Source organism: Enterobacter mori, assembly GCF_025244905.1.
GTDB classification, from domain to species: domain Bacteria; phylum Pseudomonadota; class Gammaproteobacteria; order Enterobacterales; family Enterobacteriaceae; genus Enterobacter; species Enterobacter mori_A.
Map to the genome: position 1 here is coordinate 4,648,884 of NZ_CP104285.1, position 57,671 is coordinate 4,706,554.

Annotated in this window: 55 protein-coding genes (2 of these 55 cut by a window edge); 27 read left to right on the forward strand and 28 right to left on the reverse strand. The window is 56.4% G+C overall.

The annotated features are described in order from the left end of the window. Positions 1–314, forward strand: the 3' portion of a protein-coding gene (locus N2K86_RS21975) for a DUF1454 family protein (protein ID WP_407065289.1). Its footprint begins 244 nt before the window's first position; only the last 314 of its 558 coding nucleotides appear in the window; its start codon lies off the left edge, out of view; the stop codon is at positions 312–314. A gap of 111 nt (positions 315–425) precedes the next feature. Then, positions 426–1,193, forward strand: a complete 768-nt coding sequence (tpiA, locus tag N2K86_RS21980; protein ID WP_234672902.1) for a triose-phosphate isomerase — start codon at positions 426–428, stop codon at positions 1,191–1,193. Positions 1,194–1,274: 81 nt separating this feature from the next. Here the strand turns inward: tpiA and N2K86_RS21985 are convergent, their stop codons facing one another. The 6 genes from N2K86_RS21985 to cpxP all read right to left on the reverse strand — a co-directional run bounded on the left by N2K86_RS21985 (position 1,275) and on the right by cpxP (position 7,398). Further along, positions 1,275–2,579 (reverse strand): SLC13 family permease, encoded by a 1,305-nt coding sequence (locus N2K86_RS21985; RefSeq protein ID WP_260659963.1) that lies wholly within the window; start codon positions 2,577–2,579, stop codon positions 1,275–1,277. 73 nt (positions 2,580–2,652) lie between these two features. After that, positions 2,653–3,396: a CDP-diacylglycerol diphosphatase gene (locus N2K86_RS21990; protein ID WP_260659964.1), complete on the reverse strand. Its 744-nt coding sequence runs from the start codon at positions 3,394–3,396 to the stop codon at positions 2,653–2,655. 111 nt (positions 3,397–3,507) lie between these two features. Then, positions 3,508–4,497 carry a sulfate ABC transporter substrate-binding protein gene (locus N2K86_RS21995; protein ID WP_042718182.1) on the reverse strand — a complete coding sequence of 330 codons (990 nt, stop codon included), beginning with the start codon at positions 4,495–4,497 and terminating at the stop codon, positions 3,508–3,510. A gap of 210 nt (positions 4,498–4,707) precedes the next feature. Beyond that, positions 4,708–5,670: a 6-phosphofructokinase gene (pfkA, locus tag N2K86_RS22000; protein ID WP_010436919.1), complete on the reverse strand. Its 963-nt coding sequence runs from the start codon at positions 5,668–5,670 to the stop codon at positions 4,708–4,710. A 174-nt stretch (positions 5,671–5,844) separates the two neighbouring features. Then, positions 5,845–6,738 carry a CDF family cation-efflux transporter FieF gene (gene fieF, locus N2K86_RS22005; RefSeq protein ID WP_260659965.1) on the reverse strand — a complete coding sequence of 298 codons (894 nt, stop codon included), beginning with the start codon at positions 6,736–6,738 and terminating at the stop codon, positions 5,845–5,847. Between the two features lie 153 nt (positions 6,739–6,891). After that, a complete protein-coding gene (gene cpxP / locus N2K86_RS22010; protein WP_260659966.1) occupies positions 6,892–7,398 on the reverse strand; it encodes a cell-envelope stress modulator CpxP in 507 nt (168 codons plus the stop codon). 150 nt (positions 7,399–7,548) lie between these two features. On the opposite strand from cpxP, the gene cpxR reads away from it, so the two are divergent. Both cpxR and cpxA read left to right on the forward strand, forming a co-directional pair. After that, complete coding sequence (gene cpxR / locus N2K86_RS22015; RefSeq protein ID WP_003862004.1) at positions 7,549–8,247, forward strand: envelope stress response regulator transcription factor CpxR; 699 nt, start codon at positions 7,549–7,551, stop codon at positions 8,245–8,247. Further along, positions 8,244–9,617 carry an envelope stress sensor histidine kinase CpxA gene (gene cpxA, locus N2K86_RS22020; protein WP_010436910.1) on the forward strand — a complete coding sequence of 458 codons (1,374 nt, stop codon included), beginning with the start codon at positions 8,244–8,246 and terminating at the stop codon, positions 9,615–9,617. The genes cpxR and cpxA overlap by 4 nt, the downstream gene beginning before the upstream one ends. 105 nt (positions 9,618–9,722) lie before the next feature. Here the strand turns inward: cpxA and yiiM are convergent, their stop codons facing one another. Next, the gene (gene yiiM / locus N2K86_RS22025; RefSeq protein ID WP_260661746.1) at positions 9,723–10,397 is read right to left on the reverse strand and encodes a 6-hydroxyaminopurine reductase; all 675 of its coding nucleotides are present in this window, start codon (positions 10,395–10,397) and stop codon (positions 9,723–9,725) included. Positions 10,398–10,468: 71 nt separating this feature from the next. Next, a complete protein-coding gene (gene sodA / locus N2K86_RS22030; protein WP_004203668.1) occupies positions 10,469–11,089 on the reverse strand; it encodes a superoxide dismutase [Mn] in 621 nt (206 codons plus the stop codon). Positions 11,090–11,377: 288 nt separating this feature from the next. Between sodA and rhaT the strand changes: the two genes are divergently transcribed. Next, the gene (gene rhaT, locus N2K86_RS22035) at positions 11,378–12,412 is read left to right on the forward strand and encodes an L-rhamnose/proton symporter RhaT (RefSeq protein WP_260659967.1); all 1,035 of its coding nucleotides are present in this window, start codon (positions 11,378–11,380) and stop codon (positions 12,410–12,412) included. Here the strand turns inward: rhaT and rhaR are convergent, their stop codons facing one another. Both rhaR and rhaS (N2K86_RS22045) read right to left on the reverse strand, forming a co-directional pair. Then, positions 12,413–13,261 carry an HTH-type transcriptional activator RhaR gene (gene rhaR, locus N2K86_RS22040; protein ID WP_260659968.1) on the reverse strand — a complete coding sequence of 283 codons (849 nt, stop codon included), beginning with the start codon at positions 13,259–13,261 and terminating at the stop codon, positions 12,413–12,415. It abuts the gene before it with no gap. 73 nt (positions 13,262–13,334) lie between these two features. Continuing rightward, complete coding sequence (rhaS, locus tag N2K86_RS22045) at positions 13,335–14,171, reverse strand: HTH-type transcriptional activator RhaS (protein ID WP_238458952.1); 837 nt, start codon at positions 14,169–14,171, stop codon at positions 13,335–13,337. Between the two features lie 301 nt (positions 14,172–14,472). On the opposite strand from rhaS (N2K86_RS22045), the gene rhaB reads away from it, so the two are divergent. The 9 genes from rhaB (at position 14,473) to rhaM (ending at position 24,410) form a co-directional block, all read left to right on the forward strand. After that, complete coding sequence (gene rhaB / locus N2K86_RS22050) at positions 14,473–15,942, forward strand: rhamnulokinase (protein ID WP_260659969.1); 1,470 nt, start codon at positions 14,473–14,475, stop codon at positions 15,940–15,942. Then, on the forward strand, positions 15,939–17,198 hold the full coding sequence (gene rhaA / locus N2K86_RS22055; RefSeq protein ID WP_260659970.1) for an L-rhamnose isomerase: 1,260 nt from the start codon (positions 15,939–15,941) through the stop codon (positions 17,196–17,198). Before rhaB ends, rhaA begins: the two co-directional genes overlap by 4 nt. 96 nt (positions 17,199–17,294) lie before the next feature. Then, positions 17,295–18,125, forward strand: coding sequence for a rhamnulose-1-phosphate aldolase (rhaD, locus tag N2K86_RS22060; RefSeq protein ID WP_022649818.1), 831 nt, complete (start codon positions 17,295–17,297; stop codon positions 18,123–18,125). A gap of 82 nt (positions 18,126–18,207) precedes the next feature. Beyond that, positions 18,208–19,194, forward strand: coding sequence for a rhamnose ABC transporter substrate-binding protein (gene rhaS / locus N2K86_RS22065; RefSeq protein WP_260659971.1), 987 nt, complete (start codon positions 18,208–18,210; stop codon positions 19,192–19,194). A 113-nt stretch (positions 19,195–19,307) separates the two neighbouring features. Next, complete coding sequence (locus tag N2K86_RS22070; protein ID WP_260659972.1) at positions 19,308–20,810, forward strand: sugar ABC transporter ATP-binding protein; 1,503 nt, start codon at positions 19,308–19,310, stop codon at positions 20,808–20,810. Next, positions 20,810–21,814 (forward strand): ABC transporter permease, encoded by a 1,005-nt coding sequence (locus tag N2K86_RS22075; RefSeq protein ID WP_260659973.1) that lies wholly within the window; start codon positions 20,810–20,812, stop codon positions 21,812–21,814. Before N2K86_RS22070 ends, N2K86_RS22075 begins: the two co-directional genes overlap by 1 nt. Next, positions 21,811–22,815, forward strand: a complete 1,005-nt coding sequence (locus N2K86_RS22080) for an ABC transporter permease (protein ID WP_260659974.1) — start codon at positions 21,811–21,813, stop codon at positions 22,813–22,815. Before N2K86_RS22075 ends, N2K86_RS22080 begins: the two co-directional genes overlap by 4 nt. A gap of 135 nt (positions 22,816–22,950) precedes the next feature. Further along, a complete protein-coding gene (gene fucO, locus N2K86_RS22085; RefSeq protein WP_260659975.1) occupies positions 22,951–24,099 on the forward strand; it encodes a lactaldehyde reductase in 1,149 nt (382 codons plus the stop codon). Then, positions 24,096–24,410 carry an L-rhamnose mutarotase gene (gene rhaM, locus N2K86_RS22090; RefSeq protein WP_260659976.1) on the forward strand — a complete coding sequence of 105 codons (315 nt, stop codon included), beginning with the start codon at positions 24,096–24,098 and terminating at the stop codon, positions 24,408–24,410. Before fucO ends, rhaM begins: the two co-directional genes overlap by 4 nt. 38 nt (positions 24,411–24,448) lie before the next feature. Here rhaM and N2K86_RS22095 read toward each other — a convergent pair whose 3' ends face one another. The 5 genes from N2K86_RS22095 to N2K86_RS22115 form a co-directional block, all read right to left on the reverse strand. Further along, positions 24,449–25,279: a hypothetical protein gene (locus tag N2K86_RS22095; protein ID WP_260659977.1), complete on the reverse strand. Its 831-nt coding sequence runs from the start codon at positions 25,277–25,279 to the stop codon at positions 24,449–24,451. Between the two features lie 180 nt (positions 25,280–25,459). Next, the gene (locus N2K86_RS22100) at positions 25,460–26,725 is read right to left on the reverse strand and encodes an MFS transporter (RefSeq protein WP_260659978.1); all 1,266 of its coding nucleotides are present in this window, start codon (positions 26,723–26,725) and stop codon (positions 25,460–25,462) included. A 44-nt stretch (positions 26,726–26,769) separates the two neighbouring features. Then, on the reverse strand, positions 26,770–28,893 hold the full coding sequence (locus N2K86_RS22105) for an alpha-galactosidase (RefSeq protein WP_260659979.1): 2,124 nt from the start codon (positions 28,891–28,893) through the stop codon (positions 26,770–26,772). A 105-nt stretch (positions 28,894–28,998) separates the two neighbouring features. Continuing rightward, on the reverse strand, positions 28,999–29,994 hold the full coding sequence (locus N2K86_RS22110) for a LacI family DNA-binding transcriptional regulator (RefSeq protein ID WP_260659980.1): 996 nt from the start codon (positions 29,992–29,994) through the stop codon (positions 28,999–29,001). A gap of 17 nt (positions 29,995–30,011) precedes the next feature. Next, positions 30,012–30,560 (reverse strand): helix-turn-helix domain-containing protein, encoded by a 549-nt coding sequence (locus N2K86_RS22115; RefSeq protein WP_010436871.1) that lies wholly within the window; start codon positions 30,558–30,560, stop codon positions 30,012–30,014. A 104-nt stretch (positions 30,561–30,664) separates the two neighbouring features. On the opposite strand from N2K86_RS22115, the gene N2K86_RS22120 reads away from it, so the two are divergent. From N2K86_RS22120 to N2K86_RS22145, 6 genes are all read left to right on the forward strand, one after another. Continuing rightward, complete coding sequence (locus tag N2K86_RS22120) at positions 30,665–31,324, forward strand: AzlC family ABC transporter permease (RefSeq protein WP_260659981.1); 660 nt, start codon at positions 30,665–30,667, stop codon at positions 31,322–31,324. Beyond that, the gene (locus N2K86_RS22125) at positions 31,324–31,647 is read left to right on the forward strand and encodes an AzlD domain-containing protein (protein WP_006179137.1); all 324 of its coding nucleotides are present in this window, start codon (positions 31,324–31,326) and stop codon (positions 31,645–31,647) included. The genes N2K86_RS22120 and N2K86_RS22125 overlap by 1 nt, the downstream gene beginning before the upstream one ends. A 186-nt stretch (positions 31,648–31,833) precedes the next feature. Next, positions 31,834–32,280 carry a PTS fructose transporter subunit IIA gene (locus tag N2K86_RS22130; RefSeq protein WP_260659982.1) on the forward strand — a complete coding sequence of 149 codons (447 nt, stop codon included), beginning with the start codon at positions 31,834–31,836 and terminating at the stop codon, positions 32,278–32,280. A gap of 10 nt (positions 32,281–32,290) precedes the next feature. Then, positions 32,291–33,733: a PTS fructose-like transporter subunit IIBC gene (locus tag N2K86_RS22135; RefSeq protein ID WP_260659983.1), complete on the forward strand. Its 1,443-nt coding sequence runs from the start codon at positions 32,291–32,293 to the stop codon at positions 33,731–33,733. Next, positions 33,723–34,784 (forward strand): aminopeptidase, encoded by a 1,062-nt coding sequence (locus N2K86_RS22140; protein ID WP_260659984.1) that lies wholly within the window; start codon positions 33,723–33,725, stop codon positions 34,782–34,784. Before N2K86_RS22135 ends, N2K86_RS22140 begins: the two co-directional genes overlap by 11 nt. 9 nt (positions 34,785–34,793) lie before the next feature. Next, the gene (locus tag N2K86_RS22145; protein WP_260659985.1) at positions 34,794–36,536 is read left to right on the forward strand and encodes a putative frv operon regulatory protein; all 1,743 of its coding nucleotides are present in this window, start codon (positions 34,794–34,796) and stop codon (positions 36,534–36,536) included. A gap of 43 nt (positions 36,537–36,579) precedes the next feature. Here the strand turns inward: N2K86_RS22145 and N2K86_RS22150 are convergent, their stop codons facing one another. The 6 genes from N2K86_RS22150 to fdhD form a co-directional block, all read right to left on the reverse strand. After that, complete coding sequence (locus N2K86_RS22150; protein ID WP_260659986.1) at positions 36,580–37,179, reverse strand: hypothetical protein; 600 nt, start codon at positions 37,177–37,179, stop codon at positions 36,580–36,582. After that, entirely contained in the window at positions 37,170–39,596 is a 2,427-nt protein-coding gene (locus N2K86_RS22155; protein ID WP_260659987.1) for a fimbrial biogenesis usher protein, read from the reverse strand. The genes N2K86_RS22150 and N2K86_RS22155 overlap by 10 nt, the downstream gene beginning before the upstream one ends. A 32-nt stretch (positions 39,597–39,628) precedes the next feature. Next, positions 39,629–40,312 carry a fimbria/pilus chaperone family protein gene (locus tag N2K86_RS22160; protein WP_260659988.1) on the reverse strand — a complete coding sequence of 228 codons (684 nt, stop codon included), beginning with the start codon at positions 40,310–40,312 and terminating at the stop codon, positions 39,629–39,631. 62 nt (positions 40,313–40,374) lie between these two features. Beyond that, a complete protein-coding gene (locus N2K86_RS22165; RefSeq protein ID WP_260659989.1) occupies positions 40,375–41,091 on the reverse strand; it encodes a DUF1120 domain-containing protein in 717 nt (238 codons plus the stop codon). Positions 41,092–41,542: 451 nt separating this feature from the next. Then, complete coding sequence (locus N2K86_RS22170) at positions 41,543–41,755, reverse strand: DUF1471 domain-containing protein (RefSeq protein WP_013099352.1); 213 nt, start codon at positions 41,753–41,755, stop codon at positions 41,543–41,545. 114 nt (positions 41,756–41,869) lie between these two features. Next, entirely contained in the window at positions 41,870–42,706 is an 837-nt protein-coding gene (fdhD, locus tag N2K86_RS22175; protein ID WP_216358345.1) for a formate dehydrogenase accessory sulfurtransferase FdhD, read from the reverse strand. A 373-nt stretch (positions 42,707–43,079) separates the two neighbouring features. Here fdhD and fdnG point away from each other — a divergent pair, with 373 nt between their 5' ends. Genes fdnG through fdhE form a run of 4 tightly spaced genes read left to right on the forward strand, consistent with a single transcriptional unit; the run spans position 43,080 to position 48,603 of the window. Continuing rightward, entirely contained in the window at positions 43,080–46,130 is a 3,051-nt protein-coding gene (gene fdnG / locus N2K86_RS22180) for a formate dehydrogenase-N subunit alpha (protein ID WP_260659990.1), read from the forward strand. A 12-nt stretch (positions 46,131–46,142) separates the two neighbouring features. Next, entirely contained in the window at positions 46,143–47,045 is a 903-nt protein-coding gene (gene fdxH / locus N2K86_RS22185) for a formate dehydrogenase subunit beta (RefSeq protein ID WP_152082874.1), read from the forward strand. Continuing rightward, positions 47,042–47,677, forward strand: coding sequence for a formate dehydrogenase cytochrome b556 subunit (gene fdoI, locus N2K86_RS22190; protein ID WP_006808711.1), 636 nt, complete (start codon positions 47,042–47,044; stop codon positions 47,675–47,677). Before fdxH ends, fdoI begins: the two co-directional genes overlap by 4 nt. Continuing rightward, positions 47,674–48,603: a formate dehydrogenase accessory protein FdhE gene (gene fdhE / locus N2K86_RS22195; RefSeq protein WP_260659991.1), complete on the forward strand. Its 930-nt coding sequence runs from the start codon at positions 47,674–47,676 to the stop codon at positions 48,601–48,603. Before fdoI ends, fdhE begins: the two co-directional genes overlap by 4 nt. Before the next feature lie 39 nt (positions 48,604–48,642). Here fdhE and N2K86_RS22200 read toward each other — a convergent pair whose 3' ends face one another. Both N2K86_RS22200 and N2K86_RS22205 read right to left on the reverse strand, forming a co-directional pair. Then, positions 48,643–49,014 (reverse strand): type II toxin-antitoxin system VapC family toxin, encoded by a 372-nt coding sequence (locus N2K86_RS22200; protein ID WP_260659992.1) that lies wholly within the window; start codon positions 49,012–49,014, stop codon positions 48,643–48,645. A 2-nt stretch (positions 49,015–49,016) separates the two neighbouring features. After that, a complete protein-coding gene (locus tag N2K86_RS22205) occupies positions 49,017–49,259 on the reverse strand; it encodes a ribbon-helix-helix protein, CopG family (protein WP_010436846.1) in 243 nt (80 codons plus the stop codon). Positions 49,260–49,458: 199 nt separating this feature from the next. Between N2K86_RS22205 and N2K86_RS22210 the strand changes: the two genes are divergently transcribed. Then, positions 49,459–50,376 carry an alpha/beta hydrolase gene (locus tag N2K86_RS22210; protein ID WP_260659993.1) on the forward strand — a complete coding sequence of 306 codons (918 nt, stop codon included), beginning with the start codon at positions 49,459–49,461 and terminating at the stop codon, positions 50,374–50,376. A 12-nt stretch (positions 50,377–50,388) separates the two neighbouring features. Here N2K86_RS22210 and fabY read toward each other — a convergent pair whose 3' ends face one another. From fabY to typA, 5 genes are all read right to left on the reverse strand, one after another. Beyond that, positions 50,389–51,330: a fatty acid biosynthesis protein FabY gene (fabY, locus tag N2K86_RS22215; RefSeq protein ID WP_260659994.1), complete on the reverse strand. Its 942-nt coding sequence runs from the start codon at positions 51,328–51,330 to the stop codon at positions 50,389–50,391. Positions 51,331–51,374: 44 nt separating this feature from the next. Next, entirely contained in the window at positions 51,375–51,812 is a 438-nt protein-coding gene (dtd, locus tag N2K86_RS22220; RefSeq protein ID WP_108417975.1) for a D-aminoacyl-tRNA deacylase, read from the reverse strand. Next, complete coding sequence (locus tag N2K86_RS22225) at positions 51,809–52,690, reverse strand: virulence factor BrkB family protein (protein WP_010436837.1); 882 nt, start codon at positions 52,688–52,690, stop codon at positions 51,809–51,811. The genes dtd and N2K86_RS22225 overlap by 4 nt, the downstream gene beginning before the upstream one ends. After that, a complete protein-coding gene (yihX, locus tag N2K86_RS22230; RefSeq protein ID WP_010436834.1) occupies positions 52,684–53,283 on the reverse strand; it encodes a glucose-1-phosphatase in 600 nt (199 codons plus the stop codon). Before yihX ends, N2K86_RS22225 begins: the two co-directional genes overlap by 7 nt. A gap of 133 nt (positions 53,284–53,416) precedes the next feature. Then, positions 53,417–55,240, reverse strand: a complete 1,824-nt coding sequence (typA, locus tag N2K86_RS22235) for a ribosome-dependent GTPase TypA (protein WP_260659995.1) — start codon at positions 55,238–55,240, stop codon at positions 53,417–53,419. 387 nt (positions 55,241–55,627) lie between these two features. Here typA and glnA point away from each other — a divergent pair, with 387 nt between their 5' ends. Together glnA and glnL are read left to right on the forward strand one after the other, a co-directional pair. Continuing rightward, positions 55,628–57,037 (forward strand): glutamate--ammonia ligase, encoded by a 1,410-nt coding sequence (gene glnA / locus N2K86_RS22240; RefSeq protein WP_023333896.1) that lies wholly within the window; start codon positions 55,628–55,630, stop codon positions 57,035–57,037. Between the two features lie 170 nt (positions 57,038–57,207). Next, a protein-coding gene (glnL, locus tag N2K86_RS22245) for a nitrogen regulation protein NR(II) (RefSeq protein ID WP_010436825.1) crosses the window boundary here: on the forward strand, positions 57,208–57,671 show its 5' end (the start). Its footprint extends 586 nt past the window's final position; only the first 464 of its 1,050 coding nucleotides appear in the window; it begins with the start codon at positions 57,208–57,210; its stop codon lies beyond the right edge, outside the window.

Genomic DNA, 57,671 nt, shown 5'->3' on the forward strand with positions numbered 1-57,671 from the left:
AACGCGGCACGCTAAAAATAAAAAGCATGCAGATCACCTGGCTGCCAATCCAGGGGCCGGAACAGAAAGCCGCCAGGGCGAAAGCGCTGGAGTATATGAGCGCCATTTTGCATGCCTTCACGCCGGCGCTAACGAAATCGCAAAGCCAGCAAAAGCTGCAAAAATTGCTGACGGCAGGTAAAAACAAGCGTTACTACGCCGATACGGAAGGCGCCGTTCGCTATGTCGTGGCGGATAACGGCGAAAAAGGCCTGACCTTCGCTGTTGAACCGATTAAGCTGGCGCTATCAGACTCACTCGGAGGGGCGAATTAATGACAAAAAGCAAAGCCTTTCAGGGGAAAATCTCTATACTGATTCACAGACCATGCTGCCCATAAGGGCGGCCATATTCCTTAATTCGCTTTTTTAGCGTGGAGAATTGAAATGCGACATCCTTTAGTGATGGGTAACTGGAAACTGAACGGCAGCCGCCACATGGTAAACGAACTGGTTGCGAACCTGCGTAAAGAGCTGGCTGGCGTAACCGGCTGTGCGGTTGCTATCGCTCCGCCGGATATGTACCTGGATCTGGCTAAACGTGCCGCTGACGGCAGCCACATCGTGCTGGGCGCGCAGAACGTTGACGTTAACCTGTCTGGCGCATTCACCGGTGAAACCTCCGCTGAAATGCTGAAAGATATCGGCGCGAAATACATCATCATCGGCCACTCTGAGCGTCGCACCTACCACAAAGAATCCGACGAGTTCATCGCGAAGAAATTCGCTGTGCTGAAAGAGCAGGGTCTGATCCCGGTTCTGTGCATCGGTGAAACCGAAGCGGAAAACGAAGCGGGCAAAACTGAAGAAGTGTGCGCACGCCAGATCGACGCAGTGCTGAAAACCCAGGGCGCGGCAGCGTTCGAAGGCGCGGTTATTGCTTACGAGCCAGTCTGGGCGATCGGTACCGGCAAATCTGCAACTCCTGCACAGGCACAGGCGGTTCACAAATTCATCCGTGACCACATTGCTAAAGCCGACGCGAAAGTGGCTGAGCAAGTGATCATCCAGTACGGCGGTTCCGTAAACGCAGCCAACGCTGCTGAGCTGTTCACCCAGCCAGACATCGACGGCGCGCTGGTTGGCGGTGCATCCCTGAAAGCGGACGCTTTCGCGGTGATCGTTAAAGCAGCAGAAGCGGCTAAACAGGCGTAATGGCCTTTGTGGCGGGTGGCGCTTCGCTAACCCGCCCTACGGTTCTGTAGGCCCGGTAAGCGTCAGCGCCACCGGGCTTTTTTACAGCCGTCCCAGCAAGCTAAACCACAGGTAATCCAGCGGCAGCAGCACCAGATACGTTGCAATGGCCAGCGCGAGACAAAGCACCATTCCCGCTTTTGCAGGCACCTTTCCTAACCCCATCGCTACCACAATCGGCGACGCCTGATACGGCAGCAGCGGCGTGGAATAGCCCAGCACCTGAATCATGATCACCGACAGCAGCGGAAAACCGGTCGCGTCCGAGAAGCTCTGCGCCAGCGTGGTATAGAGTGCAGGAACGCCGTTGGCGGTCATGATGAAGTTGAGCGCCGTGGTGATCCCGGTCAACGCGAGGAAACTGGTGAACGGCCTGTCTGCATCCAGGGGCATAATGCGAAGCAACGCTTCGCCCACTGCCGCTCCAATACCCGTTTGCGTCACAACGATCGCCAGACCGAGAATACCCGCGACGTAAATGCAGGTACGCATGTTCACGCCCGCTGAAAATTCTTCCCCGGTGATAAAGCCAACGCGCGGCAGCATGACGACGATCGACGCCGCCAGCCCCGTCCACGCGGGCCCCACGCCGTGCCAGCTCTCCGTCACCCACATCCCCAGTACCACCGCCAGCAGCCAGGCGAGACGCTTTTCGTCCCGCCCCATCGGATCAGACGGTGCCTGTTCCTTCGGCGGTTTCGGGCTACCGGGAAATAGCCAGCAGATCAGGCCAATCAGGATCAGACCTTTAAGGATACCGAGCACCGGCGTGTGCAGCAGCAGATACGGGACATAGTTCAGGTGAATACCGTACGAGCCCTCCGCCGCACCGCTCATCACCAGATTGGGGACGTTAGCAGGCAGGATAGTGGCCGAGAGCTGGAAGGTGCCGAACCCAACGGCCAGCGCCAGACCGTACCAGGCGCGAGACCCGTCGGCGATACCGGCGCGTTTTGCCATCGCCGCGACAATCGGCATCAGCAGCGCAATACGTCCCATGTTCGACGGCATCACAAACGCCAGCGCATAGCTCAGCAGCACCACGCTCGCCACCATCAACACCCAGGAGTCGGTGAGCTTTGCCGACAGCGCACGCGCAGCCCTGTCCGCAAGGCCGGTTTTACGGATCGCCACGCCGAGGACAAAACCGCTAAATACCAGCCAGAAAGCCGACGAAGCAAAACCGCCAAAAATCACCTCCGGCGGGGCAATTTTGGCGACCATCGCCGCCGTGAAAAACAGCAGCGCAGTGATAAATTCCGGCAGCAGCGACGTCGCCCACAGCACGATGGTGACGCCAACAATCAGTGAGGGCAGCAGCAGAGGATGCGTTAACCAGAGCGACATACCTGTCTCCTGTAGAATTTTTCAGCAAGTCTACGGCGACAGGCAGGACGAGTAAACGCCATTTATAGTGGGCTCACTTCAGGATATCGCATTGATGATCCTGAAGTTCCTCCGCCGACGCGCGGTTAAGCATCAGCAGATTACGCTCGGTCGCCAGCAAAACAAACGATCCGTCCGACTGCTGCGCCATCGCCAGCGCGAAGCGCCCCATATGATCGCGCGCTTCCGGCAGCTCTTCTGCCAGCATCATAAACGGGCTGCGCTGGACCAGCTCATTTTCCGTCACCCGACGGGCGAGATATTCATGCCCTTCCAGCCCGCCCGGGAACGGTAGCCACTGGGTGCTAATTTGCCCCTGAGCGGCATTGAGCTTCTCGCGCACGTTCGGGCGCAGGCAGGAGATATGAATGTGAAAATGGTTTTGCGTGCGACCAGTTGGGGAGTTGATCGTTAGCGAAATAGCACTGTCAGGCACTTCTGAGCCGCGCTTCAGCGTCATAAAGCTGCGGGACTGCCACGCCAGCCAGAAAAAGTTCGGCGTGTGAGGCTCGGTCAAAAGAGGGCTTTCGGTGCCGTTGACGCGGTACGTGGGCATCAGCAGATACTGCAGCGGACCGTTGCGGTCTTTAAACACCACATAGCCTGCATCCGTTTTCACCTGTGCGCACGGCGCGGGGTTGCGGTGTTGGATCTGATTCGGCACGCACTGGTCGAGAACGATATGCCGCAACGCGTTCGGATTACCCGCCTTCATCCAGTACGCGCCGCCAGCGGCCAGGGCGATGACAATCAGGATCAATACGATAATTTTTTTCACAACGCGTTCCCTGTTTTCGATAGAGGCGAAAGAGTAACGCAAAATGATGACCAAATAAAAAACCCGGCGGATTTCTCACACCGGGTCACCGTGTCGTTCTTTATGAAACGCCTAGCGTTTGCTGATCTGGTCGAAGGTTCCGCCGTTAGAGAAGTGCTCTTTCTGCGCTTTGGTCCAGCCGCCGAAGACATCGTCAATGGTGAAGAGCTTCAGTTTCGGGAATTCGCTGTCGTATTTCTTCGCCACAGCCGGGTCACGCGGGCGATAGAAATTTTTCGCCGCGATTTCCTGACCTTCCGGTGAGTAGAGATACTTCAGGTAGGCTTCCGCCACCGCTTTGGTGTCTTTCTTCTCAACCACTTTGTCGACCACGGAGACGGTCGGCTCGGCGAGGATAGATTCGCTTGGGGTGACGATCTCGAACTTGTCTTTACCCAGCTCGTTGGTCGCCAGCAGGGCTTCGTTTTCCCACGCAATCAGCACGTCGCCGATGCCGCGCTCAACGAAGGTGTTGGTTGCGCCACGCGCGCCGGAATCCAGCACTTCGACGTTTTTAAACAGCGCTTTCACGAATTCCTGCGCTTTAGCCTGGTCACCGTTGTTGTGGTGCAGGGCGTAGCCCCAGGCCGCCAGGTAGTTCCAGCGCGCGCCGCCGGAGCTTTTCGGGTTCGGTGTAATCACGGAAACGCCCGGTTTGATCAGGTCGTTCCAGTCTTTAATTTGTTTCGGGTTGCCTTTACGCACCAGGAAAACGATGGTCGAGGTGTATGGCGCGGAGTTGTCCGGCAGACGTTTGATCCAGTTTTTATCAATACGCCCACGTTCCGCGATTGCGTCCACGTCGTAGGCCAGCGCCAGGGTAACCACGTCAGCTTCAATGCCGTTAATCACAGACGTTGCCTGTTTGCCCGAGCCGCCGTGAGACTGGCGAATCACCACGTTATCGCCGGTTTCCTGTTTGTAGTGCGCCGCGAAGGCTTTGTTGTATTGATCGTACAGTTCACGCGTCGGGTCGTACGACACGTTCAGTAACTGGATGTCCTTTGCCAGAACGCTGGTCGATGCCAGCAATAATGTTAAACCCACGCCCCATTTATTCATCGCCCAGCTCTCTTGTGTAGTGTTTTGATGAATGCAGCGTGCCAGAAAGCGAATCGATGATTAAAGAATAAAAAAAGATTGGCTATAACGTAGTGGAATAAAAAAGCGTGCACGCATAAAAAAGCCGGGTGGCGGCTACGCCTTACCCGGCCTACGAGTCGTGGTTTTGTAGGCCCGGCAAGCGCAGCGCCTCCGGGCAACCAGAGCCAATCAGTACAGTTTTTTCGCGCAGTCCAGCCAGTCACCTTTGAACGGACGCTTCATGTTTTCAATCGCGTCGATGATGTCATGGTGTACCAGTTGTTCGTTCTGAATACCGACGCAACGACCGCCATGCCCCTGCAGCAGCAGTTCGATAGCATACGCACCCATACGGGAGGCCAGAATACGGTCGTACGGGCCAGGGGAACCGCCACGCTGGATGTGACCCAGAACGGTCGCACGGGTTTCGCGTTTGGTTTCGGTTTCGATGTACTTCGCCAGCTCGTCAACATCGCAGATGTGCTCGGTGATGGCGACGATGGCGTGTTTTTTGCCTTTCGCGATACCGGCTTTGATTTCGTTCACCAGATCTTCACGGCTGAATTCCACTTCCGGCACCACCACGAACTCACAGCCACCGGCGATAGCGGCCGCCAGCGTCAGGTCGCCGCAGTAACGGCCCATCACTTCAACGATGGAGATACGCTGGTGAGAAGAAGAGGTGTCACGCAGGCGGTCAATCGCTTCAACAACGGTACCCAGCGCAGTGAAGTAACCGATGGTGTAGTCAGTGCCTTTGATGTCGTTGTCGATGGTGCCAGGCAGACCGATGCACGGGAAGCCCATTTCGGTCAGACGTTTTGCACCCATGTAAGAGCCGTCACCACCGATAACAACCAGTGCGTCCAGGCCACGTTTCTTCATGTTTTCGATAGCCACTTCGCGAACGTGTTCATCACGGAATTCCGGGAAGCGTGCAGAACCGAGGAAGGTACCGCCACGGTTGATCATGTCAGACACGCTGTAGCGGTCCAGTTGAACCATGCGGTCTTCGTACAGACCCAGGTAACCGTCATAAACGCCAAACACTTCCAGACCTTCCGTCAGTGCTGCACGGACAACACCACGAATTGCCGCGTTCATGCCCGGCGCATCACCGCCGCTTGTCAACACACCGATTTTCTTAATCATGACTACCTCTGAACTTAGGAATGCAAAATTGAAATCTGTTGCCGGAAGAAACTGTTCGACCAACGAATACTGCAAATAGTATATCAATCACTTCCAGCTGAATTGATTCAGGTCAGACCAAATGGCGGTAATTTATACACAAAATGCTGGCCTGGCTCACTTTTTTACAACGAATTACGAAAGCTCAACATGTCCGGGTACAACCGAGCAGGGATCCTGGTGAATGATGACGTCCGAACCAGGAAAACGCTGCAAAATCGCCTGCTCGACCTGCTCAGCGATAACGTGAGCCTGTACCAACGGCAGGTTGTCTTCCATTTCAATGTGGATCTGTATAAAGCGGGTCGGCCCTGACTGCCGCGTACGAAGATCGTGGGCACCACTGACGCCGGGCCAGTGGGTCACGATGGCAAAAATTTCATCACGTTCTGCATCAGGCAGCGCACGGTCAAGAAGCGATTGCACCGCTTCATATCCCATCCGTAAGGCGCTATATAAGATATAGACCCCTATCCCTAACGCAAACAATGCATCGGCCCGATGCCAGCCATACCAGGCCAGACCGAGCGCAATAAGAATAGCCCCATTCATCATAACATCAGACTGATAATGAAGCATATCCGCCCGTACAGCCTGGCTTTGTGTTTTACGCACGACCCAGCGCTGGAACGTTACCAGAACAAGTGTGCTAATAAGCGCAATGACCGTGACGATCACGCCGACACCGGGATCGTTCATCGGTGAGGGTGAAATGAGATGCTGAATACCGGTCAAAAACAGGAACAGCGCGGAGCCAGAAATAAACATGCTTTGCGCCAGCGCCGCGAGCGATTCTGCTTTTCCGTGTCCAAATGTGTGCTCTTCATCCGCCGGTTGCAGCGAATAACGCACCACCAGCAGATTGGTCAGCGAGGCCGCAATATCCACCAATGAATCCACCAGCGCCGCCAGAATACTGACCGAGCCGGTGTACCACCATGCGAAAATTTTGATAATCAGCAAACACGACGCCATTATCGTCGCGGCGATTGCGGCCCGGCTTACCAGCCGTCCATAGGATTGATTCATAAACACTCCTGTCATGCCATGGCGCTAGTATAACGGATGGTTGCGGAGTCAAAGGATGAATAAACGGTTAACAAAAGAGAATGACGGGCAAAAAAAACCCCCACATCATGTGGGGGAAGACAGGGATGGTGTCTATGGCAAGGAAAACAGGGTTTACTGGTTACTACGGGTACTGCTATTGCTACTGAAAAGCGTCGTTTCTGAGCTTCGCTGCATCCGTGCAACCTCACGCAACTGGTCCATACGTTGCTGATGTTTGTCGTTCAAAACCGCTTGCTGCTCGGGCGATAGCAGATGGAACATCTGGTTGCGAACCTTCGCCATTTCTACCTGGCGGGCAACCTGCTCCTGTGCCATTTTTTCTGCCTGAGCGCGTACAGCGCTTTCGTCAAAATTTTCTGCGGTGACAAGGCGATGCATTGTCTCCATTTCGCTAACATTAACAGGGGGCTGGTCGTGTCTTGCCCTCTGCATCAGATCTCGCATCTGTTGACGCTGATGTTCGGTTAAACTTATGCCGTCAAACATATGGCTTTGGCCGCTGTGCTGCGTTGCACCCTCTTGCGAGGAACTGTTATCGCCGATGATAGCTACAGCAGCCTGGCTAAACGCACTGAACGCCAGCGTTGAGGCCATGACGGCAGCGGTAACTTTGCGCATCACTTGCTCCCAAAATCTTTCGTGTCGCGATTCAACGAGAGACAGTCTACGATTCAGGCTGCAAACATGCGTCAGGGGGTGTAAAACAACGTAAAGTCATGGATTAGATAGCCTTGATGTCGTAATTTCTGCCTCGGAGGTATTTAAACAATGAATAAAATCCTGTTAGTTGATGATGACCGAGAGCTCACATCTCTTTTAAAGGAGTTGCTCGACATGGAAGGTTTCAACGTTCTGGTTGCCCATGATGGCGAGCAGGCGCTGAGTCTCCTTGACGACAGCATCGATTTACTTTTGCTCGACGTGATGATGCCGAAGAAAAACGGCATTGATACGTTGAAAGAGCTTCGCCAGACACACCAGACCCCCGTTATCATGCTGACCGCGCGCGGCAGCGAACTTGACCGCGTACTCGGCCTTGAGCTGGGCGCAGATGACTATTTACCGAAACCGTTCAACGACCGTGAACTGGTGGCCCGTATTCGCGCTATCTTGCGTCGTTCCCACTGGAGCGAGCAGCAGCAGAATACCGACAACAGCTCACCAACCCTGGAAGTGGACTCCCTGAGCCTGAACCCGGGCCGTCAGGAAGCGAGCTTCGACGGTGAAACGCTGGAACTGACCGGCACCGAGTTCACCCTGCTGTATCTGCTGGCGCAACATCTCGGCCAGGTGGTATCGCGTGAACATTTAAGTCAGGAAGTGCTGGGCAAACGCCTTACGCCGTTTGACCGCGCCATCGACATGCATATTTCTAACCTGCGCCGTAAATTACCGGAACGTAAAGACGGTCACCCATGGTTTAAAACGCTGCGAGGTCGCGGCTATCTGATGGTTTCCGCTTCATGATAGGCAGCTTAACCGCCCGCATCTTCGCCATCTTCTGGCTGACGCTGGCACTGGTTTTAATGCTCGTTTTGATGTTGCCAAAACTCGACTCACGCCAGATGACGGAGCTTCTCGACAGCGAGCAACGTCAGGGCGTGATGATCGAGCAGCACGTGGAAGCCGAGCTGGCAAACGATCCGCCAAACGATTTAATGTGGTGGCGCAGGCTGTTTCGCGCTATCGACAAGTGGGCGCCGCCCGGACAACGCCTGCTGCTGGTGACCAGCGAAGGCCGCGTCATTGGGGCCGATCGCAATGAAATGCAGATTATCCGTAACTTCATTGGCCAGGCGGATAACGCCGATCACCCACAGAAGAAGAAATATGGTCGGGTAGAGATGGTCGGCCCTTTCTCGGTACGAGATGGGGAAGATAACTATCAGCTCTACCTGATTCGCCCTGCGAGCAACTCCCAGTCCGATTTTATCAACCTGCTGTTTGACCGTCCTCTGCTACTGTTGATTGTCACCATGCTGGTTAGCTCGCCGCTGTTGTTATGGCTGGCGTGGAGCCTGGCAAAACCGGCGCGTAAGCTGAAAAATGCGGCTGACGAAGTGGCTCAGGGTAACCTGCGACAACACCCTGAACTGGAAGCCGGGCCGCAGGAGTTCCTTGCCGCCGGAACCAGTTTTAACCAGATGGTGAGCGCTCTTGACCGCATGATGACCGCCCAGCAGCGTCTGCTGTCGGATATCTCGCACGAGCTGCGTACCCCGCTCACGCGCTTACAGCTCGGCACCGCCCTGCTGCGACGCCGCAGCGGAGAAAGCAAGGAGCTGGAGCGTATTGAAACGGAAGCTCATCGTCTGGACAGCATGATTAACGACCTGCTGGTGATGTCGCGCAATCAGCAGAAAAACGCGCTGGTGAGCGAAACGGTGAAAGCCAATCACCTGTGGCACGAGGTGCTGGACAACGCGGCGTTCGAAGCGGAACAGATGGGGAAATCCTTCACCGTCAACTTCCCGCCGGGCCCGTGGCCGCTGTACGGTAACCCCAACACGCTGGAAAGCGCGCTGGAGAATATCGTGCGTAACGCCCTGCGCTATTCGCACACGAAGATTGAAGTGGCTTTCTCGGTGGATAAAGACGGGATCACCATCATCGTGGACGATGATGGCCCTGGCGTCAGCCCGGAAGATCGCGAGCAGATTTTCCGTCCGTTCTACCGTACCGACGAAGCGCGCGACCGTGAGTCTGGCGGTACGGGACTGGGTCTGGCGATTGTTGAAACTGCCATGCAGCAGCACCGTGGCTGGGTGAAAGCCGACGATAGCCCGTTGGGCGGGCTACGGTTAACGCTGTGGCTGCCGTTGTATAAGCGTTCGTAGTTTTCCCCTCACCCTAACCCTCTCCCCAAAGGGGAGAGGGAACGTAAAACCCCCTCGCCCCTTTGGGGAGAGGGCTGGGGTGAGGGGTGAGGGTAAGGCATAGCCTTACTTCCCCCACAATCTCCGCGAATTATCCTCGATCTTGCCGCTTATGCGCCTCTTCTGCATCGTTCTGGTCCAGCTGGTCGATAACCCCGCCGCCGACAGCAGGCGGTGATACTGCTCGTCGTCAAACGGCATATGCCACGCAATGGCACAGGCGTCATAAACGGAGACATCGCTCAGCCGCGACGCCAGCTCAAGCGGCGCATCCGCTGACACCTGCCCAGCCAGCACCACGCGGTACAGCCAGCCAGTTTTACCCGCATTTTGCAGCTGCTCGGACATATCGCTGATGCCGAAATGGAAGTTGAGCTTGAAGCACGGCGAGCGCGGCTGCGTCACCTGAATCAGGGCGTCGCCCCAGCGGTAAATATCACCGATAAAGACGTTTTTCTCGGTCAGCCCTTCGGTCGAGAGGTTTTCGCCAAACGCGGGGGCGACAAACAGATCCGCCTGTTCGGGGAATTCGGCTTTCCAGTGCTGATAGTGCTCGCGCGGATAGTGACACAGCGCGCGATCGGGCCCGCCGTGGATTTTCTTTTCGGCCTGCTCGTCACCCGCCAGCCCGAGGTCGGTTAACGTCAGCTCGCCATCGACCTGAATTTTAGCGATGGCGCTCGGCCGGCTGCCGTTGTACTCCCTGACCTTGCCTGTAAACACATTCACCGGGTAATGCATTGCTGCCTCCATTACGCAGATACAAAAAAAGCGAGTCATCAGACTCGCTTCTCACAGGCGTCAATGCAACCTTATTTTTTAGCGGCGAAACGCGCTGCTGCTTCGTCCCAGTTCACCACGTCCCAGAAGGCTTTGATGTAGTCCGGGCGACGGTTCTGGAATTTCAGGTAGTAAGCGTGTTCCCACACGTCCAGGCCCAGGATTGGGAAGCCGGATGCGCCAGAAATTGCTTCACCCATCAGCGGGGAGTCCTGGTTAGCAGTAGACACTACCGCCAGCTTGTCACCTTTCAGAACCAGCCACGCCCAGCCAGAGCCGAAACGGGTAGCAGCGGCTTTTTCGAATTCCGCTTTGAAGTTGTCCACGGAACCGAAGTCACGCTCGATAGCCGCTTTCAGGTCGCCCTGCAGGGTGGTACCGGTTTTCAGGCCTTTCCAGAAAAGGCTGTGGTTAGCGTGACCGCCCGCGTTGTTGCGCAGCACGGTTTTCTTGTCTGCTGGCAGCTGGTCCAGCTTGGTGATCAGCTCTTCAGCAGACAGGTTCGCGAACTCTGGCAGGCTTTCCAGCGCGGCGTTCGCGTTGTTCACATAGGTCTGGTGGTGTTTAGTGTGATGGATTTCCATCGTCTGCTTGTCGAAATGCGGTTCCAGTGCGTCGTAGGCATACGGCAGGGATGGCAGTGTATAACTCATAATCCTCTCCATTATTGTCGGGCGGCACAGCTGTTAATGCCGCGTAAGCAGTTGGTTCATTATAGTTAATTAAATGATATTGAAAATGATTATCAATGCCGTAGTTTTTATAAGGTTATTCATTTTTCGATTAATGGCGGAAATGTGAGTCTGCTCACGCGGTTAACGTGCTGATTGCCATCCAGAACAAAAGTGCGGCAACCTTCTGAAGGTTCCCAAACCGCCTAATTTTTACACTCATCAAGTCGGCGGGAAGCCACCGACTATAAAAACGATGAGGATGTAAAAATGAATCATGCGATTACGATGGGTATCTTCTGGCATTTGATAGGCGCGGCCAGTGCTGCCTGTTTCTATGCCCCGTTTAAAAAAGTGAAAGGCTGGTCATGGGAAACCATGTGGTCCGTTGGCGGTACCGTGTCATGGCTAATTTTGCCGTGGACAATCAGCGCCATGCTGCTGCCCGATTTCTGGGGCTACTTCTCCTCCTTTAGCGCCTCCACCCTGCTGCCGGTATTCCTGTTCGGCGCAATGTGGGGCATCGGTAATATTAACTACGGCCTCACCATGCGCTATCTCGGCATGTCGATGGGGATTGGCATCGCGATTGGCATCACGCTGATCGTCGGCACCCTGATGACGCCGATCCTCAACGGCCACTTCGACGTGCTGATCAACACGCAGGGCGGGCGAATGACGCTGCTGGGCGTGCTGGTGGCGGTGATCGGCGTGGGCATCGTCACCCGCGCGGGCCAGCTGAAAGAACGCAAGATGGGCATCAGGGCCGAAGAGTTCAACCTGAAGAAAGGGCTGCTGCTGGCGGTGATGTGCGGCGTTTTCTCGGCGGGCATGTCGTTTGCCATGAACGCCGCCAAACCGATGCACGATGCCGCTGCGGCGCTGGGCGTCGACCCGCTGTACGCTGCCCTGCCAAGCTACGTGGTCATCATGGGCGGCGGCGCGCTGGTGAACCTCGGCTTCTGCTTCCTTCGTCTGGCAAAAGTGAAGAACCTGTCGGTAAAAGCCGACTTCTCGCTGGCAAAACAGCTGATCATCACTAACGTCCTGCTCTCCGCCCTCGGTGGCCTGATGTGGTACCTGCAGTTCTTCTTCTATGCCTGGGGCCACGCCAGCATTCCGGCGCAGTACGACTACATGAGCTGGATGCTGCACATGAGCTTCTACGTGCTGTGCGGCGGGCTGGTTGGGCTGGTGCTGAAGGAGTGGAACAACGCCGGGCGTCGTCCGGTGGGCGTCCTGAGCCTGGGCTGCGTGGTGATTATCATTGCCGCCAATATCGTTGGCCTCGGCATGGCGAACTGATTACGCCGCCTTTCGACTGCGATGACGCCATTGAACCGGCGTCATCCCCACCTCGCGGTTAAACACCACCGAAAAGTAGTTACTGTCCTCAAATCCGCAGCGCATCGCCACTTCACTCACCATCAACTCCGTATGCTGCAGCAGATACTGGGCGTGGCAGATGCGCAGCTGGCGCAGGTAGTGGTTCACCGTCATCCCCGTCTGGGTGCGGAACTGCTGGCGCAGCGCGCGCTCGCTGCACTGCTCCTGCTCGCAGAATTTTTCCAGCACGAAGCTTCTGTTCAGGCTGCCCGCAAGCGTGGTGATGAGCTTATCCAGCAGCGCTTCCTGCGTCGTGGCAGAGGGGTTATCGGTGGCGTAGCGGTGGCGCTTCAGCGTCATCACCAGCTGGGCGAAAAGCAGCTCCGCCATCTGGTTGGCGACCGGGTCGCTCTTCTGGCTCTCCTGCTCAAGCTGAGAAATGACCTGCCGAACCTGGGTCATGCCGCTGCTGCTTAACCGCCAGTGCGGGGAACCTTTATCATCAAGAAAACCCGGAATATTCGCGGCCCAGTCCACGTTAAGCCTGAGCCTGTCCGGGCAGTAAATAACGTTTTGCAGCACCAGGTCGTTAACCGAGGCGTAGGAGTGTTTATCTTCGGCGCGGATATAGAACAGATCCCCGCGGGTGATGCGGTAGGGCCGGTCGTTGAGAACATGAAGGCCGTTGCCGCGCCACACCAGCACCAGCTCGCAAAACTCGTGGGTATGCTCGGCAAAGACGTTTTGCGGGTAGCGGTCCGCCACCGCGACGGCCTGACTCGCGGAGGCAAAAAAATCATCTTTGCGAAGGATTAACTGAGCAGCCACACCACGACCTCTGTGCCGAAAAACCAGACATTATTAGCTTTATTGCGGCAATAAAACGGTGACTGCCCTCGCGTTACTGAAGCAACGCGTCTTTTCCCTGACGAATATCGCGCGGCGACCAGCTAAACTCCCGACGGAAAAGCGTCGAAAAGTGGTTACTGTCGCCGAAACCGCAGCGATAGGCGATATCCGTGACGCTTTCGTCCGTATGACGTAAAAGATGACGCGCTTTGATTAACCGCAGGCGATTAAGATAGCGCTGCGGCGTCAGCCCGGTGTGCTGCTTCAGCTGGCGATGCAGGGTGCGCAGCGACAGCGAAAAATCATCCGCCAGCGTTTCCCAGCAAACATCTTCGGCGAAATGGTCTTCCAGCCAGGCCATTAGATGGTTCAGCCGGGCGTCGTTGTTTTCCAGCCCCTCCACCAGGCTACTGCGGCGCAGTAGCACCAGCAGCTGCATGAACAGCAGCTCGCGCGTGGCAATGGCGTGCGTCTCCTGCCCATCCTCGCTCTGCTCCATCTGGCTCACCAGCTGCCGCACCTGCTGTAAGGTGGACTGGTTCACGCGCCAGTGCGACGGATAGTGCCCGTCCTTTTCCTGCGGCAGCAGCTGGTTTAAACCAGAAAGAAACTGGAACGCGTCCGGGGAACGATAGAGCACGTTGGTCAGACACAGGTTGTCGGTATGTTCATACAGGTGCCTGTCGTGGTCGCGCACAAAGCACACGGTGCCGCCGCTGATGGTGTACGGCTGGCCGTTAAACACGTGAATGCCCGTCCCGTGTTCAACAATCACAATCTCATGAAAATCATGATGATGTTCAGGGAACGCAGCCTGAGGGAGCCGCGGCTCAATCGCGACGGGCGACCCTCCCGAAGGAAAAAAATCCACGCTGTGTAGTACGGTCATAACGGCCCCCACCAATGAGAAATGTTCTCAAAATAGTAATTAAGGCCTTTCATGCTCACCTTAAATTTTCGGCAGCAAACGTCGCAAAAGCTGTCCGTTTTTCAAGAAACCGGCGGAAAGATCGGGAAATGCGGTAAGCGTCACACTGCCTGAAAACCCCGCCATTACTGGAAACTGTGAACTCCCTCACGTTCACCTTTGCTTTCTTGCCAGCGCCGGATTTGGCCTGTCAGTGGCGAGAAGGTGGCTTTTTCTTCCCTTTCTTACACTCACCGCTAATGACTTAAGAAAGGACCTGACCATGACTTTTCGCCATTGTGTGGCAGTCGATTTAGGCGCATCCAGCGGCCGCGTAATGCTCGCCACCTGGGACTGCGACCAGCGCACACTTTCGCTTCGCGAAATGCACCGCTTCGCCAACTGCCTGCAAAAGCAGGACGGTTTTGAGACCTGGGATATCGATGCCCTGGAAGCGGAGATCCGCATCGGGCTGAACAACGTCTGCAACGACGGCATTCGTATCGACAGCATCGGCATTGATACCTGGGGCGTGGATTATGTGCTGCTGGACGGTAACGGTGAGCGCGTCGGCCTGCCCGTCTCCTACCGCGACAGCCGCACCGACGGCCTGATGGCGCATGCCATCGCCCAGCTTGGTAAGGACAACATCTACGGGCGCAGCGGCATTCAGTTTCTGCCATTTAACACGCTGTACCAGCTGCGCGCCCTGGTTGAGCAGCAGCCGGAGCTGGTCGCGAACGTGGCCCACGCGCTGCTGATCCCGGACTACCTGAGCTACCGCCTGACCGGCAATATGAACTGGGAGTACACCAACGCCACCACCACCCAACTGGTGAACATCAACACCGATAACTGGGACGAAAACCTGCTGGCATGGACGGGCGCGTCGCCGTCCTGGTTCGGCACGCCAACGCATCCCGGCAATGTGATCGGTCAGTGGATTTGCCCGCAGGGGAACGAGATCCCTGTCGTCGCCGTCGCCAGCCACGATACCGCCAGCGCGGTCATCGCCTCACCGCTCGCCAGCGAAGACGCGGCGTATCTTTCTTCCGGCACCTGGTCGCTAATGGGCTTTGAGAGCAAAACGCCGTACACCAGCGATGCCGCGATGGCGGCAAACATCACTAACGAAGGTGGCGCGGAAGGGCGTTACCGCGTGCTGAAAAACATCATGGGCCTGTGGCTGCTCCAGCGGGTGCTGAAAGAGCAGAACATCACCGACCTGCCTGCGCTTATCGCGGAAACCGAAAAGCTGAAGGCCTGCACCTTCCTGATCAACCCGAACGATGACCGCTTTATCAACCCGGCGCACATGAGCGCCGAAATCCAGGCCGCCTGCGTCGAGGCCGGGCAGCCGGTGCCGTCCAGCCCGGCAGAGCTGGCGCGCTGCATTTTTGACAGCCTCGCCCTGCTGTATGCCGACATCCTCAGCGAACTGGCCGATTTGCGCGGCAAGCCGTTTAGCCAGCTGCACATCGTGGGCGGCGGCTGCCAGAACCGGCTGCTGAACCAGCTCTGCGCGGATGCCTGCGGTATTACCGTGGTGGCAGGTCCGATTGAAGCCTCCACGCTCGGCAATATCGGCATTCAGCTGATGACCCTGGACGAACTGTCCAACGTTGACGATTTCCGCTCGGTGGTCACCGCGAACACCCGACTGACCGCCTACCCCCCCAATCCCTGCCATGAAATTGCCCGCTACCGGGCGCAGTTTCAGCAAAACCGACTGACTAAGGAGCTTTGCGCATGACCACTCAACTTGAACAAGCCTGGGACCTGGCTAAACAGCGTTTCGCCGCCGTCGGCGTGGATGTCGAAGAGGCCCTGCGCCAGCTCGACCGTCTGCCTGTCTCCATGCACTGCTGGCAGGGCGATGACGTCGCCGGTTTCGAGAACCCGGGCGGTTCCCTGACGGGGGGTATTCAGGCCACGGGTAACTACCCGGGCAAAGCGCGTAACGCGACCGAACTGCGCGCCGATCTGGAGCTGGCGCTGAGCCTGATCCCGGGGCCAAAGCGCCTGAACCTGCACGCGATTTATCTCGAATCCGACGAGCCGGTGGCGCGCAACGAGATCAAACCGGAACACTTTACGAACTGGGTGGAGTGGGCGAAAGCCAACAAACTGGGTCTGGACTTTAACCCATCCTGCTTCTCGCACCCGCTGAGCGCCGACGGGTTTACCCTCGCCCACGCGGACGATGAAATCCGTCAGTTCTGGATCGACCACGTGAAGGCCAGCCGCCGCGTTTCTGCGTACTTTGGCGAGCAGCTCGGCACGCCGTCGGTGATGAACATCTGGATCCCGGACGGCATGAAGGACATCACCGTTGACCGTCTGGCTCCGCGCCAGCGTCTGCTGGCGGCGCTGGATGAGTCCATCAGCGAGAAGCTGGACCCTGCGCACCACATCGACGCTGTCGAAAGCAAGCTGTTCGGCATCGGTGCCGAGAGCTACACCGTCGGTTCGAACGAGTTCTACATGGGTTATGCCACCAGCCGCCAGACCGCGCTGTGCCTGGATGCCGGCCACTTCCACCCAACGGAAGTGATCTCCGACAAAATCTCCGCCGCCATGCTCTACGTCCCGCGCCTGCTGCTGCACGTCAGCCGCCCGGTGCGCTGGGACAGCGACCACGTGGTGCTGCTGGATGACGAAACCCAGGCCATTGCCAGCGAGATCATCCGTCACGATCTCTTCGACCGCGTGCATATCGGCCTCGACTTCTTTGATGCCTCCATCAACCGCATTGCAGCGTGGGTTATCGGCACCCGCAACATGAAGAAAGCCCTGCTGCGCGCCCTGCTGGAGCCTGTCGCCGCGCTGAAACAGCTGGAGGCTAACGGCGACTACACCGCGCGCCTGGCGCTGCTGGAAGAGCAGAAATCCCTGCCGTGGCAGGCGGTGTGGGAGATGTACTGCCAGCGTCACGATGCGCCTGCAGGCAGCCAGTGGCTGGATAACGTGCGGGCATATGAGAAAGACGTTCTTGCCGCTCGTCAGTAAAAAACATCGCCCGGCGGCGCGTTGCTTGCCGGGCCTACAGGTAAAAGTAGGCCGGGTAAGCGTAGCGCCACCCGGCATTTTCAAAGGAAACACTGTATGCAGACCATCACCACCTCCTGGTTCGTCCAGGGCATGATCAAAGCCACCTCCGATGCCTGGCTGAAGGGCTGGGACGAGCGCAACGGCGGCAACCTGACGCTGCGCCTGGACGACGCGGATATCGAACCCTTCGCGGCCGATTTCCACCAGAAGCCGCGCTATATCGCGCTGAGCCAGCCGATGCCGCTGCTCGCCAACACGCCATTTATCGTCACCGGTTCCGGCAAGTTTTTCCGCAACGTCCAGCTCGACCCGCAGGCCAACCTCGGCGTGGTGAAAGTGGACAGCGACGGCGCGGGCTACCACATTCTGTGGGGGCTGACCGATGACGCGGTGCCAACCTCTGAACTGCCGGCGCACTTCCTCTCCCACTGCGAGCGCATCAAGGCGACTAACGGCAAGGACCGCGTGATCATGCACTGTCACGCCACCAACCTGATCGCCCTGACCTACGTGCTGGAAAATAATTCTGATTTCTTCACCCGCAAGCTGTGGGAAGGCAGCACCGAGTGTCTGGTGGTGTTCCCGGACGGCGTCGGCATTCTGCCGTGGATGGTGCCGGGCACCGACGAAATCGGCCAGGCGACCGCGACGGATATGCAGAAACACTCACTGGTGCTGTGGCCGTTCCACGGCGTCTTCGGCAGTGGCCCGACGCTGGATGAAACCTTTGGCCTGATCGACACCGCCGAGAAATCCGCGGAGGTGCTGGTGAAGGTCTACTCCATGGGCGGCATGAAGCAGACCATTACCCGGGAAGAGCTGATTGCCCTGGGCAAACGCTTTGGCGTCACCCCCATGCAGTCCGCGTTAGATCTGTACCAATAAAAACATCGCGCCCCGCTCACCGAGACGGGGCGAAAACCACCTGCAATCCCTACAACTAACTCAATTCAGTGGAGTAAAAGCAATGAAAATAAAGACAAGCTTGATCCTCACCGTTGCCGCTCTGGCGTTGTCCGGTTCCGCTTTAGCAGAAGTGAAAATCGCCCTGGTGGCGAAGTCCCTAGGGAATGGATTCTTCGAAGCAGCGAACGTCGGCGCGCAGGAGGCGGCCAAAGAGTTAGGCGATGTAAAAGTGATTTATACCGGCCCGACTACCACCACGGCGGAAGCGCAGATCGAGGTGCTGAACGGGCTGATCGCCCAGGGCGTGGATGCGATCGCGATTTCGGCGAACGATCCGGACGCTGTCGTACCGGTGCTTAAAAAAGCAATGCAGCGCGGCATTAAGGTGGTGTCGTGGGATTCCGGCGTGGCAAAAGCCGGGCGTCAGATCCACCTGAACCCGTCCAATAACGCGCTGATTGGCGAAACCAACGTCAAGCTCGCCGCCGATGCGCTAAAAGCGCTGAACGTGGAGAAAGGCGACGTGGCGGTGCTGAGCGCCACGCCCACCTCCACCAACCAGAATACCTGGATTGCGGAGATGAAAAAGGTGCTGCCGAAGTACCCGTCGGTCAATCTGGTGACCGTGGCCTACGGGGACGATCTCTCTGACAAGAGCTACCGCGAGGCGGTCGGCCTGCTGAAAACCTACCCGGACCTGAAAGTCATCGTCTCGCCTTCTTCCGTGGGCATTGTGGCCGCCGCACAGGCGGTGAAGGACCAGAACAAGATCGGCAAAGTCTACGTCACCGGTTTAGGCCTGCCGTCCGAGATGGCGGGCGCGGTGAAGTCCGGCGCGAGCAAGAGCTTTGCCATCTGGAACCCTATCGACCTTGGCTACGCGGCAACCTACCTGGCGGATGACCTGGTGAAAGGCACCGCCACGAAGGGCGAGGCCAGCATGGGCAAGCTGGGCAAAGTGAAGCTGGATACCGACGGCAACGGCGCGATGGCCGAGCCGTTCGTCTACGATGCCAGCAATATTGATAAGTTCTCGAAGATCTTTTGAGTCTTTCCCCCCCTCACCCCAACCCCTCTCCCCAAAGGGGCGTGGGGCTCGATCGGTTCCCTCTCCCCTCCGGGGAGAGGGTTAGGGTGAGGGGTAATCTACGGAGAACTATCATGACCCCATTGCTACAGCTTTCTGGCATTACCAAGGTGTTCCCCGGCGTGCGTGCCCTTGAGAACGTGCAACTTGCGCTCTGGCCCGGCAAAGTGACGGCGCTTATCGGCGAAAACGGCGCGGGCAAGTCGACGCTGGTTAAAGTGATGACCGGCATTTACCAGCCCGACGAGGGCGAAATCCTCTACAAGGCGATCCCCGTTCACCTCCCGACGCCGGAATCGGCGCACAAGATCGGCATCACCGCTATACATCAGGAAACCGTCCTGTTCGATGAACTCTCGGTCACCGAGAATATCTTTGTAGGGCAGTACCTCTACAAAGGCTTTCTGAAAAAACTCGACTGGCCGGAAATGCATCGCCGGGCGCAGGCGATCCTTACCCGCCTTGAGGTGCAAATCGACCCGCGCGCGACGCTGAAAACCCTGAGCATCGCCCAGCGCCACATGGTGGCCATCGCCCGCGCGCTGTCGTTTGAGGCGCAGGTGGTGATCCTCGATGAACCTACAGCGGCGCTGTCGCAGCATGAAATCCTCGAGTTTTACCAGATTGTGGAGCGCTTAAAGCAGGAGGGCAAAGCCATCCTGTTTATCTCCCATAAGTTCGACGAGATTTTTGAGCTGGCCGATCATTACACCATTTTGCGCGACGGCGCGTTCGTCGGAGAAGGCGCGATGAGTGCGATAACCGAAGAGCGGATGGTATCGATGATGGTCGGGCGCGCCATCACCCAGACCTTCCCGAAGGTAGCGTGCGAAAAAGGCGAGACGGTGCTGGAGATAAAAAATCTCTGCCACCCGACCGAGTTCGCCGACATCTCCTTCTCCCTGCGTAAGGGGGAAATCCTCGGCTTCTACGGGCTGGTCGGCGCCGGGCGTACCGAGCTGATGCAGGCGCTTTCTGGCGTCACGCGGCCATCGTCAGGCGAAATTATTCTTAACGGTCAGGCCCGACGCTTCCGCCAGCCTGCGGATGCGATTAAAGCCGGTATCGTCTGCGTGCCGGAAGAGCGGCAGAAGCAGGGCGCGATTATCGAACTGTCCATTGCCCAAAACATCAGCCTGCCGCAGCTCGGCAAGCTCAATCCGAACGGCGTGCTGCACGATGACCGCGAATGGCGGCTGGCGGATGAATACGCCAAACGCCTGCAGGTGAAAGCCTTTAGCTGGAAACAGGCGGTGGACACCCTCTCCGGGGGCAACCAGCAAAAGGTCGTTATCGGCAAATGGCTGGCGACGCATCCTGACGTGATCATCCTCGATGAGCCGACAAAAGGTATCGATATCGGTTCAAAAGCCGCCGTTCATCAATTTATGTCCGAGCTGGTCGGCCAGGGGCTGGCGGTGATTATGGTCTCGTCAGAACTGCCGGAAGTGATGGGCATGGCGGATCGCATTATCGTCATGCACGAAGGGCTGATGGTGGCCGAATACCGGGCGGGTGACGCGACGGCGGAAACCATCGTCAGCGCCGCCAGCGGTGCAAAACAGGAGGCGGCATAATGCTTAACTCGCTGTTAAAACACCGCGAAGCCCTGCTGGGCGCGGTGATTGTGCTGATGGTCGTCGCCATCGGCAGCCGCGTGCCGTCGTTTATTGCGCCGGGCAACCTGGTGGAGATGTTTAACGACACCGCCATTCTGATCGTCCTCGCGCTCGGGCAGATGATGGTGCTGCTCACCAAAGGTATCGACCTGTCGATGGCGGCCAATCTGGCGCTGACGGGGATGATTGTCGCCCTGATTAACTTCCATTACCCGGACGTGCCGGTCTGGGCGCTGCTGATCCTCGCGAGCGTACTCGGGCTGCTAATGGGCGCGATTAACGGCCTGCTGGTGTGGAAGCTGGGCATTCCGGCGATTGTGGTCACGCTCGGCACCATGAGCATCTACCGCGGCATTATCTTTTTGCTCTCCGGCGGCGGCTGGGTCAATGCCAACCAGATGGGCGCGGACTTCCTCGGCCTGCCGCGCGCCTCCGTGCTGGGCCTGCCGGTGCTGAGCTGGTGTGCCATCGCTGCGCTGCTGCTGGTGGGCTACTTCCTGCGCTACAGCCGAACTGGACGGGCGCTGTACACCGCAGGCGGCAACGCCACGGCAGCCTACTACACCGGGATCAACGCCGGGAAAATGCAGTTCATTAGTTTCTGCCTTTCCGGTCTGCTGGCCGGGTTCTGCGGGTATCTGTGGATTTCGCGCTTCGCCGTTGCGTATGTTGACGTCGCTAACGGTTTTGAATTGCAGGTGGTGGCAGCCTGTGTGATTGGCGGGATCAGCACCATGGGCGGCACCGGCCGCGTGCTCGGCTGCCTGTTCGGCGCGCTGTTCCTCGGGGTGATCAACAACGCCCTGCCGGTGATCGGCGTCTCCCCGTTCTGGCAAATGGCGATTTCCGGCACGGTGATCGTCATTGCGGTGCTGTTAAACGAGCGCGGCAACAGGCGTAAAGGGCGGCTGATTCTGCACGACGCGGCGCTGGCACGTCAGAAACTGGCGGTGAAATCATGAGCAAAATGATGGCCTCTGAAGAGATCAAAAACGTGCCTGCTGCGCCGGGCATTTTCCAGCGCCTGCTGTGCTGGGAAGGCTTTCTGCTGGCGGTGACGCTGGCGGTGTTCGTGGGCAACGCCCTCGCCTCGCCTTACTTCCTCAACGTCTGGAACCTCTCCGACGCGACGTTCAACTTCACCGAAAAGGCGATCATCGTATTGCCGATGGCGATGCTGATCATCGCCCGGGAAATTGACCTGTCGGTGGCGTCCACCATCGCGCTCAGCTCGACGGTGATGGGCTTTTGCGCGACAGCGGGTATCGATACGCCGCTGCTGGTCTGCGTCGGGTTAGGCGTGGGTCTGCTGTGCGGATTGTTCAACGGCATCCTGGTGACGCGCTTTAACCTGTCGTCCATCGTCATCACCATTGGCACCATGAGCCTGTACCGCGGGATCACCTACATCCTGCTCGGGGACCAGGCGCTGAACAGCTACCCGGAGAGCTTCGCCTGGTTCGGCCAGGGCTACGTCTGGGGCGCGCTGTCGTTTGAGTTCGCGCTGTTTATCGTGCTGGCCGCGGTGTTTGTCTTTGTGCTGCACCGCACCAACTTTGGCCGCCGCACCTACGCCATCGGCAATAACCCGACCGGCGCGTGGTATTCCGGCATCAACGTTAAGCGTCACAACCTGATCCTGTTCGCGCTGGTGGGGCTGATGTCCGGCCTGGCGTCGGTGCTGCTCACTTCGCGCCTGGGCAGCACCCGCCCGACGATTGCGATGGGCTGGGAGCTGGCGGTGGTAACGATGGCGGTGCTCGGTGGCGTCAATATTCTCGGCGGGTCCGGCAGCATGGTGGGCGTGATTATCGCCGCCTTCCTGATGGGGCTGGTGACCTTCGGCCTGAGCCTACTCAACGTGCCCGGCATCGTGATGTCGGTGATTATCGGCGCGATGCTGATCGTGGTGATTTCGCTGCCGATCATCACGCGACGGATTATGCAGCGAAGACGGATTTAAATTGCCCCTCACCCCAGCCCTCTCCCCGAAGGGGAGAGGGTGAAAACCGCACCGAGCAGTCCCCTCTCCCCTCCGGGGAGAGGGTTAGGGTGAGGGGGAAACGGATCACCCAAATCGTAATTAAGGAGAATTATCATGAGCTTTATGTTGGCACTGCCAAAAATCAGCCTGCACGGCGCGGGCGCAATCGGCGATATGGTCAACCTGGTGGCGAGCAAGCAGTGGGGAAAAGCGCTGATTGTCACCGACGGCCAGCTGGTGAAGCTGGGCCTGCTCGACAGCCTGTTTGCCGCGCTGGACGCCCATCAGATGTCGTATCACCTGTTCGATGAGGTGTTCCCGAACCCGACGGAAGCGCTGGTGCAGAAAGGCTATGCGGCGTATCAGGACGCGGAGTGTGATTACGTGATTGCCTTCGGCGGCGGCAGCCCGATTGATACCGCCAAGGCGATCAAAATCCTCACCGCTAACCCCGGTCCGTCTACCGATTACTCCGGCGTCGGCAAAGTGAAAAACGCGGGCGTGCCGCTGGTGGCGATCAACACCACCGCAGGCACGGCGGCGGAGATGACCAGCAACGCGGTGATCATCGACTCCGCGCGTCAGGTGAAAGAGGTGATTATTGACCCGAACATCATCCCGGATATTGCCGTGGACGATGCCAGCGTAATGCTCGATATTCCCGCCTCCGTGACCGCCGCAACCGGCATGGATGCGTTGACTCATGCCATTGAAGCCTATGTGTCCGTTGGCGCGCACCCGCTCACCGATGCCAACGCGCTGGAAGCGATTCGCCTGATTAACCTGTGGCTGCCGAAAGCGGTCGTGGACGGTCATAACCTTGAAGCGCGTGAGCAGATGGCGTTTGGTCAGTATCTGGCGGGCATGGCGTTTAACAGCGCTGGCCTCGGCCTGGTGCATGCTTTGGCGCACCAGCCGGGCGCGACGCACAACCTGCCGCACGGCGTGTGCAACGCCATCCTGCTGCCGATCGTCGAAAGCTTTAACCGCCCGAACGCGGTGGCCCGTTTCGCCCGCGTGGCGCAGGCGATGGGAGTGGATACGCGCGGCATGAGCGATGAAGCCGCCAGCATGTCCGCCATTCAGGCGATTCGCGACCTGAGCGCTCGCGTCGGCATTCCGTCCGGCTTCAGCCAGCTCGGCGTGACCAAAGCGGACATCGAAGGCTGGCTGGATAAAGCCCTCGCCGACCCGTGCGCGCCGTGTAACCCGCGCACCGCCAGCCGCGATGACGTACGCGAGCTGTATCTGGAGGCATTATGATCCGCAAAGCCTTTGTCATGCAGGTCAACCCGGACGCGCACGACGAGTACGAACGCCGCCACAACCCTATCTGGCCCGAGCTGGAAGCGGTGCTGAAAGCCCACGGCGCGCACCACTACGCCATCTATCTCGACAAAACACGCAACCTGCTGTTTGCAACCGTGGAGATTGAATCGGAAGAGCGCTGGAACGCGGTCGCGAACACCGACGTCTGCCAGCGCTGGTGGAAATTCATGGGTGACGTGATGCCGTCAAACTCGGATAACAGCCCGGTGAGTGCGGAGCTGAAAGAGGTGTTTTACCTGGCGTAAAGGCAAAGCAGGTGATGCAACGCAAGCGTCACCTGCTTTTAGCGCAAGGTCCGCAGTCCATAAACTACTCTATCATGCTCCCATATGATGGTTTCGTTTCTCTCTTTTGCAGCACGACAGGGCTGTTCAATGACTGAAATCTGCTCGGGCGATAGCGCGCAATACGGTTTGATATAGCGATAAATATCAAGCTCCTCCACTGAACAAACGCGTCTGGCATTTTCAAACAGCCCAACCTTTTTCATCACGTTCAGCAGGTTGATATCAAGGGCTTCAAGAACAAGCTCAATTTTATTTATCTTGATTCTAATCGTATCGATGGCCGTTCTTGCATCATTCACATTCGGCGCTTTAACCCAGATAGGTTCGTGATGGGAAATACGGTTTCGATACTCTCTCAGTTCGAAGATGAGATCGATCAACTCCTTTCTGACTTTTTGCGGATTGGCACTGATTTTGGCGTAATTTTTAAAGACCTGACTCAAAGACTTAGGCCATAAATACTGCTGATTTTCTCGCGGTGCAGGGGCATTAAACTCATTATTTAATACATAATGCCACGTACTAAAATCCGTTGATGCAACGATCCGATCGTGAGTCCAGTCCGGAACAGATTGTGCCTTCGCCCCAGCGCCTCGTCTGCGTCTCATCTCTTTTTTGCGCCATTCCCGGGTAAGGCAATCTTTGGCCTTTTCGATGTTTTTATAGAAATGGCACTCATCCCGATCTTTTGTAAATTCGCATTCATCAGCTGTGCGAAAAGTCGTACGGTAACTGTCCAGACGTATTGATGAGATCAATGAAATAATTGGTTTATAATTAGTCTCTTGCGGCATTTTTCTTACTCCCATCACAATGGGCTGAAGCATACCATATGCGCGAAGAAACGGTTGACGGAGGATCTCTCAACCTTTAGTATCTGCTCTCAGTAGCCTGTACTGTCTACTTCCCCTTTAATAGGTTCTAGTTGCGTACATCTTAGGCAAAGCGATTTATGAAACCCACCTCTGGTGGGTTTCGTCGTTTTAAACGGTATCTAAACTTTTTCCCTAATTCGCCTCTACCGCCCCCCGGCTAGCAGCAATCTCCCGCCTGCTGCTCAGCGTAAACGCCGACACCACCGTAATGGCCAGCACGAAGCAGCCCAGCATCAGGTACGTCTCCTGGAAGCCGATCCGGTCATACATATTCCCGGCAAAGGCGGAGAGGAAAATGGCAGCCGACTGTTTGGCAAACTGGAAGCCAATCAGGTAGATGGTGGCCGAAAGCCGCGTATCAAACACCCCGGTGATGTACTTGAACGCCCCCACCAGCAGGAACGGGACTTCCAGCGCGTGCAGCATCTTCAGGGCAATCACCTCCGCGGCGGTGGTGGCAAACGACGAGCCGATAATGCGCGTCGCCATAATCACCCCGGCGATCAGCAGCGTATTTTTCGCGCCGATGCGGTTAATGATCCACGGCGAGCAGAACATGATAATGGCATTACAAATTTCCCCCGCCGTGGTGGCAAAGCCAAAGGCGCGAGTGCCTTCCTGCGGCGTGGCGAAGAAGGTTTTGAAGAAGGTGGCAAACTGCTGGTCGAAAACGTCATACACGCAGGCCACGCCAATCACGTACAGAATGAACATCCACATTCTGCGCTGGCGGAACAGGTTGAACACCGTTCTGGCGGTGATCTGCGGCTGGTTAGCGCCCAGGGCGTTCATGACCTGCGCCGTCTGGTTGGGCTTCGGTTTCGCCACCACCAGTAATAGCATCAACAGCAGCGCCGCCGCCGATCCCATCCAGAAGACGTACGACGGATCGATGCCAAAAAGGATGCCACCCGTTGAGGCGCATAGCCCCCAGCCGAGACAGCCGAACATGCGCGCCTTGCCGTATTCAAAGTAGCTGTTGCGGCTTACGCGCTCAATATAGGCCTCAATCGCCCCCGATCCCGCCGAGAAGACAAAGCCGATATACAGCCCGCCGCTCAGCGCGCCCAGCCAGATATTGGCTTTCAGCAGCGGCGCGAAGACGTACAGGAAAAACGGCGCGAACAGAAACAGCAGCACCGAGATGATCCACAGTAGGTGTTTTTTCAGCCCCAGCTTGTCCGAAATGACCCCCAGCACCGGCTGGAAGGCGATGGCGGACAGCGAGATGCAGGAGAAGACAATCCCGGTATGGGTTTTGTTCAGGCCGATGATGTCCGACAGCCAGATCGGCAGGAACGGAAAGCAGGTGGCCATGATGAAGAAGTAGAGAAAGAAGAACAGCCCGAAGATCCAGAAGTTAGGGTTGTCTTTGTGGGTACAGGTTGTTGTGTTCATTATTTTTATCCTCAACGGAGGGCCGGTTGCCCGGCCCGTTACCTTTACACGCGTTCCACGCCAACCAGAATGGCGGTTTCCGGGTCCAGAATCGGCAGCGCAATACCCGCCTGCATCAGCCACTCGCCGCTTACCGTTTGCGGCGTTTCCATCCACGACGGCAGCTTACGCATGGTGTGTCCACCCTCACCCGTAATCTGGATGTTCGGGTGATCGAGCAGCGTGATGCGGTACTGCGCGCTGGCGTCTAACCCCGGCATGCGCAGCGGCATCATCAGGGTGTAATCCGGCATCGCGAGCTGGCTGACTAAAAACAGCCCCTGCGTCCTGTCTTCGCTCACGATACACTGCGCCAGGGTGGTGGCATCCGGCATATCCACGCGCCACTGCGTACCGTGGTGGATCACCTCTCGCCACTGCTTGTGCAGTGCGGCGTAGTACCGATAGCCTTCGCGTTCATCTTCATCAACGGTGAGCGGGTCCAGCTCCAGCCCCATATGGCCAAACAGCGCCGTCAGCCCGCGAAACTGGATGCTGTGCTGGCGGAAGGTGGCGTGGCATTTATGATGACCGATATGCGCCCCCATCACCTCCGGCGGGAAGAAATAGCTCATGCCGCGCTGGATAGTGCTGCGCTCCAGGGCATCGTTGTTATCGGACGCCCAGAAGCGGTGGCAGCGGGTCAGCACTTCATAATCGATTCGCCCGCCGCCGGAGGAGCAGGATTCAAACTCAATGTGTGGAAAGCGCTGGCCCAGCACGTCCAGCAGGCGGTAAAACTGGCGGGTTTGCGCGTCAGCGGCGGCTTTGCCGTTGTGTCCTGGCTGCACCAGCTCGCGGTTCATGTCCCATTTCACGTAGTCGACCGCGTGCTCGCCCAGCAGCCAGCTCATGCGCTCCACCAGGTAGTCAAAGGCTTGCGGGATGTTGAGATTGAGCACCAGCTGGTGTCGTCCGGTCGCCTGGGCGTAGCCCGGCAGCGCCAGCACCCAGTCAGGGTGCGCGCGATACAGATCGGAATCCGGGTTAATCATCTCCGGCTCGACCCAGATACCAAACTCCATGCCGAGCCGTTTAACGTGCTCGATCACCGGCGTCAGGCCGTTCGGGTATTTTTTCTCGTCCAGATACCAGTCGCCCAGCGCAGCATGATCGTCGTTGCGGCCTTTGAACCAGCCGTCGTCGATAATGAAGCGCTCCACGCCCAGCGCCGCCGCCTCGTCAGCCATGCGCATGATGTATTCCGGGTCGTGGTTAAAGTAGATTCCCTCCCAGGTATTGAGATGCACCGGGCGCGGTTTATCTTCCGGGAAGCGGATAACGTTGTCGCGCAGGTAGCGGTGGAACTGCTGGCTCATACCGTTCAGTCCGTTCGCGGAGTAGCTGGCATACAGGCGCGGCGTCCAGAGCGTGTCGCCCTCCTCAATGGTCATTTCCCCTGGCAGGTAAAGCGCTTCGGCCTGCAGATAGCGACGGCCATCGGTTTTCGCTTCCGCGCGCAGGCGGTGGTTGCCGCTCCAGCCCAGGTGAACGCCCCAGACGTCGCCGTGCATTTCGCGAAACGATGGCGTACCGGCAATCAGCGCCGGGAAGTGCTCGTGGGAGGTTTTACCTCGACGGTTTTCAATCACGAAGCTGTCGTGTTCAAGCGTCACGCGGTGCGGCTGAAATTCTCTGATCCAGCGTCCGTGGAAAGCCATCACCTCCTGCGCGCGCTCGGCCACCGGCAGCGTCACGGCGAAGCGATCCACCTGCCACGCCTGTGCTTTCAGGTTGGTTAAACCGTGGCGCACCACCAGCACGCCGCTGGCATCCAGCGTTAATTCGCTGGTCAGGCGCAGGCCCGCATGGTCATCTTCTGCCGTTACCGTCAGGGATTGCCCCTGCTGCTGCACGCCAGTGGTTTTAAAGACGGGTGAACCGTCCAGCCCCTGGCGGTGCCCCTCAATGCCCGGCGAGCCAAAGAGGCCGTGCCCCAGCTCGGCCATCAGCGTGACCGGGGAGTCCACGTCCAGCCTGCCGTTAGCAACCGGGCGCGCAATGCTCAGCGCATCGTGCGGCGAAAAGTGTTGAAGGTGCGGCCCCCAGTAGAGAATTTCGGCGAAAGGGTGAGCTTTAACCACCATGTCCACCGTATTGCTTTCGAGTCGAAAAATGGAATCTTGCATCAGACATCTCCTGTCGTCGGGATGTCCTGAGTGTTGATCCGAAACGTTTCGGATACAAACCAAAACGTTTCGGATTTGTGATCGGGTTTGGAATTTTAGGTTTAATCAGGCCGTCTGGCCGGGGGAGAATTCAGGCTGCCAGAGCACCTGCAGGTGCGCGATATCGTCGCCGTTAATCAGCTGACGCACCATATCGGCAATCTGTTTTCCAACGCCCTGCCGGGTAGACTGAATAACGGACCCCACCTCGATATCGACAATGCTGTCCTGCGGCAGGCCGTCGTAGACCACCAGCGAGACGGCGTTTTCACCCGTTAAGCGTCCCATCTGCGACAGGGCCATCGCCGCACCGTCGCCGTGGGTGTTGCAGTCGGTAATGATGGCCGTGGGCGGCTGCGGCAGGGAGAGAAGTTCTTTCGTGGTGGCATACCCCACGCGACGCGAAGGGGGCATGGCGCGCAGCCATTCGCTGGAAAGCCCGGCTTCCCGCAGCGCGTCCAGATAGCCATGACGACGCTGGGTGATGAATGCCTGATTATTGCTCTCGCCCAGTAGCGCAATGCGCTGATGACCTTTATCGATCAGCCAGCGGGTGGCCTGATACGTACCGGCATAGTTGTCGAAGTCAAACCACGCGTACGGCTGCGGCAGCTGGCTGCGCCCGAGCGCCAGGAAAGGAAAACCGGCGGCCTGAAGTTGCTCAAGACGCGGATCGTGATCCAGCGTGTGCGCTACGATCAGCGCATCCACGCGGCGGCTCTGCACCATGCGCATGTAGCTGTGCTTATCCGCCAGATCGTCGTCGGCGATGAGCAATAAGTCGATCTCATGTCGCGCCAGTTCGTGGCTAATTTCGCCGACCATGTCCATAAATACGCTGTTATTGAGCGGAACGGGATGCACCGGAAACACCAGCCCGACGGCGTCGATTTTGCCCATCTTGAGGCGGCGGGCGAAGGTGTTAGGTCGGTAGCCACGGCGCTGAGCCTCTGCTTCCACGCGGGCGCGCGTCCCTGCGGAGACGTCGTCATATCCGTTGAGTGCACGGCTGACGGTAGTGACTGACAGCCCCAGTTCTTTGGCAATGGCTTTAAGCGACATGATTTTCCGTATCTCTGTTAATTCTGTTCCGCCACCAGCAGCGCGTGCGTATCCGGCTCCAGCGCCTTAAAGATATGCGGCAGATCGGCGGGATAACAGATGTAATCCCCCGGCCCCAACTCTTCCGCCGCGTCGATCAGGCCGACCAGCGCTCGCCCCTGCGTCACAATGATGTGCTCAACCGATCCCGGCGGATGCGGCTGGGATATACGGTCTGCGCCCGGCTGGGTGAGCAGCAGATAGATATCGCGCCGCGCCCCCGGCGGACACGCCGCCAGCAAAATCGCCTCGTAGTTCGCCTGTCCGGCAACGACCTTCGTTCCCTCTCCACGGCGGATTACCTGTGTTGTCGTCTGCTGTGGTTCCAGCAGGCGGGCGAAAGGGATATCCAGCGCCACGCAAAGCGACCACAGCGTCTCCAGGCTCGGGTTACCGTTACCGGATTCCAGTTGGGAAAGCGTGGATTTGGCGATCCCGGCACGACGGGCAATTTCCGCCAGTGAAAGCCCGGTTCGCAGGCGTTCTCGCACCAGGCTTTTGGCGATCACGCTGATTGGCTGCGTCATAAAACGGCCCTTTTTGTTCTATAAATCGAACGAATCGTTCGCCTTGAAAAACGTCTCTGTTGCGTTCATTATAATGGATACACGTTCGATATGGCTAAAATTGTATGAAGCATCATCTCTCCTGCCTGAAAGGCGACACGATAAAAGCAATCATCCTGGTTTGCCTCGCGGTGGGCGTGGTCGGGATGTCCTATGGCTCGCTGGCGATGGCCTACGGTTTCCCGCTGTGGGTGCCGTTTGTGCTCTCCCTTACCGTGCTGGCGGGCGCATCGGAATTTATGTTTATCGGCATTGTGGCGAGCGGCGGCAATCCGCTGGCGGCTGCGGCTGCCGGTTTGCTGGTCAACGCCCGCCACGTGCCGTTTGGCGTGACGGTGCGGGAACTGGTGGGCAAGCGCGGCCTGAGCTTTTTGGGCTGCCACATCATGAACGACGAAAGCGTGGTCTTTGGCCTGTCGCAGAAAACCGCCGAGCAGCGTAAAGCGGCCTACTGGCTGTGCGGTTTGGGCGTGGCAATCATCTGGCCGCTGGGCGCGCTGCTGGGTGCCCTGGTCGGCAAACTGCTGCCAGACCCGGAAACCATTGGGCTGGACGCGGTTTTCCCCGCTATTTTGCTGGCGTTAGTGGTACCGGCGTTTAAAAACCGCACCACGCTGATCCGCGCCTGTAGCGGTGCCGTATTGTCGCTGGCCGCCGTGCCGTTTGCCCCGGTCGGCCTGCCGGTGCTGCTCTCTTTACTCGGCCTCGCCGCGAGGAAAAAATAATGGAAAACATGACGCTATTTATTCTCGGCATCGCCATTCTCTCGGCGGGAACCTACCTGATGCGCCTTGGCGGAGCGAAGCTTGGCAGTCGGCTGGCCTTGTCCGAACGCTCTCAGGCGCTGCTGTCGGATGCGGCGACGGTGCTGCTGTTTTCCGTGGCGCTGGCAACCACCTTCTATGAAGGGGAGCATTTCGCCGGCATGGCCCGCGTGCTCGGCGTGGCCTTTGCGGTGTTTTTAGCCTGGCGAAAAATGCCGCTGATCGTGGTGATTATCGCGGCGGCAATCGTGACGGCGCTGCTGCGGCTGGCCGGTATACATTGATCCACCTCCCTTCCTGACGATGTCATATTCGTCAGGAAAATCAGTCCCCTCCGGTATGTGGCCTCGCCCACACTTTTCCGCTTCCGTTCGGTGCTGTCTTGTCACGCCCGGCTGACATTTTCACGCTCAGCCTCAAATCGCCTCACCCGTAGAATCAGGTTACGCAATTCTCAACGGAGTGACGCGATGGCGCACCTGACAGCCGACTGTATCGACCTCAATATTCAGGGCAACAGCCCCTATTCCATCCTCAAAACGCTGGCAGACATGGCCTGGAAAAATGGCTTCGTCAGCGACCGCGGCGCGTTCTTACAAACGCTTCTGTTGCGCGAAAAGCTGCACTCCACCGGCTTTGGCTCGGGTGTCGCCGTCCCCCACGGCAAAAGCCCTGTGGTAAAGCAGCCCTTCGTGCTGTTTGCGCGTAACGCCTCGGGCGTCGACTGGAAAGCCAGCGACGGCGAAGCGGTAACCTGCTGGATCTGCCTTGGCGTGCCGCAACAGGGGGAAGACGGACAGGTGAAGCTGATTGGCACCCTGTGCCGGAAGATTATTCACGCGGAATTTATCTCACAGCTCAAACAGGGCGGTCAGGAGCAGATCCTCACGCTGCTCAACCAGACGCTGAGCGAATAAGGAGCAAACCATGACGTCCTTACGATTAGTCGCCATCACCAACTGTCCGGCAGGTATTGCGCACACCTATATGGTGGCCGAGGCGCTGGAGCGAAAGGCGCGAGCTTTAGGGCATACCATTCAGGTTGAGACCCAGGGTTCCAGCGGGGTGGAAAATCATTTGAGCGATGAGGCTATCCGTGAAGCGGACTACGTGATTCTGGCAACCGGTCGCGGGCTTAGCGCCGACGATCGCGCCCGTTTTGCCGGAAAGCAGGTTTTCCAGATCCCAATTTCACACGCGCTGAAGAATATCGATGCTATTTTTGACAACTTATCCACTCAGTCGCAGCGTTTCGCCGCCGATACCGGCGTAAAGCTGGGCAAACAGGATGTGCAGAAAGGCAGCGTGATGAGCCACCTGATGGCGGGCGTCTCTGCCGCGCTGCCGTTTGTGATCGGCGGCGGTATTCTGGTGGCGCTCGCCAATATGCTGGTCCAGCTTGGCCTGCCCTATACCGATATGGCGAAAGGTGCGCCTTCGTTTGCCTGGGTGGTGGAGTCCATCGGTTATCTCGGCTTTACCTTTATGATCCCTATTATGGGCGCGTACATCGCCCTGTCGATTGGCGATAAACCGGCATTCGCACCGGCTTTTCTGGTGTGTTATCTGGCGAACGATAAAGGGCTGCTCGGCACGCAGTCCGGCGCGGGCTTCCTTGGCGCAGTCGTGCTGGGGCTGGCAATAGGCTACTTCGTGCTGTGGTTTCGCAAGCTCAGGCTCGGCAAGGCGCTGCAGCCGCTGCTCGGCTCGATGCTGATCCCGTTTGTGACGCTTCTCGTCTTCGGTGTGCTGACTTACTACGCGATCGGCCCGTTGATGTCCGATCTGATGGGCGGCCTGCTGCACCTCCTCAATACCATTCCACCGTCGATGAAGCTTGGCGCGGCGTTCCTCGTGGGCGCGATGCTGGCGTTTGATATGGGCGGCCCGGTCAATAAAACCGCGTGGTTTTTCTGCTTCTCGCTGCTGGAAAAACACATCTACGACTGGTACGCCATCGTCGGCGTGGTGGCGCTGATGCCGCCCGTTGCCGCAGGTATCGCCACTTATCTGGCACCGAAGCTGTTTACCGAACAGGAAAAAGCGGCGGCCAGCAGCGCCATCGTGGTAGGTGCTACCGTCGCCACCGAACCGGCAATCCCCTACGCGCTGGCGGCGCCGCTGCCGATGCTTACCGCGAATACCCTCAGCGGCGGCATTGCGGGCATGCTGACCCTCTCGTTTGGCCTCCAGCGTCTCGCGCCGGGGCTGGGCGTGTTTGACCCGCTGATTGGCCTGATGTCTCCGGCGGGCGCGTTCTATCTGGTGCTGGGCATCGGTCTGGCGATAAACATTACGTTAATTATCGTGTTAAAGGGCTGGTGGCTGAAGCGTAAAGCCGCCCGTCAGGAGGTTGCACATGAACATTGAGTTACTGAAATCGCTCTGCGATGCCAGCGCGGTCAGCGGCGATGAGCAGGAAGTCCGCACCATCCTGATCGACGCCCTGCAACGCCATGCCGACGAAATCACCTTCGACGGGCTGGGCAGCGTCATCGCCCGCAAAGGTTCACGCGGGCCGAAGGTGGCTATCGTCGGGCATATGGATGAAGTGGGCTTTATGGTCACCCACATCACCGAGGCGGGGTTTATCCGGTTTGACACCGTCGGCGGCTGGTGGAGCCAGTCGATGCTTAACCATCGGGTCACCCTCCGCACCCGTGAAGGCAAGAAAATCCCGGGCATTATCGGGTCCGTTGCGCCCCATGCGCTGAGCGAAAAGCAGAAACAGCAGCCGATGAATATTGATGAGATGTTTATCGATATTGGCGCGAACAGCCGCGAAGAGGTAGAAAAATGCGGCATCCGGATGGGCGATTTTGTCAGCCCCGAGGCCAACTTTGCCCGCTGGGGAGAGGACAAAATCGTCGCCAAAGCGCTGGATAACCGCGTGGGCTGCGCCCTGATGGCCGAACTGCTGATCGGCGTCAATAACCCCAATATCCGCCTGTACGGCGTGGGCAGCGTCGAGGAAGAGGTTGGCTTACGCGGGGCGCAAACCTCCGCCGAGTGCGTCAAACCCGACGTGGTTATCGTGCTCGATACCGCCGTCGCGGGCGATGTGCCCGGCATCGACGGCGTGAAATATCCGCTGAAAGTCGGCCACGGCCCCGGCGTGATGCTGTTCGATAAACGCTATTTCCCTAACCAGAAGCTGCTTGCTTTACTCAAACAGAGCGCGGAAACCGCGCAAGCGCCGCTGCAGTTCAGCACCATGAAAACCGGTGCGACCGACGGCGGGCGTTATAACGTGATGGGCGGCGGGCGGCCGGTGGTGGCGCTTTGTCTGCCAACACGGTATTTGCATGCCAACAGCGGTATGATCTCCCAAAAGGATTATGACGCGGCGCTGGACATGGTGCATGACCTGCTGATGTCGCTTGATGAAACGCAGGTCGCCGCGCTAACGGATTTTCGCTAAGGACCCGCCATGCTCAACGAACGTCAGTTTGCTTTACTCGATGCGCTGGAGTCGCAGCCTGCGGCGCTCAGCGGCCTGGCCCAGCATACCGGCGTTTCTGCCCGCACCATCCTGCGGGATATCGACTACATCAATTTCACCCTCAGCGGCACGGCGCGGATCAGGGCGACGGGCAGCGCCCTGTACCAGCTGGATATTGCTGACAGAAAGCAGTATTTCCGGCTGTTGCAGCGCCATGATAATGATGACCGGCTGCTGGCGCTGCTGCTGATCCACCCGGTGATGTCCCGCGCGCAGCTCGCGGATGCGCTTAACCTTCCCGATGCCTGGATCGCCGAGCGTCTTCCGCGACTGCGGCAGCGCTATGCGCGCGCCTTTCTGCTCGCCAGCCGTCCCGGCGCCGGGTACTTCATCGATGTCGACCCGGATAAGCGCCTGATCCTGCTGGCCAACCTGTTTAAAAAGGACCCGCTGGTGTTTCCGCTGGCGGGGATCGCCCCGGCAACCTTGCCCATGCTGCACGCGCACTGCCAGTGCCTGACGGCGTGGCCGGATATTCAGACGGATTATCGTGTCAGCGTGGTACTGGCCGGATACGCCCTGCGCCAGCAGCTTCCCGCTTCAGCCGGTGCCAGCGGTTCTGACGCGCTTCGCGACTGCTGTGAGCGGACAGGGATCTGGCTCAGCCCGACGGTGATTAACATCATCGCCATCACGCTCAGTCGGCTACAACAGCGCGCCAGCGGCATCACGTCAGAGTATGTCGCCGAACGGCTGGCGAGGCTGTCCACCGTTGGGCAGCCGCAGATTATTGACGCTCAGTTGAAAGATGACCTGACCGCACACCTGAAACGGTGCGTGGCCATGCCAAACTGGCTGCCGGAAAGCCGACCCGGCTCTATGAATAATCTCAAGGCCGCGTGGCCTGCCGCGTTTGATCTGAGCGTAAAGTTTATCAACCAGCTGCGCACTGAGATCGACATCCCGCTTATCGACAGCGATCTGCCCGGCCTCTATTTTGCGTGTGCGCTGGAGCGGCACCATAGCGAATGGACGCCCATCGTCCTGCTTGCCGATCAAAACGCCATTGCGACCATCAACAAAATGGCCATTGAGCGAGAGGTGATGAACTGCCGCGTCGTCGTCGCCTTCACGCCCGATGAACTTGCGGCCCTGACGGAAGAATGCCAGCCCGCCCTGATTGTGAATAACAGCCATTTTCTGTTGAATGATTCTCTGCGTAACGTGCTGGCGATCCGCAACATCATTACCGCAGCGGGTATCGATCAGATTAAGGATTTCCTGGCGTCGGCGTTTATTCGCCAGCAGCCCGAGCGCTTTTTCCCGCCCGAGGGGGCTTTTCACTACGCAAACAGCGCCAGCGAGAGCTGGGAAGAAATTATTGCCGCCATTACCGCGCGGCTCCTTGAAAAGCAGCTAATTACCAAAGATGAGTCGCAGCGCATTGCACAGCGCGAACGGGAGGGCGAGAACCTGATCGTCAACCACGTGGCGATCCCGCACTGCTGGAGCGAGGCGGCCGGGCCATTTCGCGGATATTTTATTACGCTGGAGCGCGCGCTTTACGTTAATGGCCAACCCGTGAAGCATGCCCTTATCGCCTGCGCCAGTGCGGTAAACCGGCAGGAACTGAAAGTTTTTAGTTTTCTGGCCGGCATGTTAAGCAGCTATTCGCCGCAGCAGATCGACCGTGTGGACGGCTACGAGACCTTTATTGCGTTATTGCGCTGAAGAAAGGGAACTGTCCCTGCACGGAAGTGCAGGGATAACACGATTACCTCGCAGGGAGCGTATCGACATTAAGCGTAAGCGTCTCGTTAAAATCCGTGGTGTTGGTCACGCTAAATGCCTCGTCAGAAAGATAGGTCGTGATCATCATGGTGGCGGTGAACTGTTCGCCCGCCACTTCCGTGCCGTTAACCGCAGCCAGTGCTTTTTCAGGCTTCAGCGTAACCTGTGATGCGCCCCCCTCAACAGCAACCGCACCACTATCGACCGCAGCAAGCTGCACCGGACTCCCGTCTACCCGCCCCTCCTTGAATTCGATTTTCATCGCGCCGTTATCCGTAAAGCGATACGCCATATTCTGTCGCCCGGCCCCGTCAATGGAGATGCGCATTTTACGCGCATCCGGGCAGAGGACCGAAACCTGAAATTCACGCGTCACCGACGCATAACCGCTATTCACTTTGCCCATATGCTCAGCAGACGTTTGCCGCATATCCTCTTTACGATAGCGGCCATAATCGACCGTCTTTACCGCAGACATCATTTCGCATTCGCCGTCATCGGCCTGCACCGTCGCTGACATACCCAACGTGCCGCAGAGCAACGCGAGCGCCATCACGTACTTATGAGCGTTATTTAGAGACATTTCCCTGTCACCTCTTCATAGAATTTATTCGGTTCCGCCTCCGGCAGGGTATACGTCAGCTTGCAACGTCCCCCATCTACCTTCGCATAGAGCGGCTGGCTGGCAGAGATATCGTTGAGGAAGATCACCCCGTCCTCAGGCGCGGTCGTCACGTACTCACCGGCCCCATCGACAATTGAGACACCTTCCGGCAGCGGCGTACCGTCCGCGCGGATGATAGAAAGCAGCACGCGGCGCTGGCTTAACGTTGCAAACTCCCACTTCGCGACAGCCCCATGAGAAGCCTTAATTGTCGTTCTGCCGTTTCTGACATCCAGGTTGCCTGGCAGACTTTCCGTGTTGACCTCTATCGTGCTCTCGCGGAACGGTGACAGCGAAGGGATCACCGCCTGGCCCCATTTATCCGTCCATACCGGGCCACGCGTTGTGCCAATCTCAATGCCTGCTACCGGTTTATCCAGTCTGGCGATGGCATAGGTGTCAGCCACGCGGTAAGGCGAGAAGGTCACACCCTCGCTGTGCGCCACAATCCCACCGCTCAGCGCCGCGGAGTAGTTGGTGTTGCTGTTGTTATCACCGCCTGCCGCCAGCGCCAGGTTGGTGTAATGCAGGTTGCTGTTAAGAGAGCTATCCCAACTGGTGGTGTTCTCGTTATGATCCTGAGAGATACCAACCATATACTGGTTCGCATCGTTGAGCGCTCCCATCGCGCGCGTCCCGTAGGAGCTTTTACCTTCACTTTCACGATACCAGGAGCTGGTGTTAACGCCAGTACGACCGAGCGGCACGGAGACGTTGACGTAAAACAGGTCGTTATCGCTTTCGTCTCTGCGGCTGACGTCAGATTCCCAGTTTACGCTCACGCTGAAGTATTTAAAGGATTGCGACCACGATGAAATGAAGCGGCGGCTGTCGTACTCGCTGTTCCAGCTCTCGTTGCGATAGTAGCTAAGGGAAAAGCGTCCGAGCGTCGTGTTGGACCAGCTAATACCCACATTGGTGTCGTACTTGGTTTGCGACATATCGTCGTCGTCACCGTAAAGCTCCGCCATTTCACGGTAATCCGGCGTGGCGTAGCTGCCGCCCATCGAAAGGCCGATGCCCCACGGCAAAGAATATCCCAGGTCGAGCGTGGTTTTGTTACCGTCCGTTTGCGACTGATTGTCTATCGACGCCAGAAAACCGAGTGAGGCATACAGGTTCTGCATCGGCACGGTATCCACGTTACCGGAGAACCCGTAATAGTGATTATCCGCCATCACCATGCCGGCGAGGAAGTTCATGCGCTTGTTGATGGACCAGCCGTTGTTGGCGGAGACTACCCACGGATTTTCAAAGCGCGAATCCATGTCGTCTTCAACGCGTCCGACTGCCATCGTAAAGCCTGGCGCGCGGCCCACGTGATTGCTGCGGAAGGTGCTCGCCGCAACGGTAAAGCGGTTTTCACTCCCGTCAGTCTCTGTCACCGTCACGTTCAGGTCGGTATTGAGGTTGGCCAGCGGCACGTCGTCAAGATTAAACGGCCCGGCCGGTACCAGCGTTGAGTAAATCAACTGCCCGCCCTGGCGGATATCCACGCGTGCCTGCGGGTTGCGGGCGATACCGGTGACTTCCACCCCGGTCCCCGCCTGAGGCAGAAGTGCGTTATCCGGCATCATCTGCACCCCATAAATAGACGGAATACTGAAGCGGCTGTTGGCCACGTTAATCTGGCCGCCCTGCACCATCACGCCATAATCGGTAAAGGTGCGCTGGGCGTAGGTATAAAGTGAATCAACGTCAAAGCTTTGATCGCTACCGTCGCTGATGAACTGTGTGCTACGTACAATCCAGTCCCCGGCATTAAAGCCCAGTTCAAAGGTTGACTGAAAACGATCTGCATTCACATCGTCAAACTGATTATGGGTGCCGAACATGGAGTAATTCAGCATTGCCGCACGCCCGCCGCGCACTTCCGCATACTGACGCCCAAAATTAGGATCTAACGCTTCCGGTGGAACGACAACCGATATCTCTTCGATATCCGGGGAAGACTCAATCGTCGAGCCAGACCAGTATTGATGAATTTTAGGACAGGTGCCGCGTCTGGTTTTTTTAAGCAAACCGGCATTTTCCAAAAACTCGCTATCAATACAGGGCGAACCTTCTTCATCAAATTTTACCGGCATAAGGCTACGCTGCTTGCCGTTAATATTTACGGTGACGTTATGGTAGCCGGGAGCAAAACGAGGAGACACGGAGTAGTAATCAGCTATTGTAGGATCAAGGCCCTGATTTTTTAATGCATCGGTATCAAATATCGCCCTTGCCAAATCTACCGATTCATTTGCGGAAGGATTTATTTCCGCTCGGATACTGAAAGCCAGCGCCGTAAGGCAAAATGCCAGCATTCCCTTTTTACAGGAAACCTTTAACATAACTACTCCATGTGCTGTTAAATTTGCGGTTGTTATTTCAGTTCGGCAATATAACTCTGCGCTTTATAGCCATAACGTGTAGCAGGGTATATTTCAATTTGCTTTTCTAACGACGTGACTTTTCCTTTAAAGCTGGCCGTTATTTTTTCGCCCGGTAATATATAGGTTTTAGGAAACGCTACAAAACTACCCGAGGGTATTAACTTTGCTTTTTGCTCCATACGTACAACGTAAGGCGTTTTGTTCTCAACAGTAACGTTCCCATTACTGATTTGCCAGGTCAGATCCTTCCAGGGTTCCAGATTAACCGCCAGTCCTGCCGGACGGATAATAACGGGAAGATTCTGACTAAAGCTCACTTTGACTTTATTTTTCTCACGCTGGGGAATGGCGGTAAAAATAACGCGCTTTAAATGTTCCACTTTTAGCGGTTCAACGCTGCTTTTCAGCACAAAGCGCACGCGCTGGGTTTTGCCTGCATCCACGCGTACCACAGGCTGCGTCACAATCAGGCCGGGTTTTGGGTCATCGGGTAAATCAATCAGTTTGGTATACAGCAGCTGTGCGTCGCCGTCCGTGTTTTTGACGTCCATGCTGGCGCCCTGCTCGTCTTCTTTCACAATCAACAATGACGTTTCTGGTACCATTCCGGCAGCCAAAATATTAAACGAGGCTAGCAAACAAGCGCAAATCAGCGTTCTGGTTAAAAGCAGCATAATATTAGTCCATTAATATTGTAATAACACTCCACTGACGTGGAGTGTTTACGATAACGCTATTACAGATAAACCAGCTCAACGTTGGTTAAACCATCCAGCGTCGCTTCATCGGTAACATGGAGATCATTGGTTGGGTTGATCTGCGCCATAATGCCAACGGTAAAATTGACCTGTTTCTGCGCAACAGGTGAAGTGCCGTTTGATACATTGGTGAAAGAGTACGTCTCACTTTTATCCGTCACAACTTGCAGATAATGACTTCCGGATTTATCTCCCCAACCTGAAGTTGCACTTGCATCAGTCGCGAAAATTGGGTAAAGATTTTCACCCTTATCATTGGTTACAGTACCCGCATCCTTCTGAATGCCCATTGAATAAGCACCAATCTTCTTATCGTTATACATACCCAGGCCAGAGGTGAATTTAACCTGAAGAGCAAAATCAGTATCAGGATAAGCGATCGGCAGGGTTGCCGTTGGCGCGGAATCAGCATGCGCATCGTTGAAGGTCACACCAATACGGGTGGCTTCTTCGCAGGTGATCGTAATTGGGATAGTTTTCAGATCCGGGAGGGCCGTCATCGTAGTATCATTCAATGATGCCACTTTAATGGTGCCGAAATCAGCAATACCACCACCGCTGGTGAATGTCGGCGTACAGGAGGCTGGCACAATTTTACCGGTAACCCGAATATCAACACTGGATGCCGCCATTGCAGAAGACGCTGTTACAGCCAGCACGGAGGCCAGCAACCCTTTTTTAAACATCGCGTTCATTTTATTTCCTTATATAAGTGAAAAACAAAATAAACCAGATAATGGATATCTGGCTCGGGGGTTATTACTTCAAATATTTTATTTTTTGAAAAATAGCATCTCAGATAAACCCAATCAATACTTCAAAATTCTTTTAGGATTTACGCCTGAGGAATTCCTTAAAACCCAAGATCAATTATATTTAAATTGAATATAAAACCGGTAACAGAGAACCAAAAAGGCACGATGCATTCATTTTAATGATACACGCCACAAACTGGTCTGACCTTATATTTGAATTGTGTATAGGAGTGGTGAATTTCAAACAAAATTAACGAAAGAGGAGAAACGTTTACAGTTAGTGTTTCGTTAGCCAGGAATAGACAGGATGATATGCGGGGAATTCGGAGAAGGAACAGCAGAAAGGAAACCTGTCCCCGCTCCGAAGAGCCAGGGACAGCGGCTGTACGGCTTATTTGTTCAGTTCTGCCGTCATGTGTACGCGGTTACCGGAGAACGCCTGGGTAATCTTGTAAGAGGACGCGCCCGCTTCCTGAGCCTGTGCAGCAATTTTGGCTTCTGCGCCATCAAGGGTAGAGGCAGATGCTGTCACTGTTTGCGCAGCGAAAGAACCGAAAGAAGCAGCCAGAGCGATTACAGCGACAAAAGTTTTGATGCTTTTCATGATATAAACCCTTTCATTAAGTTGTTTAGGTAAGGCACCGTGCCTTGATGAGATAAATACTAGACCTCATCCCGAACAACTAAAAGCGGAAGGATTTGCTATTCTCTTTCAAAATTACTGATCAACAATTAACCGCTGTGAGTGCGTGTAAATCGTCGCCCTGCCCGGCTTGCAGAATCCCACCAGCGTCAGGTTGCAGCGTTCTGCCACTTCCACCGCCAGCGTCGTTGCCGCTGAGACCGCAAACAGAATTTCCACGCCGCACATGGCGGCTTTCTGCACCATCTCGTAGCTGGCGCGGCTGGAAACGAGCGCCGCCCCCTGCTGCCAGACGTCACTTTCACGCGCGCGGCGACCGAGCAGCTTGTCCAGCGCCACGTGGCGGCCCACGTCTTCATGACCACCGATAATGTCGCCCGATGGCAGAACCCACGCCGCCGCGTGCGTACAGCCGCTCAGCTGACCGATGGGCTGTACATCGTTGAGGTGTTCCAGTGCTTTATCGAGGTTGGCGAGATTAAACGTCTGGGTAAACGGCAGTGGCGTAACGGGCTTGCCGATATCGTTGAGCTGCTCAACACCACACACGCCGCAGCCGGTGCGTCCAGCCAGCGCGCGTCGACGCTCTTTCAGCCCCATAAAGCGGCGGCTGGAGAGCTCAATTTGCACTTCAAGGCCGTTACACGCCTTCACCACGTCCATGCCGTAGATCTCCTGCGGATGGTCGATGATGCCTTCCGAGAGGGAAAAACCGATGGCGAACAGCTCAAGATCTTTCGGCGAAGCCATCATCACCACGTGCGAAATGCCGTTGTAAACCAGGGCAACGGGCACCTCTTCCGCCAGAAAATCGGGCATGGCATGGGTAATGTGGGGCGGTCTGTGTACCACCCGTTCCACAACGCCTGCAGGCAGTGGTGACGGGTGGGTAGCACGGTTTTGTTTAGACACGACGGTATTCCTGAACAACCACGGAGGTGAGCCTGCTATTGCATCACAAACAACAGGGCTTACGCATAGTATGGATCAACTTTTCAGCATCAAGTTTACCTACTCACTTGTGAGAGGTACAACAAAACGCATGCTACACCCCTTTAACAAGCGGGGTTAATAATGTGATTGATATCACACTTTATAGTCAACAGGGTGATAATACGTTCACTTTGTTTTAACGCCATTGGAACAGTCGTACCGACATTGTGGTATTCTGGTGATATCCCTCGTGGAAATGAGGGATTAACGCAAATTTTTCTCCTTTGCGGTCAATTCTCAACCGCGAAGTTAAAACACCATATGTAAGCAATGTCGAAACAAGGAGTGACCCATGCAGGTCAGCAGAAGGCAGTTCTTTAAGATCTGCGCTGGCGGTATGGCAGGCACCACGGCAGCGGCACTGGGCTTTGCGCCCGGCGTAGCGCTGGCGGAAACGCGGCAGTATAAACTGCTGCGCACCCGTGAAACCCGTAATACCTGTACGTACTGCTCTGTCGGTTGCGGGCTGTTAATGTATAGCCTCGGCGACGGTGCTAAAAACGCCAAAGCGTCTATTTTCCATATCGAAGGCGACCCGGATCACCCGGTCAACCGCGGCGCATTGTGCCCGAAAGGGGCCGGTCTGGTGGACTTTATCCACTCCGAAAGCCGTCTCAAATTCCCTGAATACCGCGCGCCTGGCTCCGACAAATGGCAGCAAATCAGCTGGGAAGAGGCGTTCGACCGCATCGCAAAACATATTAAAGAAGACCGCGATGCCAACTTTGTTGAGAAGAACGCCGACGGCGTCACGGTCAACCGCTGGCTCTCCACCGGGATGCTGTGTGCCTCTGCTTCCAGCAACGAAACCGGTTATTTAACCCAGAAATTTACGCGTGCACTCGGTATGCTCGCGGTCGACAACCAGGCGCGTGTCTGACACGGACCAACGGTAGCAAGTCTTGCTCCAACATTTGGTCGCGGTGCGATGACCAACCACTGGGTCGACATCAAGAACGCCAACCTCATTGTGGTGATGGGCGGTAACGCCGCTGAAGCGCACCCTGTTGGGTTCCGCTGGGCGATGGAAGCCAAAATCCACAACGGTGCGAAACTGATTGTGATCGATCCCCGCTTTACGCGTACGGCGTCAGTGGCGGATTTCTACACCCCTATTCGTTCAGGTACTGACATCACTTTCCTGTCAGGCGTATTGCTGTACCTGATGACCAACGAAAAATACAACCGCGAATACACCGAAGCCTATACCAACGCCAGCCTGATCGTGCGTGAGGATTACCACTTCGAAGATGGCCTGTTCAGCGGTTACGACGCTGAAAAACGCAAGTACGACAAAACCAGCTGGAACTACGAGCTGGATGAAAAAGGCTTTGCGAAGCGCGACACCACCCTGCAGCACCCGCGCTGCGTGTGGAACCTGCTGAAAGAGCACGTCTCCCGCTACACGCCGGAGGTTGTCGAAAACATCTGCGGGACGCCGAAGGCGGACTTCCTGAAGGTGTGCGAGCTGATCGCAGAGACCAGCGCCAAAGACAAAACCGCGTCGTTCCTGTACGCCCTCGGCTGGACGCAGCACTCCATCGGCGCGCAGAACATCCGTACCATGGCGATGGTGCAGCTCCTGCTCGGCAACATGGGTATGGCAGGCGGCGGCGTGAACGCCCTGCGCGGTCACTCTAACATTCAGGGTCTGACCGACCTCGGCCTGCTGTCGCAAAGCCTGACGGGTTATATGAACCTGCCGAGTGAGAAACAGACCGACCTGCAAACCTACCTGGCGGCCAGCACGCCAAAACCGTTACTCGAAGGCCAGGTGAACTACTGGGGCAACTATCCGAAGTTCTTCGTCTCGCTGATGAAAGCCTTCTACGGCGACAAAGCGACGGCGGAAAACAGCTGGGGCTTTGACTGGCTGCCGAAGTGGGACAAAGGCTACGACGTTCTGCAGTATTTCGAGATGATGCACCAGGGCAAAGTGAACGGCTATCTGTGCCAGGGCTTCAACCCGGTTGCCTCGTTCCCGAACAAGAACAAGGTTGTTGAGTCGCTGTCGAAGCTGAAGTTCCTGGTGACGATTGACCCACTCAACACCGAGACCTCAACCTTCTGGCAGAACCACGGTGAATCGAACGACGTCGATCCATCGAAGATTCAGACCGAAGTGTTCCGTCTGCCGTCTACCTGCTTCGCGGAAGAGAACGGTTCTATCGTCAACTCCGGACGCTGGCTGCAGTGGCACTGGAAAGGCGCGGACGCCCCGGGCATCGCCATGAACGACGGCGAGATCCTGGCCGGTATCTTCTTACGCCTGCGTAAGATGTATGCAGCAGAAGGCGGCGCGAACCCTGAGCCTGTGCTGAACATGACCTGGAACTACTCGACGCCGGAAAACCCAGCGCCGGAAGAAGTGGCGATGGAGAGCAACGGTAAGGCGCTGGCGGACGTTATTGACCCGGCCACCGGTACCGTGCTGGCGAAGAAAGGCGATCAGCTCAGCACCTTCGCGCATCTGCGTGATGATGGTACGACGTCGAGCGGCTGCTGGATCTTTGCCGGTAGCTGGACGCCGAAAGGCAACCAGATGGCCAACCGCGATAACGCCGACCCGTCAGGCCTTGGCAATACGCTGGGCTGGGCCTGGGCGTGGCCGCTCAACCGCCGCATCCTCTATAACCGCGCATCCGCTGACCCGCAGGGCAACCCGTGGGATCCGAAGCGTCAGCTTCTGAAGTGGGACGGCGCGAAATGGGGCGGCGTGGATATTCCGGACTACAGCACTGCCGCACCGGGCAGCGACGTTGGGCCGTTTATCATGCAGCCTGAAGGGATGGGCCGCCTGTTTGCTATCGATAAGATGGCGGAAGGTCCGTTCCCGGAACACTACGAGCCGTTTGAGACGCCGCTGGGCACTAACCCGCTGCACCCGAACGTGGTCTCTAACCCGGCCGCGCGTATCTTCAAGGGCGACTTTGAAGCGCTGGGTAAAAAAGACAAGTTCCCGTACGTGGGCACCACCTACCGTCTGACCGAGCACTTCCACTACTGGACCAAGCACGCGCTGCTTAACGCCATCGCGCAGCCGGAACAGTTTGTGGAGATCGGCGAGAAGCTGGCGAACAAGCTCGGCATTGCCCATGGCGATACCGTGAAGGTCTCCTCTAACCGCGGCTACATTAAAGCCAAGGCGGTGGTGACCAAGCGTATTCGCACGCTGAACGTTCACGGTCAGCAGGTGGATACCATCGGCATCCCGATTCACTGGGGCTATGAGGGCGTGGCGAAGAAAGGGTTCATTGCGAACACCCTGACGCCGTTCGTCGGCGATGCGAATACGCAGACGCCGGAGTTTAAGGCCTTCCTCGTGAACGTGGAAAAGGTGTAACGGAGACGACTTATGGCTTATCAATCTCAAGACATTATCCGTCGTTCCGCGACAAACAGTTTCACGCCCGCGCCGCAGGCGCGGGACCACCAGCAGGAAGTGGCGAAGCTTATCGACGTCACCACCTGTATCGGCTGTAAGGCCTGTCAGGTGGCGTGTTCAGAGTGGAACGATCTGCGTGACGAAGTGGGTCACAACGTCGGGGTGTACGACAACCCGGCGGACCTGACCGCCAAGTCCTGGACGGTGATGCGTTTCTCGGAAGTGGAGCAGAACGACAAGCTGGAATGGCTTATCCGCAAAGACGGCTGTATGCACTGCGCGGATCCGGGCTGCCTGAAGGCATGTCCGTCAGAAGGGGCTATTATTCAGTATGCCAACGGCATCGTCGACTTCCAGTCCGAACAGTGCATCGGCTGCGGCTACTGCATCGCGGGCTGTCCGTTCGACGTGCCGCGACTGAACCCGGAAGACAACCGCGTCTACAAATGTACGCTGTGCGTTGACCGTGTAAACGTCGGCCAGGAGCCTGCATGCGTGAAGACCTGCCCAACCGGCGCTATCCACTTTGGCTCTAAAGAGGATATGAAAACGCTGGCGGCAGAGCGCGTGGGCGAGCTGAAAACCCGCGGTTACGACAACGCGGGCCTGTACGATCCGGCCGGGGTTGGCGGTACGCACGTGATGTACGTGCTGCACCACGCCGACAAGCCGAACCTGTATCACGGCCTGCCGGAGAACCCGGAAATCAGCGCCACCGTGAAGTTCTGGAAAGGCATCTGGAAACCGCTGGCAGCGGTCGGTTTTGCTGCCACCTTCGCAGCGAGCATCTTCCACTACGTCGGTGTCGGTCCGAACCGCGCGGAAGAGGAAGACGACAACCTGCATGAAGAGAAAGACGAGGTGCGCAAATGAGAAAACGTGACACCATCGTGCGCTACACCGCGCCGGAACGCATCAACCACTGGGTCACCGCCTTCTGCTTCATGCTGGCGGCGATAAGCGGGCTGGGGTTCTTCTTCCCGTCCTTCAACTGGCTGATGCAGATACTGGGCACGCCGCAGCTGGCGCGCATCCTGCACCCGTTCGTGGGTGTGGTGATGTTTGCCTCGTTTATCATCATGTTTTTCCGCTACTGGCACCATAACCTAATCAATCGGGATGATATCTTTTGGGCGAAGAATATTCGTAAGATCGTCGTCAACGAGGAAGTGGGTGATACCGGGCGTTATAACTTCGGCCAGAAATGCGTATTCTGGGCGGCGATTATCTTCCTGGTCCTGTTGCTGGTGAGCGGCGTGATCATCTGGCGTCCGTACTTTGCGCCTGCTTTCTCAATCCCGGTGATCCGATTCGCGCTGATGCTGCATTCATTTGCCGCAGTGGCGTTAATTGTGGTTATCATGGTGCATATCTACGCCGCCCTCTGGGTGAAAGGCACCATTACCGCGATGGTGGAAGGATGGGTAACCAGCACGTGGGCGAAGAAACATCACCCACGCTGGTACCGTGAAGTCCGCCAGAAACAGGAAAAGTCATCTGAATGAGTATTCGCATAATCCCGCAAGATGAGCTGGGGTCGAGCGAGAAACGCACGGCGGATTATATTCCGCCGTTGTTATTCCCCAGACTCAAGAACCTCTACAACCGCCGCGCAGAGCGTCTGCGCGAGCTGGCAGAGAACAACCCGCTGGGCGATTTTCTGCGCTTTGCCGCGCTGGTCGCCCACGCGCAGGAAGTGGTGCTGTACGACCACCCTCTGCAAATGGACCTGACCGTGCGCATCAAAGAAGCCAACGCGCAGGGCAAGCCGCCGCTGGACATTCACGTCCTGCCGCGCGACAAGCACTGGCAGAAGCTGCTGCATTCGCTCATTGCCGAGCTGAAGCCCGAGATGAGCGGTACTGCGCTGTCGGTGATCGAGAACCTGGAAAAAGCCTCTGACCTGGAGCTGGAAGAGATGGCGAGCGCGCTGTTTGCCTCTGACTTCTCTCTGGTTAGCAGCGATAAAGCGCCGTTTATCTGGGCTGCGCTGTCGCTCTACTGGGCGCAAATGGCAAGCCTGATCCCGGGCAAAGCCCGCGCTGAATACGGTGAAGCGCGTCAGTTCTGCCCGGTCTGCGGCTCAATGCCGGTCTCCAGCATGGTGCAAATTGGCACCACTCAGGGGCTGCGCTACCTGCACTGCAACCTGTGTGAAACCGAGTGGCACGTGGTGCGCATCAAGTGCAGCAACTGCGAGCAGACCCGCGATCTGAACTACTGGTCGCTGGAAAATGAAGACGCGGCGGTGAAAGCGGAAAGCTGCGGCGACTGCGGCACTTACCTGAAGATCCTGTATCAGGAAAAAGACCCGAAAGTCGAAGCGGTGGCCGACGATCTCGCCTCGCTGATTCTGGACGCGAAGATGGAGCAGGAGGGCTTTGCCCGCAGCTCGATTAACCCGTTCCTGTTCCCGGGTGAAGGGGAGTAATTTCCTCTGACAGTGCCGGGCGGCGCGAGCTTGCCCGGCCTACAGCTGGTAAGGTGAAACGACCCCAGTAATGCCCTGAAAGTCCCTCGTATTTCGAGAAATCAACGGGCAATTTCTGCACTGAGCTGTGGCCAGAATGATAGCATCAGGCAGTTTCATCCCGTGCCGTTCACGAAGTAATACGCTTCTTTCAGCAATTTCCCGCGTAACATCAATAATTTCAAAAGCCCCCATGACAGCTGCCGTTTTCGCTTCATGGCCGTGCTTGCGCGCGCCCACCATAACTTCCATCCAGGTGATTAGACTAATGGCGCGATGCGAAGCTGTGCGATCAATCGCATCAGCAGCCTCAACGCGATTATTAAAAAGATCGATGAGAATATTGGTATCAAACACTGCCATGTGCTCCATGATTACCACTCCTCACGCAGCTTGCGTTCATACTCAAGCCCATCTTCCTGCTGGTTTCCCCACAGGCCAAGCGCATCGCGGATAACTGATGAACTCTGTTGGTCAAGATATTGCTCAATGGCTTCCCGCAGCAATTCGGCGCGGGGCCGGTTGCGTAACTGCTTCAGGTTATCCAGTCGTTGAATCACGTCATCAGACAAATCGATCAGTATTCTGCCCATATCAAGGTCCGCCAAAAGACTCATATATCACCTTAGTATATCATCCGCGGTTAATTTTCAGGCAATATATCCACATTAAAAACAGAGTTAAAGGATATAGCCAGGGTAGTTGCAGGTTTTGCGAGCCGCTTTCCAGAATGTTCACACCCGCAAATTTCTCTGTTTTCATCTGCCGTAAACCAGGCTATAAAGCTGTATATAAATACAGTGTAAGGACGTAGCCATGGCGCTGGAAAAGGGTATTGATAAGCTTGTTAAGGATTTTATTGCGGCAGGACGGCCCTCCCCGCGAAAGCAAAGTATTGATGACCGCAGAGCCGGGTATATTGCGAGCACAGAACTTGCCGGTGAGACTGAAAATCGCGTCATTGTTGAAACGCTCGTTCTTGAGGAGATGACCTTTCGGGTGTTTTCACCTCTCAATGCACCCGAAACCTTACCTGCAGCCATCTACTATCACGGCGGTTGTTTTGTCAGCGGTGGGTTTGAAACGCATGATAATCAGCTTCGCCAGCTGGCGTTTAAAGGCAACTGCCGTATCGTTGCGGTGCAGTACCGGCTTGCGCCAGAACATCTTTTCCCCGCCGCACATGACGACGCTGAAAGAGGGGCAGATTTAGTTTGGCAGTATGCCGACAGGCTTGGGGTTAACAGAAACCGGATAACCCTTTGCGGAGACAGTGCAGGGGCACACCTGGCGCTGGTGACGTCTCTGCGGCTCAAAGCGAAAGGTGTCTGGCAACCAGCACAGCTGATCCTGATCTACCCAATGCTCGACGCGACGGCTCGTTTTGAAAGCTATATTCTCAACGGCGCGGATTATGTCATTACTCGCGACACCCTGCTCAGCGGGTATGAAATGTATCTGGCCAGCACCGATCGCCAACATCCAGAAGCCAGCCCACTGTGGCGGGATGATTTTTGCGGACTTCCGCCAGTGCATATTGTTACCGCTGAGTATGATCCGCTCTGTGATGAGGGCGAGATGCTGTATCGGCATCTTTCAGAGCAGGGGGTGACGTGCACGGCCCAACGGTGGCTGGGTGTGATACACGGTTTCTTTCAGCTTGGCGGCGTGAGTCAGTCGGCGAGGGACGTGATGCGGGATATCGCCTGGCGGATCAGTGCCGCCCGGCGATAAAAACGGAAGAGGCTACTCCTCCTCGTTCCCGCCCTCTTCATACGCACCGTACGGCTTCGCAGGCAGAACGATGTAGGTGCCTTCAAACACCGCGCCCGGCGTTTCATCACCGAACAGCTCTACCTGCATCTGCACGCGGGCTTTGCGTCCACGTGCCAGGCGGTCAAGATCGCCGCCCAGTGCGCCAAGGTCAGCTACCGCGCTCGGCTTGCCGCTGATCGGCGCGCTGTAGCGGATATGGGCATCGGCAAGGATAATGGTGCCGCCCAGGTGGCGCTCGCGCAGCATCAGCCAGATAAGCCCCCAGCCGGTAAGCGTCGCCAGCGAGAAGAGACTGCCGGCAAACAGGGTGTGGTGCGGGTTTTGGTTGCCGATCTCCGGCATGGTGGTAATGAATTTCTGTCCGGTGTACTGCTGTATGCGCACGCCCATTTTTTCACTGAGCGGAATGTGCTCATACCACGCCTGCTGCAGCTGACCGCACCAGTCGGCGCGATGCAGAATGTCATCCAGCGTGGCGATGGGTTTAATCATCAAAAAGTGGCGAATCGGCGTGGTTTGCGGGGCGGTGATTTCGCCCTGGTTAACAAAACCGAGTTTGGCAAAGAATTCGACGGCGTCTTCACGGGCGCTACAGGTGACGCGCTTAACGCCTTCCTGACGGGCGACGGACTCCAGCGTCATCGCCATCAGGGTGCCGAGCCCTTTATCCTGCACAGACGGGTGAACCGCCATAAAGCGAATAGAGGCTTCATTGTCGGCATTGATATACAGACGCCCGACGGCGACGAGGTTACCCTCTTCATCCACCACCATTTGATGGTGCGCCATCGCGTCCCAGGCGTCGCGTTCAGACCCTTTTGGCTGATGTAAGGGTTTGCGCAGCATTTCCCAGCGGAAATGGTAATAGACCTCTAACTCTTGTTCCGTTTGCGGTACTCGAAGGTGATACATAGCTGTACTCTCTCTGGTTACCCGCGGCCGCGCCGCCAGTTGGCTCATACCTGGAGCCAGAATGTGACGGGGCCATCGTTCACCAGCGATACCTGCATATCTGCAGCGAATCGTCCGGTTTGCGTATTCATTTCCTGCTGACGGCAGCGCTCAACAAAGTACTCGTAAAGGGCTTCCGCGCGTTCTGGCGCAGCACCTTTAGAGAAACCAGGCCGCATGCCGCGTTCGGTATCTGCGGCCAACGTAAACTGGGACACCACCAGCACGCTTCCACCCGCCTGCTGGACATTGAGGTTCATCTTGCCTTCCGCATCGCTAAAGATGCGGTAGCCCAGCACGCGCTCGCACAGGCGGTTGGCTTTTTGTTCGTCATCATCCTTTTCGACACCTAACAACACTAAAAGTCCTGGGCCGATTTCACCCGTCACCTCATCCTCCACGGTGACGCTGGCACGGGTTACGCGCTGTATCAATGCAATCATGGTTGGTCTGCTTCTTGTTGTTTTTCAGCTTCTGCTGCTTTTTTAAGTTCGCGGTATATTCCGAGAGTGACAGTTATTTCGGCACCAAGCAAGACGATACACCAGGTCCAGTAGACCCAGACAAACAAAATGGGGATCACCGCCAGCACGCCGTAAATCAGCTGATAAGACGGGAACATGGTGATGTAAAGCGCGAATCCTTTCTTGCCCAGCTCGAAGAGGACGGCTGCGACCAGCGCCCCCACGATGGCATCACGGTTAGGTACGCGCGTCGTCGGCACCACGCTGTAAAGCAGCCAGAATGAGAGCCACGATAAAATGAGCGGGAAGATGCGCAGAACGTTATCAATCACGCTGTTTAAGTCACTCGCCCAGCGCAGAGAAAGAAGATAGGAACTTATCGCCAGGCTCGCCCCCGCCAGCAGCGGACCGAGGGTCAAAATCATCCAGTACACGGCAAAGGAGTAAACCTTAGGACGGATTTTTTTGCTTCGCCAGATGGTGTTGAGAGCACTGTCGATGGAATACATCAAAAGCAGCGCCGTGACGATGAGGCCGCAGGCGCCCACCGCCGTCATCTTACTGGAGTTGGCGACAAACTGCTCAATATAGTTCTGAATAACGTCGCCGGTGGCCGGAATGAAGTTTGCAAAAACAAAATGACGAAGCTGCAGGCTGACATCTGCAAACATCGGAAACGCGGAAAACAGGGCAAAGATGACCGCCACCAGCGGCACCAATGAGAGCAACGACACATAGGCGAGATTCCCCGCCAGCGTCGTCATGTTGTCCTCATCAATGCGGTGCCAGAGCAGTTTCAGCCATGCCCGGAGCGGCCGAGTATGGTGCGTGGCTTTTTGATGAACGGTTTTTAGCATAACTGCTTCGCAAAATAGTTCGGTATCGTCTCTTTTCCGGTCACCAGAATTGACGTGATACCTAACTGGTTAGCTCCCTCTATATTATCGGCGTTGTCGTCGAAAAAGACCGCATCGGCCGCGGAGAATCCCTCTTCCTGCAGAACCGCCTGATAAATACGCGCTTCAGGCTTGCGCATGCCCATCTCCTGGGAGAGATAAATTTTATCTGCTGCCGCGTGGATCTCCGGATATTCATCCGGCCAAAACGTGGTGTGCAGGCGGTTGGTATTCGACAGCACCACCACGCGATGCCCCTGCTCGCGCAGTTTATGCATGATGTCGGTAACTTCCGGGCGGATCGCAACAAATACGGCCTGCCAGCCATGTGAAAACTGCTCATAGCTCAACGGCAGATCCATTTCATGGCAGAAACGCTCTGCGAATTCTTCATCGCTGATTTCACCGCGTTCGTGCTGGTGGAATGTCTCACCCATCGCGAAATTCTGTTTTAACGTCGCCAGCGGAACACGGCTAAAATCGCTCCATGCGCCCAGCACCCGGTTAAAATCGATATCGACGATGACATTTCCTAAGTCAAAGATATAAAGCATGTTTATCTCCTTTGCGCCGTGGAAAAGTAACTGTAGCGGGAAAGATAAGGTTTGGCTATGGAGAGGGACACAACGTAGAAAAAGAAAAACCCCGCCACAAGGACGGGGTTTTAGAGACTTAAAGAGGAGTGAATTACTCTTCTTTCGCACCGCGCATAGCACGTTTACGATCGTTCTCGGTCAGGTGACGTTTACGGATACGAATTGACTGTGGAGTCACTTCTACCAGTTCGTCGTCATCGATGAATTCCAGAGCCTGCTCCAGGGTCATCTTGATCGGTGGAACCAGAACCGTTGCTTCGTCAGTACCGGACGCACGCATGTTGGTCAGTTTCTTACCGGTCAGGCAGTTTACAGTCAGGTCGTTAGAACGGCTGTGAATACCGATGATCTGGCCTTCGTAAACTTCTGCACCGTGACCCAGGAACAGCTTACCGCGGTCCTGAAGGCTGAACAGTGCGAACGCAACCGCTTTACCCTGACCGTTGGAGATCAGCACGCCGTTGTTACGCTGGCCGACTTCGCCCGGACGAACATCGTCGTAGTGGCTGAAGGTGGAGTACAGCAGACCGGTACCAGAAGTCATGGTCATGAACTCTGAACGGAAGCCGATCAGGCCACGGCTTGGGATCACGTAGTCGAGACGTACGCGGCCTTTGCCATCTGGATTCATGTTTTTCAGGTCGCCTTTACGCTCACCCAGAGCCTGCATCACAGAACCCTGATGCTGCTCTTCAACGTCCAGCGTTACGTTCTCGAACGGCTCTTGTTTACGGCCATCGATTTCGCGGAAGATAACTTTCGGACGGGAAACCGCCATTTCGAAACCTTCACGACGCATGTTTTCGATCAGAACTGACAGGTGCAGCTCACCACGACCGGAAACGCGGAATGCGTCTGCATCCGGCGTTTCTTCAACGCGCAGCGCAACGTTGTGCACCAGCTCTTTGTTCAGGCGGTCAAGGATCTGACGAGAGGTAACGAACTTACCTTCTTTACCACAGAACGGAGAGGTGTTGACGTTGAAGAACATGGATACGGTTGGTTCATCAACGGACAGGGCTGGCAGCGCTTCGACGTTCTGCGGATCGCAGATGGTGTCGGAGATGTTCAGTTCACCCAGACCGGTGATGGCGATGATATCGCCAGCTTCAGCAATGTCACTATCGATACGCTCAAGGCCCAGGTGAGTCAGTACTTTACCGACTTTACCGTTACGGGTTTTGCCTTCGCTATCGATGATAGTCACCTGCTGGTTAGGCTTAACTTTACCGCGCTTGATACGACCAATGCCGATTACACCAACGTAGTTGTTGTAGTCGAGCTGAGAGATCTGCATCTGCAGGGTGCCGTCGAGATCAACGTTTGGTGCAGGAACACGGTCAACAATCGCCTGGTACAGCGGGGTCATGTCTTCAGCCATGTCTTCGTGGTCCAGACCTGCAATACCGTTCAGCGCAGACGCGTAAACGATAGGGAAGTCCAGCTGCTCGTCGGTCGCGTCGAGGTTAACGAACAGGTCGAAGACCTGATCAACAACCCAGTCAGGACGCGCGCCAGGACGGTCAACTTTGTTGATAACAACAATTGGCTTCAGACCATGAGCAAACGCTTTTTTGGTCACGAAGCGCGTCTGGGGCATTGGGCCATCCATTGCGTCAACGACCAGCAGAACGGAGTCTACCATGGACATTACACGTTCAACTTCACCACCGAAGTCGGCGTGCCCTGGGGTATCAACGATGTTGATACGGTAGTCATTCCATTTGATAGCGGTGTTTTTGGCGAGGATGGTAATCCCACGCTCTTTCTCCAAATCGTTGGAGTCCATCACGCGTTCTTGAGTTTCGGCACGAGCATCAAATGTACCGGACTGCTGCAGCAGCTTATCAACCAGGGTAGTTTTACCATGGTCGACGTGCGCGATGATGGCGATGTTACGCAATTTTTCGATCACAACTTTGCCTCAGGCATTTAGAAATAGCGCGTTATTGTACACGGATTAATCGCACTACAAAACAGGATCACAAACATCCCCCGCAAACAAGTATTGCAGAGATGCTTTGTGATCGCTTTCACGGAGCGGTAAAAGGGCACTTTAACGTAAATTGCACCAATATGGTGCTCAATGTTCACATTGAAGCACTATACTGGTGCAACAAATCCATTGTGGTGCAGCCCTTTTGCACTATGGTGCGCATGATAACGCCTTTTTGGGGTGTTTTAAAAGTTGGCACAGATTTCGCTTTATAAAAATACGGCAAAAAGATGGCATCACAGCCACCTTGATAGAAGTTGAAGACCTCGTTACCACGACGACAATGACCAATCTGGAGAGTTAAGTATGTCCGCTGAACACGTTTTGACGATGCTGAACGAACATGAAGTGAAGTTTGTTGATCTGCGCTTCACCGATACCAAAGGTAAAGAACAGCACGTCACAATCCCTGCTCATCAGGTGAACGCCGAATTCTTTGAAGAAGGCAAAATGTTTGACGGCTCCTCCATTGGTGGCTGGAAAGGCATTAACGAATCCGACATGGTTCTGATGCCGGACGCGACCACTGCGCTCATTGACCCGTTCTTCGAAGAGCCAACCCTTATCATCCGTTGCGATATCCTTGAGCCAGGCACGCTGCAGGGCTACGATCGTGACCCACGCTCCATCGCGAAACGCGCTGAAGAGTACCTGCGTTCTACCGGCATCGCGGACACCGTTCTGTTCGGGCCAGAACCAGAGTTCTTCCTGTTTGACGACATCCGTTTCGGCGCGTCAATTTCAGGTTCCCACGTGGCTATCGATGACATCGAAGGCGCATGGAACTCTTCCACCAAATACGAAGGTGGTAACAAAGGTCACCGTCCGGGCGTGAAAGGCGGTTATTTCCCGGTTCCTCCGGTCGATTCTTCACAGGACATCCGTTCTACCATGTGTCTGATCATGGAAGAGATGGGCCTGGTTGTTGAAGCGCACCACCACGAAGTGGCAACGGCTGGCCAGAACGAAATCGCTACCCGCTTCAACACCATGACCAAAAAAGCGGATGAGATTCAGATCTACAAATACGTTGTGCACAACGTTGCGCACCGTTTCGGTAAAACCGCGACCTTCATGCCAAAACCCATGTTCGGCGACAACGGTTCCGGTATGCACTGCCACATGTCCCTGTCCAAGAACGGCACCAACCTGTTCTCTGGCGACAAATACGCGGGTCTGTCCGAGCAGGCGCTGCACTACATCGGTGGTGTTATCAAACACGCTAAAGCGATCAACGCCCTGGCGAACCCAACCACCAACTCCTACAAGCGTTTGGTCCCAGGCTACGAAGCACCAGTCATGCTGGCGTACTCTGCCCGTAACCGTTCTGCTTCTATCCGTATCCCGGTTGTTGCATCTCCGAAAGCGCGTCGTATCGAAGTGCGCTTCCCGGACCCGGCGGCTAACCCATACCTGTGCTTCGCAGCACTGCTGATGGCCGGTCTGGACGGTATTAAGAACAAGATCCACCCGGGCGAAGCGATGGACAAAAACCTGTACGACCTGCCGCCAGAAGAAGCGAAAGAGATCCCACAGGTTGCAGGTTCTCTGGAAGAAGCCCTGCAGGCGCTGGATGCAGACCGTGAGTTCCTGACCGCGGGTGGCGTATTCACTGATGAAGCTATCGACGCTTACATCGCGCTGCGTACTGAAGAGAATGACCGCGTGCGTATGACTCCGCATCCGGTTGAGTTCGAACTGTACTACAGCGTTTAATCGAGTTGTTTTACCCGACGTGATAAACGTCGGGGGTAGTTGCCGTGGAAACTTTTAGCCCATCTCCGGATGGGCTTTTTTCTCCACCAACAACCTGATCTGACGCGCTTTTTACGCCGAAAAAGCTATACTGCACTAAATTAGTGCAACCAACTCCAGGAGACTGCTGAATGGCAACTGGCACGCTGCCCGATGCTGGGCAGATCCTCAATTCCTTAATTAATAGTATCTTGCTGGTCGATGACGAGCTGGCGGTGCATTACGCCAACCCGGCGGCGCAGCAGTTGCTCGCCCAGAGCTCACGCAAGCTGTTTGGCACCCCGCTTCCTGAACTGCTGAGCTATTTTTCGCTGAATATTGGCCTGATGCAGGAGAGTTTGCAGGCCGGACAGGGGTTCACCGATAACGAAGTGACGCTGGTGATCGACGGGCGTTCACATATTCTCTCTCTTACCGCGCAACGTCTTCCCGAAGGACTGATCCTGCTGGAAATGGCGCCAATGGATAATCAGCGTCGGCTCAGCCAGGAGCAGCTTCAGCATGCGCAGCAAATTGCCGCTCGCGACCTGGTGCGTGGCCTGGCGCATGAGATAAAAAACCCGCTGGGTGGGTTACGCGGCGCGGCACAGCTGCT

Coding starts and splice junctions, on each gene's coding strand:
- rhaS (WP_238458952.1), bottom strand. CDS start 14,171: ATGACCGTACTACACAGCGTGGATTTTTTTCCTTCGGGAGGGTCGCCC.
- N2K86_RS22080 (WP_260659974.1), top strand. CDS start 21,811: ATGAGCAAAATGATGGCCTCTGAAGAGATCAAAAACGTGCCTGCTGCG.
- N2K86_RS22105 (WP_260659979.1), bottom strand. CDS start 28,893: ATGCAAGATTCCATTTTTCGACTCGAAAGCAATACGGTGGACATGGTG.
- N2K86_RS21985 (WP_260659963.1), bottom strand. CDS start 2,579: ATGTCGCTCTGGTTAACGCATCCTCTGCTGCTGCCCTCACTGATTGTT.
- glnA (WP_023333896.1), top strand. CDS start 55,628: ATGTCCGCTGAACACGTTTTGACGATGCTGAACGAACATGAAGTGAAG.
- fdxH (WP_152082874.1), top strand. CDS start 46,143: ATGGCTTATCAATCTCAAGACATTATCCGTCGTTCCGCGACAAACAGT.
- N2K86_RS22150 (WP_260659986.1), bottom strand. CDS start 37,179: ATGTCTCTAAATAACGCTCATAAGTACGTGATGGCGCTCGCGTTGCTC.
- N2K86_RS22225 (WP_010436837.1), bottom strand. CDS start 52,690: ATGCTAAAAACCGTTCATCAAAAAGCCACGCACCATACTCGGCCGCTC.
- N2K86_RS22115 (WP_010436871.1), bottom strand. CDS start 30,560: ATGACGCAGCCAATCAGCGTGATCGCCAAAAGCCTGGTGCGAGAACGC.
- tpiA (WP_234672902.1), top strand. CDS start 426: ATGCGACATCCTTTAGTGATGGGTAACTGGAAACTGAACGGCAGCCGC.
- N2K86_RS22095 (WP_260659977.1), bottom strand. CDS start 25,279: ATGCTTCAGCCCATTGTGATGGGAGTAAGAAAAATGCCGCAAGAGACT.
- rhaB (WP_260659969.1), top strand. CDS start 14,473: ATGACTTTTCGCCATTGTGTGGCAGTCGATTTAGGCGCATCCAGCGGC.
- N2K86_RS22170 (WP_013099352.1), bottom strand. CDS start 41,755: ATGAAAAGCATCAAAACTTTTGTCGCTGTAATCGCTCTGGCTGCTTCT.
- fdhE (WP_260659991.1), top strand. CDS start 47,674: ATGAGTATTCGCATAATCCCGCAAGATGAGCTGGGGTCGAGCGAGAAA.
- yiiM (WP_260661746.1), bottom strand. CDS start 10,397: ATGCATTACCCGGTGAATGTGTTTACAGGCAAGGTCAGGGAGTACAAC.
- rhaT (WP_260659967.1), top strand. CDS start 11,378: ATGAATCATGCGATTACGATGGGTATCTTCTGGCATTTGATAGGCGCG.
- dtd (WP_108417975.1), bottom strand. CDS start 51,812: ATGATTGCATTGATACAGCGCGTAACCCGTGCCAGCGTCACCGTGGAG.
- rhaM (WP_260659976.1), top strand. CDS start 24,096: ATGATCCGCAAAGCCTTTGTCATGCAGGTCAACCCGGACGCGCACGAC.
- N2K86_RS22135 (WP_260659983.1), top strand. CDS start 32,291: ATGACGTCCTTACGATTAGTCGCCATCACCAACTGTCCGGCAGGTATT.
- N2K86_RS22145 (WP_260659985.1), top strand. CDS start 34,794: ATGCTCAACGAACGTCAGTTTGCTTTACTCGATGCGCTGGAGTCGCAG.
- N2K86_RS22075 (WP_260659973.1), top strand. CDS start 20,810: ATGCTTAACTCGCTGTTAAAACACCGCGAAGCCCTGCTGGGCGCGGTG.
- yihX (WP_010436834.1), bottom strand. CDS start 53,283: ATGCTTTATATCTTTGACTTAGGAAATGTCATCGTCGATATCGATTTT.
- N2K86_RS22165 (WP_260659989.1), bottom strand. CDS start 41,091: ATGAACGCGATGTTTAAAAAAGGGTTGCTGGCCTCCGTGCTGGCTGTA.
- N2K86_RS21995 (WP_042718182.1), bottom strand. CDS start 4,497: ATGAATAAATGGGGCGTGGGTTTAACATTATTGCTGGCATCGACCAGC.
- N2K86_RS22210 (WP_260659993.1), top strand. CDS start 49,459: ATGGCGCTGGAAAAGGGTATTGATAAGCTTGTTAAGGATTTTATTGCG.
- N2K86_RS22205 (WP_010436846.1), bottom strand. CDS start 49,259: ATGAGTCTTTTGGCGGACCTTGATATGGGCAGAATACTGATCGATTTG.
- rhaS (WP_260659971.1), top strand. CDS start 18,208: ATGAAAATAAAGACAAGCTTGATCCTCACCGTTGCCGCTCTGGCGTTG.
- rhaA (WP_260659970.1), top strand. CDS start 15,939: ATGACCACTCAACTTGAACAAGCCTGGGACCTGGCTAAACAGCGTTTC.
- N2K86_RS22200 (WP_260659992.1), bottom strand. CDS start 49,014: ATGGAGCACATGGCAGTGTTTGATACCAATATTCTCATCGATCTTTTT.
- N2K86_RS22160 (WP_260659988.1), bottom strand. CDS start 40,312: ATGCTGCTTTTAACCAGAACGCTGATTTGCGCTTGTTTGCTAGCCTCG.
- N2K86_RS22125 (WP_006179137.1), top strand. CDS start 31,324: ATGGAAAACATGACGCTATTTATTCTCGGCATCGCCATTCTCTCGGCG.
- sodA (WP_004203668.1), bottom strand. CDS start 11,089: ATGAGTTATACACTGCCATCCCTGCCGTATGCCTACGACGCACTGGAA.
- fabY (WP_260659994.1), bottom strand. CDS start 51,330: ATGTATCACCTTCGAGTACCGCAAACGGAACAAGAGTTAGAGGTCTAT.
- N2K86_RS22120 (WP_260659981.1), top strand. CDS start 30,665: ATGAAGCATCATCTCTCCTGCCTGAAAGGCGACACGATAAAAGCAATC.
- rhaD (WP_022649818.1), top strand. CDS start 17,295: ATGCAGACCATCACCACCTCCTGGTTCGTCCAGGGCATGATCAAAGCC.
- N2K86_RS22130 (WP_260659982.1), top strand. CDS start 31,834: ATGGCGCACCTGACAGCCGACTGTATCGACCTCAATATTCAGGGCAAC.
- N2K86_RS22140 (WP_260659984.1), top strand. CDS start 33,723: ATGAACATTGAGTTACTGAAATCGCTCTGCGATGCCAGCGCGGTCAGC.
- fieF (WP_260659965.1), bottom strand. CDS start 6,738: ATGAATCAATCCTATGGACGGCTGGTAAGCCGGGCCGCAATCGCCGCG.
- pfkA (WP_010436919.1), bottom strand. CDS start 5,670: ATGATTAAGAAAATCGGTGTGTTGACAAGCGGCGGTGATGCGCCGGGC.
- cpxP (WP_260659966.1), bottom strand. CDS start 7,398: ATGCGCAAAGTTACCGCTGCCGTCATGGCCTCAACGCTGGCGTTCAGT.
- fdoI (WP_006808711.1), top strand. CDS start 47,042: ATGAGAAAACGTGACACCATCGTGCGCTACACCGCGCCGGAACGCATC.
- N2K86_RS22155 (WP_260659987.1), bottom strand. CDS start 39,596: ATGTTAAAGGTTTCCTGTAAAAAGGGAATGCTGGCATTTTGCCTTACG.
- N2K86_RS22100 (WP_260659978.1), bottom strand. CDS start 26,725: ATGAACACAACAACCTGTACCCACAAAGACAACCCTAACTTCTGGATC.
- N2K86_RS22070 (WP_260659972.1), top strand. CDS start 19,308: ATGACCCCATTGCTACAGCTTTCTGGCATTACCAAGGTGTTCCCCGGC.
- cpxA (WP_010436910.1), top strand. CDS start 8,244: ATGATAGGCAGCTTAACCGCCCGCATCTTCGCCATCTTCTGGCTGACG.
- N2K86_RS22110 (WP_260659980.1), bottom strand. CDS start 29,994: ATGTCGCTTAAAGCCATTGCCAAAGAACTGGGGCTGTCAGTCACTACC.
- cpxR (WP_003862004.1), top strand. CDS start 7,549: ATGAATAAAATCCTGTTAGTTGATGATGACCGAGAGCTCACATCTCTT.
- fucO (WP_260659975.1), top strand. CDS start 22,951: ATGAGCTTTATGTTGGCACTGCCAAAAATCAGCCTGCACGGCGCGGGC.